Origin of the sequence: Marisediminitalea lipolytica, from assembly GCF_001758465.1 — a bacterium.
Taxonomy (GTDB): Bacteria; Pseudomonadota; Gammaproteobacteria; order Enterobacterales; family Alteromonadaceae; genus Alteromonas; species Alteromonas lipolytica.
In genome coordinates this window covers 230,687-288,357 of sequence record NZ_MJIC01000009.1, presented here as the reverse complement: position 1 = coordinate 288,357, position 57,671 = coordinate 230,687, and the positions used below count along the sequence as shown (strand labels likewise).

Here is a 57,671-nt window from a genome sequence, read left to right as displayed (position 1 = left end):
TTGCCGACCTCAGAGTCATCGACAATTTCGCGGACGTTTTTAGCGCCCCATTCTGGCGAGTAGGTATAGTAAGGGTGACCATCGGCAATTAGTAAATTGCATCCCTGGGCAACACATTGTTTTAGCACTGCCATGGAGGGTTGGGCACAGCACGCAATGCCGGTTATTTCTGCGCGGGTATCACCACATATAAGGCCTTCGTAGGTGTATTGCCCGGGCTCACCGAGGGCATGTTCCAGAGCCGCAATTGCCTGCGATGCTAACATTGCAAGATCACTCCTTATCAGGCGCTCCGGTTAGTAAGCTGCTCAGCTCCGTTTACTGCGAAAAATTTGGCTGACAATATCCTTGCTATCAAGGTAAACCGAAGCGGGTAGGGTTAAATAAAAAAGAGTGTTGCCCCTAAAGACAACACTCTTTATTGCTACAGACAGCGCTTAGAAGCTACCACGTACACCGAAGGTGAACATGGTGCCAATTACGTCAAACGTTTGTTTGTCGGTAGCAACTGTCAGGTTTGGCGCTAACGCAGGCGTTACCGGCGGCTCAACATCAGTCAGGTTTTGCACGTTAACAAAAGCACTGTACTGTTTGTCATCGCCGAAGGCATACGCCACGTTCAGATCAACATACACTTCGTTATCGATTTCACCGCCAGGGATGTTTGGATCATTTGAATCCCATACATCACCAGGCAGACCCAGTTTATAAGAGCCGGTGAAGCGCTCTGACAACGTTGCTGAGATAGTACCGTTGCTGTAAGACTGAGTTAACAGGCCTTTCCACTCTGGCAGACCAGGGGTAGCAGCTGTACCAGGCAGGGTATAACCCTGACGCTCGATTGGTGCATCATCAACAGTTTGCTGAGTTTTGTACTCGATAACGTGACTTAAGAAACCACGTAAATCAATTTTACCGCCCAGCGCTTCAAAGTTATAACCCACTTCAATATCAACACCTGATGTTTCAAGTAACGCCAGGTTGAACGGATTCAAACGAATCTCAGTGGCAGCGTTAGCCAGTGAGCGGTCGCTGAATGGCAGCGGACGAATAATGTAGCTACAAACTGAAGCTGTACCATTGCTGGCCTCACACTCGTCATTCATTGATACCGCATCAAGGTTACCGAAAGCACCAGAGATATCGATGCTGTACCAGTCAACAGACATAGTCAGACCTGGTACCGCTTCTGGCTGTAACACGATGCCTATAGACAAGGTATCAGCTTCTTCCGGGTCTAACTGTTGGTTACCACTACGTACATACAATGGCGTGATGTTCTGCTCATCTGGTGTACCGTCAAGGTGAGTATCGATGAACTGACCAAAGAACGGATCCGGGCTGGCGAACAGCTGCGTTAGCGTTGGAGCTGCAATGTCACGAGACGCAGTAGCTCTTACACGTACGCTGTCAGTTGGATGCCAGCTGGTACCTACTTTCCAGGTGGTTACCCGGCCACTGGTTTTGTAATCGGTGCTACGAGCAGCCAGATTTACCGTGAAATCTTCAGTCAGTGGCGCATTCGCCTCAACGAAGAACTCGGTTACGTCTTGTTTACCAACCGCGCCACCTGGGTTAACCGAGCTGTAACGCAGTGCCTGGAAGCCTGGTACGGTACCAGTGTTTAATGCCGCGCGTAATTCACCTTCGGTGATCGCGCCATTTTCGTAATCACTTACTGCTTGTAAGCTGCTGTCATCAATACCACGAATACCAATGTGATCCTCGACAAACGCACGGTAGTCATTTGAACCGTCAGCGTTTACGTAATACGTTGGATCCGCGTTAGAGTAAACATCCAGCTCTTGTTTTCTGAACTCACCACCCAGTGCCACTGTTAATGCACCACCCGGCAGGTCCATTACGTCACCGATAAAGGCAAAGTTAAGGTACTGCATGGTGTTTTTGGTAGTTTTAATAGAGTCAGCACGGACAAAGTCACGAGCTTCCTGACTGAAGTTACCATAGCCGATGGCGTTAAGAGGACTACAGTCGTCCATGGCCCCTGGGTTTCTTAATGTGATACCACACACTACTTCACCAGTTGATGGATCGACAACAGCATCCATCGCCGCCCAGACTTCACGCATTTTGAACTCGTTAAAGGCGATTTCCTGTTTCGCTTCACCCCAGTTATAGGTGACTTCCCAGGTCCAGTCGTAACCGATTTCGCCCTCAAAGCCAATCTGGAAGCTGTTGTATTCGTTGGTGGTTTCGTTAGTTACAACGCCAATGTCGTTAAATAAACCAGCCAGCGCGATATGGTCGTTATCACCCAGTCCCAGCTGTGTGCGGGTAGCCGGATTAAGATAAGGGTTATCGCCAAACACACGCATCGCACGGTTGTAGTTATCGCGGGTGGTGTTGTTAGGCACTGAGTTGAATGACGTATCTGAGTTTGAGTTAATGGCAGTTACATGACCGCGAAGGGTGTCGCTTAAATCAAACGAAACCTTACCAAAGAAACGTGCGGTTTCCAGCGTACCAGCAATCGAAGTACCACCATCTTCCGGGAAGCCAAAAGACGACAGGTCAGACTGCGGAATAGGGAAAGCTAATAAACCATCCTGAGTAAAACCAGGACCAAACGGGCCAAGGCTGCGGTTACGGCTCAGGCCGATAAAGCCAGAGGTGAACTCTTCTGTGCGATAAGGATCGGCAGCATTACCGGATCCCGCTCTGACCACCTGACGACCCGGGCCGTAAGCAAAATCACGGTCGAATAAACTTGGAACACCCTGGTTATCAAACAATTCGGCCGACAAAATAACGTTGGTTTTATCGTTGATAGCAAAACCACCCGCAATGGCGGCTTTATAGGTTTCGTTATCACCTTCGGCAGAGATACCGCCGCTGACGTCAAACTTGATACCTTCAAAGTTATCGTCGGTAATAAAGTTAACTACACCTGATACCGCATCAGAACCATATACAGCAGATGCACCACCGGTAACAACTTCAACACGTTTGATCAGAAGCTGTGGAATAATGTTGGCATCAACCGCATTTGACTGTGAGGTTGGCGAAATACGCTGGCCATTCAACATGGTCAGAACACGTTCGGCACCTAAACCACGCAGGTTAAAATAGTTGCCCAGAGGAGGAGAATCGGCGTTAAAAGTACCACCGAATGCCTGGTTAGTTGAAGCGGTAAACTGAGGCAGTTTGTTCAATGCATCCGGAATGTTGCTGGGCGCTAAATTGGCCAGGTCTTCCTGAGAAATAGCCGTTACCGGCGTTGGAGCCGCTGCGCCGTTAGTAGCAATACGAGAACCAGTTACGTTAATTAACTCAACTTCTGATTCAGCGGTTGCCTGATCAGCAGCCGAATCTGCTTCCTGAGCGAAAGCAGTGGTAGCCTGAGCAATGGCAAAAGCAAGCGCGCTGTATTTATATATTTTTTTCATCAGTCCCTCCTCGGGTAAATCTTAAGAGCCTTGAGTGTGCATGTTGGCTCCATGTAGAAAGTCGGAGGGTCTGTTGCAATAGGTAAGCCAATTCAATAAAAATAAACCAAAAGATTAACAATTTTTAAACATTGAGGCATTTATTGGATAAGCAGAACTTGCCAGATACTCTTACCCGGGAAGGCGTTTTTCGGTTCATTATCACGATAAAAAGAACAGCAATATAAAAACAAACCATTGATATATAAATATTTAAACTAAAACTCATTATTAAGACGTGCATTAGAGACAGGTTGTTTTTTGCCAACCAGGAATCACCAAACACTTGTTTTTTAGGCAGGTAAGATAAAATCAGTTCGGTGGGAATTTAACCTGGCATTAGCACCAAATGTTAATAAAATGTGTTTCCCGATAATACAGCGTTGTTTTTTGCAAAGTCATAATCGTGCTCAAAGCCCCTGTGAATCAACGTTTCAGCCAGTTTACCCACAAAGGCTTGTTATCCTGTTCACGACGCAGACAAATCGAAAATCCGGCGTAACAACAACCATTTCTCATTTGATCCGGCAAGAAAGCCTCATGACAATGCGTTTAAAAAATACACCAATGTGCTCAAAAAGGTCATCATTTGAGATTTTTATAAACCGCTATTCAGTTCAGTGTTGTTGCAGGTGTTGTTAACAACTACGCCATCAGGCGGCGACAGCTCGCTTGATCCTGATGCCTTTGTTAATCATTAAATAATTTCCCGTCAGGATTAGCAGTAAACCGGCCGAACTGGCACTGGTCCACTGATAGCCTTCGAAAAACGCCGACAGACTCAGTGCCACTACCGGAAACAGCACAGTTGTATATGCAGCAGTACCAGGCCCTACCCTTATTACCAGTGACAGGTAGGCAGTAAAGCCAATTACCGAACCAAATAACGCCAGATAAAACAGGCTCCACAAATACTCGGCATTAGTTGCCAGGCGGAAGGTAGCACCACTGATGACACAAATCGCCAGCAGAATAAGTGTGCCGTAAAGCATAGCCCACATGTTGCTTTGCAATGGCTTAATACCCACTTTGCCATGGCGTACTGAGATCATATTGCCAAACGAGAAGAACAAAGTACCCAGCGCAGCGATTCCAACGCCGGTAAGCGTATTGATCCAACTATCATCGAGGTGTATTTGCGGGCTCATTAGCAACGCCAGCCCGCTAATACCAAACAATGATGCCAGCCAAACGTAACGCTCTACCCGGGTTCCAAAAAACAGTCTGCTGTTAACGGCGTTATAGAGAGTGGCAAGACAAAAGATCACCGACACCAGTCCGGAAGGAATAAATTGCGTGGCATAGTAAAAGCAGATGAAGTTAAGGGAAAACAGGCATCCCCCCTGCGCCACAAAATAAAACTGATCCTGGCGGCTCCCCAACCGGGCCTTTCCTATGATAACGACCAGCGGAATAAGAATAAGCGTTGCCAGTGCAAAACGATAAAAAATAGAGACCACAATATCCACATCGCCCAGCTGAAAATAAATAGCCAGCCAGGTTGTGCCCCAAATGGCAACGGTAAGGATGTACAAAAAAAGTGTCATAGCGGATAACTCACAGGGATAATAATAAGCATCAAGAATAGTGGCTTTGCCCCATCAAAGCTGGGACATTCCTGCTATTTTGGGATAATCCTGCGGTTATTTTTAACGATACGCCCTGGCGGTTCAAAATCCGCTTTGCCAGCAGATATCTCTGGTTAATAATAGCGCAATGAACAAGCAAGCCATCTACGATACGCTCTCTCAATCCAACGCCTCACTGCGAGGGGAATTGCGCTTGCCTTCAGATATTCGCCTGGCGGCCTGGCAAAACGAGTTGGACCGCGTGAGTTATCACACCGATGAGGTTCATACGCTTTCTATTTATACCCATGGTGGCGATCAGACTTTTCGGCTTGATGGCCGCCAGCATCAGCGCCATGGCTTTAAAGATGCCATTTGCATTATTCCGCAACAACAGGAGTCGGTGTGGGAGATAAAGGGGCGCTTTGAGTTTACCCATGTGTATTTTACCGATACGCATCTTCGTGAATTTATCGCCCGCGAGCTCGACTTAGAACCACTGTTGTTCTCGCTACCGGATCTGGCGTTTTTGCAACACCACCGCTTAGCCGCAACCATGCAAAAACTGGGAACGCCCGGTGACTGGCAGGACGACATTCAGCGCCTGCATATTCAACAGGTGATTGTTGAGATATTTGCCGAACTCTGCAGCATGCAAACTCACCAGGCCGCGCAGCGGATTAATGTTTCCGGCGGTTTGAGCTCGCGCAGCAAAAAAGTAGTAAAGGATTATATTAACGCCCATTTATTCCGCCCACTGACCATTGCCGAAATAGCGGCGACAGTGTCGCTGAGCGAGTTTCATTTTGCCCGGGCTTTCAGACAAACCTTTTACACTTCAGTCCATCGCTATATCGAATACTGCCGGGTGCAGCACGTCATGATGTTAATGAGCCAGGGCCTCAAACTGGTGGATATTGCCGACACAGCAGGGTTTAGCGACCAGAGCCACCTCTCCCGTGTAGTTAAACGCCAGACAGGCGTAACGCCCAAATACCTCATGCGCTATCTGGCTGAACGCCCTGCCTAAACCCTTCTTTAGCTCAGTTTACCGGCTCCCCCCTTTGCGTAAACTCAGGGTTTTACGCGGAGCTTGCCCATGTTTAACCAAACGCTGCTTTTACTTCTTATCCTGATGCTGGGCAATGTTGCTTGCGCGCAGTCTCCCGCCCTGCAACTGGCTACCTCTTATCAGGGCAACATTAATGTTGCTGATTATCTGGTAAGCGAAAAGCTCGACGGTATTCGTGCGCGCTGGACGGGCAGTGAGCTGATTACCCGCAACGGCCACCCCATTGTGGCTCCCCAGTGGTTTACTAATGGCTGGCCCGAGGTCGCGTTAGATGGCGAACTGTGGATAGCCAGGGGCAAATTTGCCGAAACCGCCTCAGTAGTGTTGCGCAGTGAGCCGGACGACCGTTGGCAAGAGGTAAAAATGATGTTGTTTGATTTACCTGACCCACAGCTTACCTTTGCTCAACGCCTAATCACCATGCAAACACTGGTAGCCCAAACCAACAGCCCAACCCTGAGACTGATTGAACAGTTTACGGTGAGCACCCAACAAGAGTTAGAAAATTTGCTGGATACGCTTTCTCTGGCAGGAGCAGAGGGACTAATGCTGCATTATAAGCACGCGCTTTATCAACCAGGCCGTCAATCCGGCTTATTAAAAGCCAAGCGTTATCAGGACGATGAAGCCAAGGTCATTGCTCACCTGCCTGGCAAAGGCAAATTTAGCGAGGTAATGGGCGCAATACTGGTAGAATCGCGCATGGGTAAGCGCTTTAAAATTGGCAGCGGCTTTACCCTTAAGCAACGCCAGTCGCCCCCACCGGTAGGAAGCTGGGTACCGTTTAAATACTATGGGCTAACCCAAAACGGCATTCCCCGCTTTGCCAGCTTTTTACACAGCCGGCCGCCGCAAGACAGGCCAGACTAAGTCATGACCAACGCCTGATTAATTCTATGCGGTGCGTTGCACTTTACATTTACCACCGACCACAACCTGAGCATTAAAATTCCTCAGACTAGGCAAACATCGTTTTTTTAATTATGCTCAGAAAAATTGCTTCAGCTAAAAAGGAGGACAAGCAAAGCGTAAATTAATGTTGAGGTACAGCGATGTCAGAGTCTGTAACATTTTCTTATGATTTTATTGCCAGTGATACTATCGCCTTAGCGAAAGCCAAAGGCACCATGCAACCCGCTGATATAAAGCGATTTTACTTAGGGCTGGTAGCCTTTAGTTGCACCAAATCCACGTTTTTACTGCTTGCTGATTTTCGTGAAAGCAGCATGAATTTCGATGCACCAACACTGTTAAAATTGGTGGAAGAAGTTGGCGTGATTACCAGCGGTTACAAAATTGCCCGGATTTATCCCACCACGGATTTTCGCCAGTATATTATCGAAGAATATGCGGTCAGGCTGGATGTACCTATTCGTAATTTTGCTAACGAAGCCGATGCTATTGAATGGTTACTCGACGAAAGTGAGAATCACCTGTTTTTCGATACCGAATAGCCACTTTATTGCGCGATTAACAGGTAAACATAAGTGCTGGCAGGCATTCTTCACAACAAAATTACAACGCGCCGATAATTCTTTATACTGGCCATCAATTTGATTTTGCTGATGGACTGACTGTGTTTACTGCCAACCTTGCTATGGAGAAAGCCTACCGGTTTTCGCGCTTTGATGTGAAAAATCCGCTTGCTCCATGCTCCGAACATCCCATTTTACTGGATAACGAAAACTGGCTGACCTGCGAGCACTACGTGCACGCAAAAACGCTGCGCAATGCACAGCAAGCAACAAAGGTGGCGACACTTCCCACCGGCGAAAAAGCCTGTGTTTATGCAAAGGCATGGTATCGCCCAAAGATTACTGATTACAAAACCACTGCACCGATAATGATGAAACGTGCCTTGTACACCAAAGTACAAATGTACGACGAAGTTCGTCAGGCCCTGCTGGCCACGGAAGACAAATTAATTGTTGAGACCTCACAGTATGACTACTTTTGGGGTATTGGCCGGGATCAGCGCGGGTTAAACCATATTGGTAAAGCCTGGATGGATATCCGCGACAAACTGCGCTCTGTGTAGCTCCCGAGTAACAGCTGTCACAACTCAATCCGTTAATATTTATTATGTTTTTCAGTGATTTGATGATAGCTTGGGGGGTAGATTGTGCCCTCCATTCTACTGTGCTCGTTTAAGAATATTTGAGCGCCCCCGATTTTCAGGAATAGCAATTTAATAACTGTAAGGATACTAATGAAAATATTAAAACCCCTGGCTTGTTTGCTTTTGCCGCTGTCTGTTTCAACCACGTCGTTAGCCAATGAGTTTTCATTTGGCGTTGGCATCGGAAGTCTTTACAGTGGGCTGGGTGTCAATGTAGCTAGCCGCTCTGCAACCGATCTTAAGTATGTATCTGCAGGGTGTATGAGTTATTCAAGTTATGGTGGCGCAACCTGTGGCGCTGGTGCTGGTTGGATACAGGCTGATTTACTCGGTTTCGACAACACCAATCATGGCATCGGTGTGTACATCGGCATAGTGGGTGACGAGCGCGAAAGTTATAACGATACCAAAGCGGTTTATGGCGCGGGACTCAGCTACCACTACTTTGCCAAAGGCATTGAGCAACCCGGCGCTCACCTTGGTATCTCGTTAGTAGCTGGTGACACAAACTCAGGGCTCGACACCAAACTATTGCTTGAATTTGGGTATCAGTTTTAATTTATAGATAAGGGCGACATGCAAGTCCTTATTGGGAATTGAAGATAGCTTTATAAGCCAGGATGTTGAGGGCTTCTTGTCAACACCTCTGGCTTCTTAGCAAGAAGTACAGGCCCTTAATTATTCCACAGTAACGGATTAATTTTGTATGTAATAGTTTTTACCGTTTCTTTAATCCTCATCGGTTAAGAAACCACCAATACATGAACATCATAAAAATAATTATAATCCACAACATAAAATTATTATTTTTAGTTTTTTTCTTTTCTTTACTCATGGATTTATTAAGCATGATTTACTTTAGCAGATGAATTTTAGATTGTAATTTTTATGGTTATTACTATTCCTTAAGAAAGATACACATCAATGACTTCTTCAAGAACTCTAATATCATTTATTCGTTCATGCCTTTTCAGAACTTTTTGCATCACTCCAAACACACGTTTGGGGTTAAACTCTAAACCAGTACTGGTAAGGATGTTATTTGCTCTTAGAAAGATGCTCATATCGTACCAAGACATTCCTTCATGATACATTGAATAACGTTGTTCTTCACCTTTTGTAAGGTCGATGAGAGAAAGTGCAGTAGTTCTATACACTCGGTAAATATCTACCGAGTGTATTACTTGAACATCACTCCACGGTAACTGACTTAGCCAGGTTTCTAGGCTGATCCACATCTGTGCCCTTAATCAAAGCAACATAGTATGAAAGCAATTGTAACGGGATGGTATAGATAATTGGCGCGATTGGGCCATCGCAGTGCGGTACGTTGATTACACGCATAGTTTCGTCGCTGGCGAAGGCTGCATCTTTATCGGCAAACACATACATGATGCCGCCACGGGCGCGCACTTCTTCCACGTTTGATTTAAGCTTTTCGAGCAGTTCATTGTTTGGTGCCACCACGATAACCGGCATCTCTTCGTCGATCAGCGCCAGTGGGCCATGCTTAAGCTCGCCAGAGGCATAGGCTTCGGCGTGAATATAGGAAATCTCTTTAAGCTTTAACGCGCCTTCCATTGCAATCGGATATTGATCACCACGGCCTAAGAATAAGGAATGGTTTTTGTCGGCAAACTCTTCGGCCAGGTCTTCGATTCCCTGCGTGATAGCCAGGGTTTCTTCAAGCTTGGCTGGCAGGCTGTGTAAGCCTTGAATAATCGCCTTTTGATCGACCTCAGACATGCCGTTATGTTTGCCTAATGCCACGGTCAACACTAAAAAGGCGGTAAGCTGTGTGGTAAACGCTTTAGTGGAGGCCACGCCGATTTCGGCGCCGGCACGGGTCATATAAGCCATGTCAGATTCACGCACCAGCGATGAACCCGGTACGTTACAAATGGTCAGGCTGGCCATGTAGCCCAGCTCTTTAGCCAGGCGTAATGCAGCCAGCGTGTCAGCGGTTTCGCCTGATTGTGAAATAGTTACCAGCAGGCTGTTTTCGTGCACCACGGATTTGCGGTAACGAAACTCTGAGGCAATCTCTACATTACAGGAAACATTAGCAAACTGTTCTAACCAGTAGCGAGCGGTCATCCCGGCGTGATAGCTGGTGCCACAAGCCACAATCTGCACGTGTTTTACTTTGGCCAGTAACTCGTCTGCGCCTTTACCAAAGATATCCGACAACAGGCCTTCATCACCCACGCGCTCTTTTAATGCATTACGCACTACCGTTGGCTGTTCGTGAATTTCCTTAAGCATGTAATGACGGTATCCGCCTTTGTCACCAGCATCGTGCTCAATATTAGACTCGATGATTTCACGCTTAACCGGCTTACCGTCCTGGTCATAAATCGACACAGTGCGACGGGTAATTTCGGCTACATCACCTTCTTCTAAGAAAATAAAGCGACGGGTAACAGGCAGCAGCGCCATCTGGTCTGAGGCAATAAAGTTTTCACCTAAACCAAGACCAATAACCAGCGGGCTACCGGAACGGGCAACTACCACTTTCGAAGGATCGTTACGATCCATGATGACCGTGCCATAAGCACCGTGAAACTGTTTAACCGAAGCCTGCACTGCTGCTAATAAAGAATCCGTATTCTTTAACTCCTCGTGCACTGTGTGGGCAATGGTTTCGGTATCGGTATCGCTGGTAAAGGTGTAGCCTTTGCTGGTGAGATCGGCGCGCAGAGACTGATAATTCTCGATAATGCCATTGTGCACAACGGCAATGCGATCGGAAGAAAAATGCGGGTGAGCATTGGCTTCGGTAACGCCGCCATGGGTTGCCCAACGGGTATGGGCAATACCGGTAGAGCCTAATGCTTCCTGATCGCTCAGCGCATCAACCAACTCCTGTACCTTACCGGTGCGGCGTACGCGATTGAGGATACCGTTAGGCTGTAACAGTGCGACACCGGCAGAATCATAACCCCGGTATTCCAGACGTTTAAGCCCTTCCAGCAAGATTTCTACTACATTACGCTCAGCAACTGCGCCAACGATCCCACACATAGCTATTCTCCATTGAGTGCGGCTTTCATCACCGTCACACCTTGTTGATTTAATTGTTGTTCCGCTTCTTCCGGTAAACCGTCGTCGGTCACCAGTACCGCTACCTGTTGCCAGGCTAATTCAATATTGGGCATTTTATGCCTGAGTTTAGATGATTCTGCCAGTACCACCACCTTACCCGCCACGCGCGCCATTTCCTGGCTGAGCTGGGTTAATTCGTTATAGGTGGTCGTGCCGCGCTCAATATCCAGTCCGGCAGCGCCAACAAAGGCCATATCGAAACTGTAAGACTGCAGCATCTTACCGGCCATACTGCCCTGAAACGACTGTGATTGTTTATCCCAGGTGCCGCCGGTCATCAGTACCGTTGGTTCATTATTAAAAGCCACCAGCTGATTAGCGACGTTCAGTGAATTAGTCATCACCACCAGTTGGCTGGGCTGAGTAAGATGCTCAACCATGGTGGCGGTAGTACTGCCACTGTCGATTACAATTTTCTGGCTGTCTTTCACCAGGGTCGCGGCCAGCTTGCCAATAGCCTGTTTTAACGATGCCTTGGCGGTACTCTCTTTTTGCCTGCGAGTTACCGGAGCCGCGCCACCATGCTGGCGAATTAAGCGGCCTTGTTCGGCAAGCTGGGTCAGATCTTTACGAATGGTCACTTCAGAGGTAGAGAACGCCCGCGCAAGATCTTCCACCGGGGTCTGTCCGTGCTGAACAACCCAGTCAACTATACGTTCGTGACGCTCCTGAGGGTTTCTTTTTTGTTTCATTCGAAAGTTACAAGTTTCATTTAAAACTAAATATAGCATTAAACTTTCAAATGTTACGCATTAATTTTTATACATAGGTAAATGTAGCTGGTTAAGCAATTCGATTAGAAAGAGAATTTTGCTGTTAGAAAGCTGGCGGTAATCAAAGTAGGGGCATACAACTAAGTTTCGTTTCAGGTCCAAAGCAAACTCGGGAGTTTCCCAATGAAAGGATGAAGCGAAAGTTAGCGAGTTTGCGTAAGTTTTGCCGGTGACAATATGTAGCACGTCAGGCGTGAACTCCCCAGGCACACCAAACCATAGCGCAGTGCCGGAGCCCGCCTGCAATAGGCGGTTATCACGAAATGCCTGCCAACTGGTGTTGTCACCACGCAAGCCCAGCGATTCAGGAAGCGCAAAAACGAGTTTAGCGTAAACATTAAACACCTTACGCCAGCCATTACCGCAAGCCTGCCCGATTCGATAAATATCCTGCGGCAGTAACGGCGAAACGCCGGGCCGGACGTGCTCAATAACAGTATCCGGGCGATTGCCGATGTATACCCGAATACGAGCCTGTTCATCACCAAGGGCGATGATATCCGGGTCAGTTAAGGGCAGCATTAACGGTCAGGGTTTGTTGTTGTTCACTGGCTAATCTGGCGATTTCGATTAAACGAATGACATCTGTCACACTGCTGGCATCAGCCGGCAATGCCGCTTTGCTACCGGGCTTAAGGGCGTCGGCCAGTTGCTGATAAAATACCGTGTAGCCGCCGGCTAGCGTCTGCACAGTTTGTTGCCCTTCATCGCCGTATAAAACGCCGTGTTGTGCTGTGGGTGTTTGCGCCCAAACAGTATCAGCAAAGTCGACTCCTGCTTTGAGCTGGTCTTCCTGTGGGTCCAGATGATATTTTCGATAACTTCCGTTGGTTCCCTGCAAAGCAAAACGTAAGGTGGGGCCTGCTTCAAAAGGTGAGCTGCCGGTCAGCACAGTAAATCCCGGATAATGCAGGGTTACTTCAAAAGCATCGTCTGCTTCGCCGCCATCCCTCAGAATACCAATAGTGGCAGAGACTTTGTCCGGCATACCAAATAGTTGTAACGCCTGATCAAGCAAATGCGGGCCTAAATCCCAAAAAATGCCACTGCCTGGCCCGGCGTTTTCCCGCCAACGCTTGCGTGGCACAGGCCGAAACCTGTCAAACCGGCTTTCCAGGCGCTTAACCTGCCCAACGGCCTGTTCAGATAATAGTTGCCTGAGAGTGAGAAAATCACCGTCGAACCGACGGTTGTGAAACACACATAGCTTTTTGCCCAGCGTTGCGGCCAGCTCAACCAATTCAAGGGCGCTATCGCTACTCAGGGTAAATGGTTTCTCGACTAAAACGTGACAACCCGCACGCAATGATAATTCGGCCTGTTGGGCATGCAGATGATTAGGCGTGGTAATCACAACTAAATCAAATTCACCACTTGCCAAAGCTTCATCAAGCGCACTAAATACCCTGGCCTGGGGCAATACAGACTGCACTTTAGCCGGATCCGAGGACACCACGCCAGCAATGCTAAATTCATCCATCGCCTGTAAAAATGGCACATGAAAGGTTTTGGCTGCGTAGCCAAAACCCACTATCAGTGTTGTTATTACCATTATTTTTTCTTCGGGCGCTGCCAACCCGCAATATTACGCTGTTTGGCGCGCGCCACCGCCAGCGAGTCTTCCGGCACTTTAGAGGTAATAATCGAGCCTGCCGCCACCGTAGCACCGGCGCCTATTTCCACAGGAGCGACCAGCGCAGAATTGGAGCCAATAAACGCGTTTTCTCCAATTAGGGTCTTAGACTTATTAACACCATCGTAGTTACAGGTAATGGTGCCTGCACCAATATTGCTGCCCGCGCCAATCTCGGCATCGCCAAGATAGGTAAGGTGGTTTGCCTTAGCGCCTGCGCCCAGCCGGGCCTTTTTCATCTCGACAAAGTTACCCACTTTGGCTGCTTTTTCCATTACCGCACCGGGGCGTAAACGGGCGTATGGTCCAACCGTGCAGTCTTCGCCAACACTCGCCTGCTCAATAATACTGTTGGCTTCTATTACCGCATTATCTGCCACGTCGCAGTCAATCAATACACAGTTAGGGCCTATCACTACGTTATTACCCAGTGTGACCTTACCTTTAAATACGGTGTTGATATCGATATATACATCCTGCCCTGTGGTTAACTCACCACGAACATCAATGCGCAGAGGATCAGCCAGAGTTGCGCCATTAGTCATCAGGGTTTCCGCCTGCCATTGCTGTAAAGTACGCTCCAGCCGGGCCAGTTGCACCCGGTTATTGACGCCTTCCACTTCCAGCGGCGAATCCGGCTGAGCAGCCTTAATCACCTTGCCTTCGCCCGCCGCCATGGCAATAACGTCGGTAAGATAATATTCGCCCTGGGCGTTTTCGTTGGTCAGGTTAGTTAGCCAGCGCTTAAGATCCTTACCCGGCATCATCATCATGCCGGTATTAATTTCGGTAATAGCGCGCTGTTCGTCTGTGGCGTCCTTGTGTTCAACAATGGCAACAATGTTGTCATCTTTGCGAATAATACGGCCCATGCCGGTTGGGTCTTCCAGATCCACGGTCAGCAGCGCCAAATCGCAGTTGGCTTTCACATCGATAAGGCGCTGAAGTGTTTCGGCCCTGATTAATGGGGCATCGCCTACCAGAATCATCACGTCTTCGTCGTCACTGATGTGCTCAACGGTTTGCATTACTGCGTGGCCGGTGCCCAATTGTTCAGCTTGCAGGCACCAGTTAATCTGCTGACCACTGACCGCGGCCTGCAATTGCTCTGCGCCATGGCCATACACCAGGTGCACCGCAGTCGCCGTTAAGGATTCTGCGGTATTGATAATGCGTTGTACCATGGCCACGCCACCAACCGGGTGCAGCACTTTGGGTAACGCAGACTTCATTCTGGTTCCTTTACCCGCTGCCAGAACCACTACAGAAAACGCCATAACTTATCCTTATCTATTATTGATGGGCAATAGTGTAACCAAGCCTCTGCAACAAGTCAGCGCTGTTTTAACTTCAACTTGTATTTAAGGTGTGTCAGTTTATACGTCAGTCTTTGGCGACAGTGGCACTTAAGCCATTCAGCCTGTATTATGACCAGCGTTAATTTATCGTCTTAATTATGGAGCTCCGATAAGCAAGTGAATGCATTCAGGACATTACATCGAAGTATACTGCTGTTATTTGCAGTAGTAGTGATAGCAATTGTCACCTTAGTACACTTCAGTATTTCAAAAATCGTCGCCGAGCAAAGCCGCGCTCAACAACAGTCGTTGTCACCCGCGGTATCACTCATTGTGTCGCAAATTCTAAAACCATTACATGTCTCTGAAGCGCTGGGTAAATCCCGCGAACTGGTGCAGCTAATGGAACATCAGGATATTAACGAAACTGAAGTTTTTGCTGCGCTGGAGCGTTTGGAGCAGGAATTCGGTCTGACCTTTTTTATTGCCAGTGACCAGGCCCGCATGCAGTACAACTCTGACGGCACCAAACTGGCACTGGTTGAAGGTGAAGTATCCTGGTATTTCAAATACCGTGACCGCGAGGCTGATGCCGTGGCGGATATCGGTAAGTGGGAAAACCCCCACTTTTACATCGATAACAAAATCTATGATGACGCCGGTAAGTTTTTAGGCTTCTTTGGCGTAGGCAAAAGCTTAAAAAGCTTTGTCTCGGTTTTTGATACCTACAAACGCCAGTACGGCTACGACTTTTTGTTTGTTGATGGTAATGGCGATGTCATGCTGTCTTCCGACGCCACGTTAAATGCCAGACAATCTGATTTTACTAATTTGTCTGAACTGGCCTGGTATGCCAGTCTGCCTGATCCGGTAAAGGCGCAAAACGATCTGAATAACCGCCTTATCACCATCGACGGCGAAGATTATCTGATTGCCGAAGTCGGCTTGCCACAGTTTGGCTGGACCGTGTATCTACTGAGCCCGCTGGATGACAGACAGGCCGAAATTTCCCAGGGCTTTATTTTCAGCGTGGTAACCATGCTGGTGGTTATTTTTGCGCTGTTCCTGCTGATTTATAACCTGCTGTACTATTTCCGCCGGGATATGCAGCCAGAACTGATTATCCGTAATACCCACCGGTTGCCCGACCGCAATCAACTGGAACAGACCTATCAGGATATCGTGGCCGAAAATACCACACTGAGTGTTATTCTGGTGGATATTGATAACTTTATTCAGATTAACGATCAGTTTGGCCGCAACGCGGGCGACGATGTGCTGGATAAAGTGTCGGGATTTATCTCCAGTCATTTGCGTGAAAACGATGTGCTGGGGCGCTGGAGCAGTGAAGAGTTTATTATTCTGCTACCCGAAATGGGCCCTCGAGAAGCCCAGGAACTGGCACAAACCCTGCGCCACGGTATCGCCATTTTACCGCCGCCCAGCGACTATCCTGAAATGCACCTGACTGCTAGTTTTGGCGTGTCATTTAGTGCTTCTAAGCGCAATCTGAATGAGCTCACCGCCCATGCCGAAGATGCGCTTTATCAGGCTCGCCGCGACGGCCGTAACCTGGTGAGGGTGCAGTTAATCGACGACTAACCGCCTTTTTGCCCAGTGTGTAATGCGCTGGGCAACGCCGGTGGTAAAACTGATCCCCAGTAAAATTAAAATAGCGCCGCTAAAATCCCACACACTCAGCATTTCACCCAAAAACACCACGCCCCAGGCAATACCAAAAAGTGGTACCAGATAACCGACCATCACGGCTTTGGCCGGGCCGGCCGAAGCAATCAGGTAAAAATACAGCAGATAAGCCAGTCCGGTACACACCACGGCCAGCGCCAGGGCATTCATCCAGGCAATTGTCGACGGCCACTGTCCGGGCATTTGGCTGAGTGCGAAAGGGGCAAACAGTACAGATGCCCAAAACTGACTGCCAGCTGCCACGGCAACCGGTTTTACTCCGGCGAGCGACTTTTTCATCATGCAGGCTCCCCAGCCATAGCAGCAGGCTGCGCCAACAACGGCAAGCACGGGTATCAAACTGAGGTCACTGCCCAGTGTTTTATCGAGACTGATTACCACCACACCTACAAAGCCGCATAACAGGCCTAAGCCGGCCAGCTTACTGAGCTTCTCACGCAGCCAGAGATAGGCAAACATGGCCGCAAACATGGGAGCCGTAGCATTGAGTATGGCCAGCACACCACTTTGCAATTGCAGACTGGCAAAATTGAACAATGCAAAGGGAATTGCAGTATTGATTCCGCCCAGCAAACACAGTGGCCACCACAGACGAACCATTTGTCTGCCGCCACCGGTAAAATATAAAAAAGGCAGCAACACCAGGGTTGCCAGTGCGGTGCGCATTACCACCAGCGGAACAATGCCAAACTCCGGCGCGGCTACGCGCATAAACAAAAATGATGCGCCCCAGATAGCGCCCAGTAACACTAATGCACTAAGCTCCTTTATACTCACTGAATTGCTCCCTCCAATTGCAATAAAAACTGTTTGCGCGGCAAGCCACCGGCATAGCCCGTAAGGGTGCCATTCTGGCCAATCACTCTGTGGCAAGGTACTACAATGGTCAGCGGATTCTTACCGTTAGCCATGCCCACTGCACGGGCGGCTGTCGGTTTACCAATGGCATTGGCAATGGCGGCGTAACTTACCGTCTGACCGTAAGGGATTTCACGCAAGGCGTTCCATACCCGGTGCTGAAAAGCGGTACCAGCAGGATTAAGCGGCATAGTGAAAGCCGTTAGTTCCCCCGCAAAATAGGCAGCCAGCTGCTCACAACACTGAGTGGTGATCGCCGAAGGCTTTTCGGCTTGCCCGGCAGCGGTGACAAAGCTAATTGAATTAACACCTTGTTCATCGGCGGTCACCGCCATCAGGCCGCAGGGACTTTGCCAGTAACTTAATGCCATCAGGCTTCTCCGTTGGGTTTATTGGCCAATTGCCATAGCTGCATAGTCAGGTAGCTGCGCCAGGGAGCGGCCTGCTCTACATTAATTCCAAAACGCCCGGCTTCCCGAGCCACTATCAGATCCCTGGCCAGATATACATCAGGCTCACTTTGTCCTCGCATTCTCAGATATTGCAACGTCCATGGCCCAATCCCTTTGATCGCCAGAATGTCGCTATCGGAAAGCGCCTTGCCGTTAGCCTGTATAACCAGCGTGGCAAAGTCCCGCAATGCCTGTTTTCTGGTCGCTGGCATTTTAAGCATATCCAGCGTTGAGCCGGCCACCGCCTGCGGTGTCGGAAAGGTCTGGCCATGAGGATGCGCAGCACCAAGCTCACAGCTTAATCGCTGCAATTGTGTAATAGCGGCCTTTATACTGATTTGCTGCCCCACAATAGCACGGCAACCAGCTTCAAATACACTCCACACGCCAGGCAAGCGCAAGCCCGGTGTAAGGTGTTCCGTTGCCAGACCCGCTTTTAACAAGGCCTGCTCTATAGTTTCTGCTGCGGTATCCGTATCCAGTACCCGGCGTAAAGTGACTAACAGCGGTGGTAACTGTTGTGGCTGAGAAAGCTCAATTGCCACGTCAAAACCACCCTTAGCCGGTTGATAGCGAGCACTAACAAACCCTGTATAATCATTAATTACAAAGGCTCTGCTGTAACAGTCAGTAGTGAGTGTTTCGGTTGAGGGCACGGCACGCAGTGCCAGAAAATCCCGCACCTGAGGCCAGTTGTAGGGTTGCCGTACCGGTAAAAACAGGGTTATCAGCGCGGCCGAATCCTGCTTGCATTCCTGCCGGCGAAGATCACCCGGGGTTAAACCAAAATCCTTTTTAAAGTGGCTGTGTAAACTACGGGCAGACTGAAATCCTGCGGCCAGTGCAACATCGGTCACCGGCATTACCGTTTGCTGCAGTAGCCTTTTGGCCAGCAATAAACGGCTGTGTAACTGAAATCGCTTGGGCGAAAGGCCGACTTCTTCATTAACCAGCTGGCCAAGATAGCGCTCGCTGATCCCTAAACGCTGAGCAATATCGCTTATAGAACTACCCAGTTCCTCGCTAAGCAAACGAAGCGCCCGCTGCGAAGTAGTCTGCACACCGCGCCATGCAAAAGACCCTGGCGCACTATCCGGCCGACAGCGCAGGCAGGGACGAAAGCCCTGCTCGATAGCCTGTTGGGCATACAGATAGTAGCTAACGTTTTGCTCATCCGGCAGTCTGGCCGGGCAGATTGGCCGACAAAAGATCCCGGTGGTTTTAACTGCCACAAAAAAACGGCCATCAAACCTCGGATCCCGCGATTGCCGGGCTATAGCAAATTGCTGTTGTTGCGCTGTATCGGGCATGATGACTGACTCCGCGTAAGATATCTGGTCATTCTAGCCCGGATTGTTAACCCGCATAGGAAGAAATCGGAACTGACGAATAAATTAACGCTAAAACAGCCAAAGCTTTCAATAAGTTGATCACCGTGCTCCTGCACAGCATAATAACGGCGATTAATTGTATATCCCGTTCAGAAGTTGTCACCCGGAGTGTTGTTTGTATTATTTGGAGCCCGTGCATCGGTACCGTTGGAGCATATTATGTGTAATGTGTTTGCTGCTGTCAGCCGTTTTTAGCACCCCTGCGCTGGCCGCCGATCCGTGGTTTGACAGTTACGCAGCCGAAGTAAAAAAGGAAGCCCAGAAGTACAATATACCGGGCTATGCCATGGTGTTTTATCAGCAGGGTAAATCACCGCAAATCAAGGTTTTCGGTAAAACCCACAATGGCGGCGAGGCAGTCACCGCCGACACTGTGTTTCGCCTGGCTTCAGTATCGAAGACGTTCACCGCTGTACTGATGGCTAAACTCGTCCGTCAGCATCAACTGGACTGGAATACACCGGTGACTGAAATGAGCCCGACGCTGGGCGAGTCCGGCACACTTAATCCGGGTATGACTCTGGGTCATATTGTCGGCCAGTCCAGCGGTTTTATGCCCAATGCCTACGATAACCTGATTGAAGCCAATTACCCGTTAAAACGGGTGCTTAATCAACTGGCCGGGCTTGAGCCTTTGTGTAAGCCTGGCGAATGTTACACCTATCAAAATGCTTTATTTGGGGTAATTCAGGAGTACTTTGTCAGCCGTAACACTTCATATCAGCGTCAGTTACAGGAACAGCTTTTAACGCCGCTGGGCATGGCTACTGCCAGTGCTGGCAAAGGCGGATTACTGGCATCCGGGCACTGGGCCAGACCGCACATTGCCATTGCCCGTAACCGCTGGAAAGAAGGCCAGGTTGAAAGCAACTACTACCGCTTTACGCCCGCCGCTGGCGTTAATGCCAGTATTAATGACATGACCCGCTGGCTGCAGGCCATGCTGCTGGAGTTTCCTACCGTGGTGCCGGAGGATGTGGTTAAGGCCGTTACCACGCCACGGGTACGCACTTCCCGGGAAGTTTATCGCCGCGGCTGGCGCGAAGACTTAAACAACGCCCATTATGGCCTGGGCTGGCGAATTTATGACTATGCCGGCGAAGTACTTAACTACCATGGCGGCTGGGTAAAAGGCTACCGTGCTGACGTGTCGTTTTCGCCCAAACATAAAGCAGGCTATGTGATGCTGATGAACGCCGAATCGAACCTGATTAACACCACTACGGCGGATTTTTGGGATCTGTATTTTGAGCAGGCCAAACGCCAGCCTGCGCCACAAAAAACTCAACCGCGGTAAGGCGGTTGAGTAGCAGGATTATTTAGACGTTTTCAGGTAGGTATAACCACTCAGACAGGCTTCGTAGAAGTCTGTCCAGCGTACACCTTCACGTGGCTTGATATTTCCCGCTGCCACCTGCTTGTCGATTAAACGTTTCACATCGTAAGCCATGGCTTTAGGGTTGTACTGCATAATGCTGAGTACGTCTTCTACCGACGAGCCATTAACCACTTCTTCAATGTAAAAGTCTTCCGGATCATCATCGTAACTAAAGATATGCACTTCGTTTAACCGACCAAACAAATTGTGCATGTCGCCCATTACGTCCTGATAAGCACCGGTCAGGAACAGCCCGATATAATAAGGCTCGTTTGGCTTAAGCTTATGCATTGGCAGTACGTCGGTGATTTCACGACCAACGGTAAACTGATCAATTTTGCCATCGCTGTCACAGGTAATATCCACCAGCGAGCAGTTCACATCCGGACGTTCGTTCATACGGGTAATAGGTACTACCGGCAGAAGCTGGTCAATAGCCCAGGTATCCGCTGCCGACTGGAACACAGAGAAGTTACACAGATACTGTGATGACAGGCTGTAGTTCAGCTCTTGAAGTTCTTCCGGTACGTATTCAGCATGAGCGTAGTATTGCTGTAAACGCACCATGATTTCCCAGTACAGGGTTTCAATTTTGGCCAGTTCTTCTAAGGACAATACGCGCAGCTTAAACGCATCCAACGCTTGCTCTTTATATTGAGACGCGTCGTTGTACAGCTCCTGCATATTGGTTTGCTGATCAAAGGTGCTGGCCATTTCGCGCATGTTCTTCACGAAATAATGTTCGCCCTCGACTGCGCTGGTGTCTACCGAGGCACTGTTAGAGCGAATTTCGCCCATAATCTGGGTGATAACGCAGCTGTGATGTGCGGTAATGGCGCGACCACTTTCACTAACCAGATTTGGATGCGGAACGCCTTCGAGGTCACACACTTCTTTCATGCCGTAAACAACGTCTGCCACGTACTCCTGCATGGTGTAGTTACGCGATGACTCGCTGGTTGACGCCGTACCGTCGTAATCGATACCCAAACCGCCACCGACATCAACGTAATCCAGCGGGAAGCCCATTTTATGCATTTCTGCATAAATGCGACCGCCTTCAGAGATAGCTTCTTTTACTGAGCGAATGTCGGTTAGCTGGCTGCCAATATGGAAGTGTAATAACTTCAGGCAATGGGCCATGCCTTGTTCTTTAAGGTAGCGTGCGGTATTGATAATCTCGGCAAAACTCAGGCCGAATTTAGCCCGTTCGCCACCGGAGCTTTCCCACTTACCGCGGCCTTTCACGGTCATTTTAGCGCGCACGCCAATAAGCGGTTCGATGCCAAGCTCTTTGGAAATTTTTACCAGCAGTAACAACTCTGAATATTTTTCGACAACCACGACCATACGACGACCCAGTTTGCGCCCCAGCAGTGCCAGTCGCATAAACTCTTCATCTTTGTAGCCGTTTAACACCGTTAGGGAGTCTTCGTTAGTGTTAAGCGCCAGTACGGTAATCAGTTCGGCCTTAGAGCCGGCTTCCAGGCCGTAGTTGAAGTGTTCGCCCACGTCGACGATTTCTTCAACAACTTCGCGCATCTGATTTACTTTTACCGGATACACACCGTGGTATTCCCCGGTGTACTCTGCTTCGGCAATCGTATTGCGAAAGATGGTGTTGAGGTTAGCCACCTGTGAACGCAGAATATCATGGAAGCGCACTACCACTGGCAGTTGCACGCCTTCCTGATGAATCTCTTCGATCACGGCCTTGAAGTCGATTTGAATTGATGGATCTGACGGGTTGGGCGTTACCTTGATATTGCCATTTTCACCAATATGAAAATAGCCGCCGCCCCAGCGGGAAACGCCATAGACACGTTCCGCCTCTTCAACAGACCACTCCGGAGAAGTTCCATCCATCGTAAAACACCTTTCTTTATTGCGCGCTGGTAAATTAATTTTCAGCCGACGTTCACATGGCGCGTATTATAACGGTCTTTATTGTCAGCGCTATGACAAATTACGCATGTCAGGCAAAGCCGGATTACTGGATTTTTGCTATTAACTCAGCATGATAGAAAACAGTTGACTAATTTTTACCCATCACCGTACCATAAAGTAGTACAAATTCATGACGTTAAGACATCATCAGGCTCACTACAATCAGTCCGGATATGTCCTCGCAAAGGAGTATGAGGTAATGCAGCGTGTATTAGGAGAGTTTGCCGTTGAGCTGTCCCCACAGCAGGACGAGCTGGATATGGGAAGAATGTTACTCCGGAAAACCTTTAGCGGTGAACTGGCCGGCACATCCGAGGGACAAATGCTCAGCAAGCGTTCGCTGGTTCAGGGCTCCGCAGGGTATGTGGCTATCGAGACGTTTACCGGCGAACTGGTCGCTAAAAAAGGCAGCTTCTCTTTGCAACATCTCGGCATTATGAGCCGGGGCGAGCAAAAGCTGACAATTATCGTGGTACCGGATTCTGCCACCGATGAGCTCACCGGTTTGTATGGCAACATGCAAATCCAGATCGTCGAAGGTAAACACTACTACGATTTTGAGTTTGCCTTTGCCTGACAGTCAGCCACCAACTTGTGGTCATTAAGGGTTGGCTGACTAACACACCAGATTTTGGAATGCATCCTGCAATATTCAGTGCTGCGGTCCTTGGTTAGGTATTTTTTATGAAAATACTGCACAACCTTTGGACCAGTAATGAATATTTTACAATGCAGGAGCAACCTATGAGCAAATCAGCCACGTTATACCGAATGGTAACCCCAGATCATATTTGTCCCTTTGGCCTGCGTTCCGTAGACCTGCTTAAACGACAAGGCTACAAGGTAGACGATCGTCTTCTATCGACGCGTGAAGAAACCGACGCTTTTAAACAAAAGCATGGAGTAAAAACCACACCGCAAACCTTTATCGACGGTCAGCGAATTGGCGGCTACGACGATTTGCGTAAGTATTTTGGCAAGTCACCAGCCGGTCAGCAAGGCACTACCTATACGCCAGTAATAGCGATTTTTTCTGTTGCTGCGCTAATGACCCTGGCCTGGCAGTTCGCTGCTGGTAATATGCTGTTGAATCTGACCACCCTGTTACTGTTTATCGCTATTAGCATGAGCTTTCTGGCTGTACAAAAATTGCAGGATTTGTATAGCTTTACCCAATCATTTATCACCTATGACTTACTGGCAATGCGCTGGCTCAGATATGGCTATCTGTACCCGTTCCTCGAGGCTTATGCGGGTATCGGAATGATTGCCAAACTGCCAGTCTGGTGGGTTGCGCCGGTATCGGTGTTTATCGGTACCGTTGGTGCCGTGTCCGTCATTAAGGCCGTGTACATTGACAAGCGAGAATTAAAGTGTGCCTGTGTTGGCGGCGACAGTAATGTTCCACTGGGCTTTGTGTCGTTATCAGAAAACCTGTTTATGGTAGCCGGTGGGTTGTTGATGCTGTTGGGCTAACGCCAACATAATCAGACAGGCCTCTGGGAATAACGGCCTGCCTGGTTTTTATAAACTATTGCTCGACCGCGACACTTTGTTTTTTAAAGCGGTAGGCTTCAGCAAACCGGGTTAACCAGCGTTTAAAACGAACTCGCCCCACGCTTTCCTCGTAAAACGGGCTAGAACCTGGTTCGGCAAAGATATCAGTCAGCACCGTATGTACCGAACCAGCTCCAATAAAATACTGGTAGTTAGGTAGCGTTTCATCCAGTGCCTCGTGTGAGCCTCGCATGCGTGCTGACCACTCGCCAAACAGCATGTAATCGGCAGGGCTTAACGCCCAATCTCCAGGATTAAGGTTACCGTCATCAATCATGGAGGATATTTTTAAAAACAAAACCTGCACTGCGTCATATTCAGTAGAATACTGGGCAAACCGGGACTCAGGGTACGCTGACGCTAGCAAGGTCATCATATTCTGGTTAAGTGTAATGGCATCGTAACTTCCGAGGTACTGCGCAAACAAAGTTGGCAAAGTACTTTCCACTCCCCAGGAATGATTATTAGTAAATGCCGTGCTGACGAATCCAGACGACAATACGCCGGCAGCCGCATCACTGAATAACGATACCTTGCTGTGCGGGAAGGCATTTTTCACATAAGGGAAGTTAAGAGTTGCACCATAACCCCCGGCGCTTGAACCGGTAACTAGCACTTTTCGAGGCGGATGACTGCTGTTTGCATAGTAAGTTTTTAACCACTCCCGCACCGCCAGGAAATTATCAAACCCCCTGTGCTTAACCATAACCGGTTGACCAGGGCTGGTCAGCACACCCGACGCATCCTGATAAATCGCATCATTGGAGCCCACATGAATATCCCCGGTACAGTACGGAATAAAGACCTGTGTCCAGTTTGAAAAACTATTGTGCCGACGGTGTTGATTAAAAATGCCTCCCGTTACCTGGGGGGAGTTTTCGTTGTGGATTGTGGGGTTATAAGTGGGTCGGTTGTTAGGATCTGCTGCCAGAGCGAGAGAGGATATGCAGGTAGCGTCGTTCCAGCAGGCACCACCACCGTTAAAGAAAATCATCAGTTTTCGCGGGTTACCGGGCTTAAAGTAAAAGTGGAAATCATTGGGCACCAACTCGCCACTGGCCGGATCGGTAACAGCATCAAAAGCACAGGAAGGATTGATAATCTGGGATTCCCCGGCATCGTTTGTGATTTCCATTGAAGAATCAACGGCGATTTGTTGCCAGGACGACTGATGGGCTAATGCCTGCCCTCCCAGGCAATACAGAAATGCGCCAATAGCGCACAGACGGAATAGTTTCATATGTTCTTCCCTGATTGGTAAATGAATTAAGAGGTATTCGGCAGCGAACCGAATCTGGTTATATTTCACACAATATAAAAGTAGTGCACAATCCTGAATCGCGATACTTGCTTATCGCTAAATATACTCTTTTACACCGTTTTTGAACGGGCGTATTCTCCCCGCTCCAGCAGTCGCTTTATCCTAATAATTAACCGCAGGTGACTGGATATATTGTGCTGAGCTTATAAACTATATGGAGATTCAATTGCTTAACGATAATTTGTATGATGCCTGGTCACCCAAAATCCTCTCATGCCTACCTGGCAATTGATCAAGGGACTACCTCCTCCCGCGCTATCCTGTTTAATCAGCATTTTGAAATTTTGTTTACCGCACAACAGGAATTTCCGCAATATTACCCGGATAATGGCTGGGTAGAGCAAGACCCCGAGGAATTATGGCAGTCAGTGCTCAACGTAACGACTCAGGCGCTACAGGCGGCAAAAGAACAACAACTGGAAGTCAAACACCTTGGTATTACCAACCAGCGTGAGACCATCCTGGTATGGCACAGACAAACAGGTAAGCCGGTCTATAACGCCATCGTCTGGCAGGACCGCCGCACCAGTGCCTATTGCCGGGCATTATCCAAACACGAAGCCAGCGTACAGCAAAAAACAGGGCTAAAGCTCGACCCGTATTTTTCGGCCAGTAAAGTTCGCTGGATTCTGGACAATGTGGAAGGTGCGGCTGAGCAAGCCGCTAACAATCAGCTTCTTTTTGGCACCGTAGATACTTTTCTGATTTGGAAACTAACCCAGGGGCTGGTTCACGCTACCGATGTTACCAATGCCAGTCGCACCAGCCTGTTTAACATTAAAACCCTGGAGTGGGATGAGGCATTACTGGCGCTGTTTGATATTCCCCGCACCATGTTGCCCGAGGTAAAAGACTGTGCCGCCGACTTTGGTAAAACTGCCGCCGGTCTGCTCCCCCTTGAGTTAAGCATCTCTGGTGTAGCCGGCGATCAACAGGCAGCCATGATTGGACAAGGCTGCGTAACGCCCGGCAGTGTTAAAGCTACCTACGGCACAGGCTGCTTTGCGTTGGTGAATACCGGAACCAACAGCGACATTAATCATACCGGTTTGCTAACAACCATTGCCTACACCCTTAACGGCGTTACCCACTATGCCGTGGAAGGCTCAATTTTTGTGGCGGGTGCAGCAGTACAATGGCTGAGGGATGGCCTGGGTCTTATCGAAAAGGCGGCAGACTCCGAAGCCATTGCCAGTCAGGTTAGTGATAATCATGGTTTAGTGGTTGTCCCTGCATTTACCGGTTTGGGGGCTCCGCACTGGGCGCCCGATGCAAGGGGAGCCATCTTTGGCATTACCCGTGCTACCACAGCAAACGACATAGTCCGGGCTACGCTCGAGTCGATTTGTTTTCAGACCCACGATTTACTTAGTGCCATGAGCAGCGGCGGCATTTCGCCTACGGTGTTGAAAGTGGATGGCGGTATGGTGGCAAATGAGTGGTTTTGCCAGTATCTCGCCGACACGCTGGATGCGCCTGTAGTGCGCCCACAGATCATGGAAACCACCGCATTGGGAGCGGCGTTACTAGCGGCTTTTCAGGCCGGGGATATTACAGGATTAACCGCACTTGCAACTGCGAACCCTTGCCAGCGTGAGTTTGCTGCAGATACGCCTGACAGCCTGCGGGAAAAACATTTAGCAAAATGGCAAAAAGCAGTAAAAGCCACCTTACTCATGGCTGAGTAAAGTGGCCTTATTCCGATATTATTGCGGCACTACACAAGTATAGCTTTGCAGTGAGTCTTTATCACCGCCGGTGTATTTAGCATAGTTTGGATACGCACAAAGCGGCATCTGGCGCACGGGCTTCGGGGTGCTGCTAACTGTCATGGCTTCAGGCGCGTTGCCGGAGGCTTTCCAGTTTTCCAGCACGGTTAGCGGATCGAAATCCTCCAAACCATTACCACCGCCACAGTGGGTCATACCAGGTACCATAAACAGTCTGGCGACGTCAGTACCGGTATCCTGCTGAGTTTGCTCGTACCAGTTAGCAATATCGGTCGCCGAGAAGATAGGATCCGCCAGCCCCTGGAAGATCACCATTTTGCCGCCACGGGCCGCAAATGTGGTCATATAGGTATCATTGGCATCAAAATAGCCGCCAACTTCCGCCACATTTTCTGTGAGCTCAACAAAATTAGGCTCGTCAGGCATTTTTCGTGTCGGTGTGGTGAACACTGCGCCCGTGGAGGGGACACTTAGCCTCTCATGCAGACCTGGTCGATTTTCAGAACCAATCTTCCACGCGCGCCATCCCGGCGTATTGATAGCCGGATCCCATGGCCAGCCAGTGTAAATGGGATTACCATTTTCATCAGTTGCGCCATTCATCACCGCAATCAGGGTATCTAACTTGGCATCATCCAATTTACCTCGCAGGGTCTCTGGGTCGAAATCACAACTAGCGTAGGCCGTAACGAGACCGTCCTTCAACCCATCCTGTGCATCACATTTATCCAGAATAGCGGTCGAAACTTTATCTAAGTCAGACTGACTCAATGCTTGATAAAGTTTTCCTTTTGGCGAAATTTTTTCGAACTGTTCAACGTCCCATACCGCGCCAAGGGCTGCTCGACTCAAGTGAAAGCCAGGGTTACCAGCCACAACGCCATCAAATTCCAGCGGATACCGTTGCGCTGCCATCATAGCTTCCCGGCCACCATTAGAGCAGCCCATAAAAAAGGATTCTGCCGGTGCTTTATTATAAAAAGTACGCACCAGTGTTTTGGCAGTAGCAGTAACCTTACCGATTGCCGCGTAAGCGAGGTCCAGGCGAGCTTGCTGATCGTCGCCAAAAGCCAGTCCACGGCCGTCATGACCACCATCCATACTTACCACGGCATAACCGCGCTTAATTGCGGGCGTGGCAGTACTGCCGGTACTGGGTACCGTACCAATCGCCGGAGCAATAAAGCCGTCGGTGCCACCACCGCCCTGGAATAAGAAGCGACCATTCCAGTCTTCCGGCATCCGCAGTTGAAAACGAATGCCGTAACGACCATTAACCCCTTCCCGATCTTCAATTTTTCCCTCGACCAGACAGTGAGCACCGATTTCTACTGCCTGAGGTGAACTACCGGTCATGCCGCTCATCGGATCTGGCGGTAAGGTTTGAGCTGGCTGCAATGAAGCTGTGTTTATAGCAACATTATGCAGAGACAAACTCACCAGATCTTCACAGCCTGAGGCCATGGCTGGCGCTGATAACGCACTTGCTACAGCAATAGCGGTATACAACCAGGGCTTTTTCATACAAATACTCATAGTGATGAATTAAATTAGATAAATAAGAACGGAAAGCAAAAAACCCGCCAGCTCTTAACTGACGGGTTCACAAATGACTTATTTAAGATTGTCGGCAAAGAAGGAATCAATGCGGTCGAAGGGGATTTTGTCCAGCTGGTCGTAAAGGTCTACGTGTACCAGTCCTTCCAGAATTAATTTCTCTTTCGGCTCTGCTGCGGCTTTAAAGGCATCTTCAGTAAAATACAGGGAGTGCGCTTTGTCACCGGCAATCAGCAGGATTGGGCGAGGAGCAATCTCATCAATATAGGTGAGTAAAGGCATGTTCATAAATGACATTGCGGTAGTGGCTGTCCACTGACCATTAGAGTTAATGGAACGTGGGTGGAAGCCGCGCGGTGTTTTGTAAAAGTCGAAGTAATTTGCCACAAAGTCTGACTCTTCACCGGTCAGCTCACTTGGCAAGCCCTGTGGTGCCAGAGTCGGCTCGCCATTAACGGCGTCTTCCCAGCGCTGTTCGCTCATTTGCGTCAGGGCAGCGGTGCGCTCTTCACTGGTCATGGAATCAAAGTAACCTTTGGCCATTACCCGTGACATATCGTACATACTGGCCGTTACAACCGCTTTGATACGCTTGTCAGCAGCGGCAGCGTTAAGCACCATTCCGCCAAATCCACAGATGCCTAAAGCACCAATTTTTTCGCGATCGATATTGTCTTGCAGACCTAAAAAGTCGACAGCAGCACTAAAGTCTTCGGTATTGATTTCCGGCGATGACAGGTTGCGAGGCTCACCGCCACTTTCGCCAGTATAAGAAGGGTCAAAAGCAACGGTAGCATAACCGCGCTCAGCCAGTGTTTGCGCATAAAGGCCAGAAGCCTGCTCTTTAACCGCACCATAAGGACCGCTGATTGCAATAGCAGCCAGTTTCTTACCGTCTGAATTTTTAGGCAAGTAATAGTCCGCCGCCAGCGTAATACCGTAGCGGTTTTTGAATGTGACTTTCTGGTGGGTTACCTTGTCACTTTGCGGGAAAATTTTATCCCATTCCTGGGTTAACTGCATAATTGCCTCCTCGGCATTTTTAACTTTAAACATCGAAATAAAACAATTTAACTGTTTGTATTTCTTAACAACCACTTACTCCACAGCCAGATTTTCCGACTGCTTCACCAACTTGTTCCGTCTCGGCTGGTAAGGGCTTTCTGGTATGGTCAAAGTATTTCATAAGTGTAGTAAGTTGCGGTAGAAAGAAACTGCCACTTTATTGCCTAAAAATCCGGACAAGCACTCAGCAATAGACAGTTAAAAGCCCTCCCTGTGGCCTTTATGATCCAGAACAAACAATGCTTTAATTTAACCGCTTGTCTGTTGCACCGCCTCCGACGCTCCCTTAAAGTAATACAAATACCGCATGGCTTGTTCTGCCGTCTTTAGCTATTCCAATCAGCCATGTCATAACAAAGTAAGACTCTACCTTTACATTCACATTACTCAGGCCAACTGTTCCTGCTTGCAGGAAACCCGACTTTCAGGGAGAAAGTGCTGTGTTTTTTAAAAATTCTTTGGGCAGCCCGCGCGGGCCCGCTCTGATGGATATGCTGCAAAGCATCAGCGGTTTAATTTTAGCGCTGTTTATGTGGGCTCATATGTTTATGGTGTCGAGTATTCTGCTCGGTAACGACGCCATGTACTGGGTTACCAAGATGTTTGAGGGAAAGCCGATTTTTGGCAAAGGCTATCCTATTCTGGTAAGCCTGTTTGCGATGTTTATTCTGTCGCTTATTGTGTTACATGCCTTTTTAGCCATGCGGAAATTTCCGGCAACCCACCGTCAGTACCGCACTTTACATAAGCACCTTGGCGGCATTCGTCATACCGACAGCTATCTGTGGTATGTTCAGGTAATTACCGGGTTCGCTTTATTCTTCCTCGCTTCGGTACATTTATATCAGCTGATCATGCACCCTGCTGACATTGGTCCCTTTGCGTCTTCAGACCGGGTGTGGACCGGCCGCATGTGGCCACTCTATCTGGTGTTGTTATTTGTGGTGGAACTGCATGGTGGTATTGGTTTGTATCGTGTGCTGGTGAAATGGGGCTGGTTTATGGGTAAAGATCCCAAAGTGGGCCGCAAACGCCTGACCATCGCCAAATGGTTACTGACCGTATTCTTTTTAGTCCTTGGTCTTATGACCCTCGCAGCCTACATGAAGGTGGGTTATGAGCATCAGGATAAAGCCGGAGAACGCTACGAGCCGGCGCAATATTCCCAGTTACACAGTGCGTCGCAAGGAGGAAGTCACTAATGCAAACAATTGTAACCGATGCACTCATTATTGGCGGCGGCCTGGCTGGTCTGCGCGCCGCTATTGGCGTGAAGCGCCGTGGTTTTACGCCGCTGATTTTAAGCCTGGTCCCGCCCAAGCGTTCACACAGTGCCGCCGCTCAGGGCGGCATGCAGGCCAGTCTGGGTAACAGCGCCAAGGGCTGGGGCGATAACGAAGATATTCACTTTGCTGACACCATCAGAGGCAGCGACTGGGGTGCAGACCAGAGAGTGGCGCGCATGTTTGTTCACACTGCGCCAAAGGCAGTTCGGGAATTAGCCGCCTGGGGTGTACCGTGGAACCGTGTACAAAAAGGCGATCACAGCAGCGTTATTAACGGCGAAACGGTGACCATAACCGAGCGTGAAGAAGCCCACGGCATGATCACAGCCCGCAACTTTGGTGGCACGGCAAAATGGCGAACCAATTACGTTGCCGACGGCACCGGCCATTCTATGCTTTACACCATGAGCAATCAGGCTATTGCCGAAGGCATAGAAGTGCATGAGCGAATGGAAGCCATCGCTCTGCTGCACGAAGACGGCCGCAGCCAGGGCGCAATTGTGCGCAACCTGATCACCGGCGAGCTGATTGTTTATCTGGCCAAAGTCACCTGCATTGCGACCGGCGGTTTTGGTCGTATCTACCGGGTATCCACCAATGCGGTTATCAACCAGGGAATCGGCACAGCCATTGCGCTGGAAACCGGCGTAGCCAAACTGGGCAACATGGAAGCAGTACAGTTTCACCCAACCGGGATTTTCCCGGCAGGCATACTGGTGACCGAAGGTTGCCGGGGTGATGGTGGCTTACTGCTGGATGCCAAAGAACACCGCTTTATGCCGGATTATGAACCGGAAAAACGCGAACTAGCCTCCCGCGATGTGGTATCGCGCTGGATGGAAACCCATATTCGCCAGGGTCATGGTGTTAAATCCCGCTTTGGCGAACACTTGTGGCTGGATATCCGCTTACTGGGTAAAGCGCACATAAATAGCAAGCTGCGTGAGGTGAAAGAAATTTGCCAGTACTTCCTGGGCATCGACCCTACCGAGTCACTTATCCCGGTGCGTCCGGCTCAGCATTATTCCATGGGCGGTATCCGAACTGATTACCGTGGTGAGTCGCCCACGCTCAAAGGCTTGTTCGCCGCTGGTGAAGCCGCGTGCTGGGATATGCACGGCTTTAACCGCTTAGGTGGTAATTCCGTGGCCGAAACCGTGGTAGCGGGCATGATTGTTGGCGAGTTTATGGCCGACAGCTTAACCAGCGATGCCACGCTAAACATTAGCTCTGCAGCCATAGACAGCCAGGTTAAAACCGTTGTGAAAGAACTGGCCAGCTATACCAACAGTAATAATACAGAAAACGCCTGGCAGATTATCGAAGCCATGCAATCGGTAATGACCGAGAAAGTGGGTATCTTTCGCCATGGCGATCAACTCGCTGAAGCCGTAACAGAATTACAGTCACTGTCGGCGCGCGCCGAAAACATCAAGGTCAGCGATAACAGTCGCGGGGTTAACCCGGAACTGTGCGCCGCGTACCGCGCCAAAAAGATGCTTAAACTAAGTTTGTGTGTAGCCAGTGGAGCGCTGGCCCGGGAAGAGAGCCGCGGCGCGCATTCTCGTGAAGACTTTCCGCTGCGCAACGATAGGGACTGGCTGAAACGCACACTCACCAGTTGGACTCACGATAATCCGGTGCCGGTTATTGACTATGAGCCGCTGGATGTCATGCAGATGGAACTACCGCCAGGCTGGCGCGGTTACGGTGGTAAAGATCGGATTGATCACCCGGATACTGCTGCCCGTCAGGCCGAGGTCGATAGCGTACAAGGCGGCGCTGACGACCGCTTTGCCAAACAACAAACTTTAATGCCGTTTACCGATTGTTTGCCAGCACCATTCAGAGGCCGCAATGCCCGTTTATCAGAGGAGTCAGATGCATGAATGCCGCCACCGACAACACTATACCGGTAAAGGTAAGCACCGCCAGAACCATCGAATTTTCGATATTCCGGCACAATCCTTACGATGACACCAGCGAGCCTCACTTTGAGACCTATAAACTCGAAGAAGCCGACAGCATGACGTTGTTTATCGCGCTTAACGAAATTCGCGCGCAACAAGCCCCTTCCCTGCAATTTGATTTTGTCTGCCGGGCCGGTATTTGCGGCAGCTGTGCAATGTTAATTAATGGTCGCCCGGGGTTAGCCTGCCGAACGCTGGTCAGTCAGTTACCCGATAAAGTTACGCTGATGCCATTACCAGGATTTGAACTCATCGGCGATTTATCCGTTAACACCGGCAAATGGATGCGCGGCATGAGTGAACACTTGCAAACCTGGATCCATTCCAATAAAAAGGTGGATATCAATGCCCTGGAAGAAAAAATGGAGCCTGAAAAGGCCGAGCAAATTTACGAGCTTGAACGTTGTATAGAATGTGGTTGCTGTATTGCGGGTTGCGGTACAGCACAAATGCGCTCTGAATTTGTCGGTGCGGTTGGCTTAAACCAGCTGGCCCGGTTTAAAATCGATCCCCGCGATGATCGCACGGATGCCGACTATTATGCCGTGGTAGGTGATGAAAATGGTGTGTTTGGCTGCATGACCATGCTGGGCTGTGAGGACTTTTGTCCTAAAGAACTGCCATTGGCGCAGCAGATTGCTTACATGCGCCGGGCCATGGCGATAGCCGGGATTGATTAACCGAGCGGCAGCATCAGTCGGCTGAGCTAGTACAACTTAGTTGGTAGCCGACTGATATTTTACGCTGAAGTCAGAACTTAATCGTCGTCACTCTCGCTGTCGTCTTCTTCAATCTCTGCTTCCGTGGCCACCAGTACGCCCTCAGCGTCGAGCACGCCTTCTACCTCAACCACAGTGCCATCGCTAATGGCCGCCATAAATTCAATCACACTGACTTTAAGGTCATTTAGCTCAAGTTTGCTGGCGGTATTTACATCCACATCATAGCCATTCAAAGTAAAACGCCCATCTCCGGTAACGGCTGTCACGCGGCCTTCAATTTCAAGGTAAACCCCGTTTTTACTCTGACCGTCAGAGTCATCATCATCGCTTCGATCGTCATCGTTGTCGCCATCATCGTCAGAATCGTCTTCCAGTTCCAGCTCAAACCTATTGGCAATGAAAACTCCGTTCTGGTCGTAGTTCCCGCGTAATTCAACCTTAGCCGGAATACTCAGCTGAGCAACAAATATATCCAGGGTCACCCGTCGCTCATCCAGTAAATACAGCGCCTCTGCGGCTAAATCGATAGTCAGGCCCAGCAGTGTAATACTGTTGCCAGTAACCGCTGTAACATAACCTTCCAGCTCAGACTCTGCGAAATACTCCTCGTCATTTTCGCGCTCCAGTCGTAATACAATATTGGTTTCATCAACCGTCTGATAAACCAACTCTACCTTGTCGTTAACCTGTAAAAATGACAAAGCCACATATTGATCGTCATCGTCTTCATACCGAGTCTGATTATTAACAACATACACAGAATTGTTGACCGTTATACTCCCGGCTTCCGTGTCAATGGCGGTGATCACGCCCTTAACTTTCCCATCTGCAAGGTTTTGCTTTTTAAACTCAACTTTAGTGACCGTTTGTTCGCCATTCGCGTACGCCACTTCTATTTCAACTATCGCACCCGCTAACAGATCGTCCACTGTACCATCTTCAAATGCGGTACTGCTGGTGTAAGTGTAAGTTTGCCCATAGAGCTCCAGAGTGTTACTGGCTGGATCCACTGCCGTGAGAACGCCTTCTATTTCCGCCTCAGCCACATCATCGTTATCCTCGTAACTCACCACGCGCACTTTTAGTTCTGCTGCGGTCAGCACCCCATCGCTGAATAGCCCTTCAACCTTAACCTGTAACCCGTTTGCCAGCGCGCCTTCGGCGCTGGCCTGACTGTAATCGACCAACGTAGAACCAATGTAAAATTGCTGTGCAGTAGTATCCAGTTCACTTACCACGCCCGAAACGGTTTGCGATTGCGATGGCTGAAGTTCGTTTTCTATTTCGATGTATGTGGCATAAAAGGTGCCATCTGCCAGCGCATAACCACTCACCTCAATCCGGTCACCTACGCTAAGCGTATTCTCGGAAGTAGCAATAAAGTGAGTGAGGTCATCGTAGCTTATGGTAACGCCGGCAATCTGAATCCGTCCTGATAATCGATCGATAGTCTGAATAACGCCTTCTACATCTGACTCGTAAGTGATGGTAGCTGCGCCAGGAGTTGATCCTGAATCACTGCTGGTCAGCGCTATCCGCATACCTACTTTCAGCGATTCGATAGACGCACCGGCCTCGCCATTGATAGTGATGGATGTTTCGTCGGTGGTGTACCTTTCACCGTCTACATAGACACTGCCAAATCCGGTAATAACGCCGCTTTTTACTGTGGTTGTTGCGCTCGCGGGCGGTTCCTGAGCAACCGGTTCAGAGATCGGCGCACTCGCATCAGATGAGCCACCACCACAACCAGACAACAAGCCGGCAATTACAGATAAATTTATCAGTGAACGTTGCATCTCTACTCCTCAGTACTTGCAATTACTAAGGTTATAGTTGCTAACTGCTCATTTTGCCGTAAGACATATCATATAGGACGTTAGGGCATATGGCCTATAAGCCATACAAGACTTTGATATAATTACACTCTTTTGAGCATTACTTAACCAAGTTCTTCAAAGAAAAAAGCTGCCAGTTCATGACGACCGGTACATTCCGATTTCTTGTACACCGCGGAGGCCTGGTGCCGGATGGTTTTTTCTGAGGTTTGTCGCATCTCAGCGATTTCATTCAGGCTAAGTCCTTTTAACAGGAATAAACCGACTTCTTTTTCACTGGGAGTGAGTTGCCAGCGTTCAAACTGATCTTGTACGGCGGCAAAGAAATCACGTTTTGAGCGTTTCAGTTCTTCGCTCATTTGACTCACTTTGCTGTTTGAAAGCTCCAGGTCAACTTTTAAAGCTTTAAGCGCATTTGAACGCTGTCGGATATCAATAATAAGAAATACAAACAACGCAGACGAAATCAGAATAAGAACCGATTCCTGAATAATATGCAGCGGTTCAAGATCCTCATGGAAATCGATATACAGATCCATGCATTTGAGAATCACGATACAAATCAGCGCAAGGGAAAATATTTTATCTTTCACAAAACTCTCCGGAAACATCCGTTTCGGATGTGATGGAGATAGTAACAAGACCAAAAGAAAATGGCCTGTACAAATTATCTGTACAGGCCAGTTTTTCGTTAAGTAGATAACCAGGAACGATTAGTCGTCGCCAAACTCGCGGATAATGCTGTTAATGGTATCTTTAGCATCGCCCAATACCATGCGGGTATTGTCTTTAAAGAACAGTGGATTGTCGACGCCAGCAAAACCTGCATTAGCAGAACGCTTAAGTACAAACACGGTTTTAGCGCGGTACACTTCGATAACCGGCATACCATAAATCGGGCTGCCTTTCATCTCTTTGGCCGCAGGGTTTACCACGTCGTTAGCACCGATAACGATAACCACATCGTAGTTTTCCATACGTGGGTTAACATCATCCATTTCACACAGCAGGTCATAAGGTACGTCAGCTTCAGCCAGCAGTACGTTCATGTGACCAGGCATACGACCGGCAACCGGGTGAATAGCGTATTCCACCGTACAGTTGTTTTCTTCCAGCAGCGACTGCATTTCACGCACAGCATGCTGAGCCTGAGCTACCGCCATACCGTAACCTGGAACCACCAGCACTGACTGAGCGGCTTCCAGTACATAGAAGGCATCCTGCGCAGACATGATTTTAACTTCGCCTTCGATGGCTTCACCCATCTCTACCGGCTTGGCAAAACCAGACAACAGTACGTTCATTAGTGAGCGGTTCATGGCTTTACACATGATGTTGGTCAGGATAAGACCTGATGCGCCCACCAGCAGACCAGTAACAATAAGAATGGTATTTTCAACTGCCAGACCCGCCGCACACGCTGCCACACCAGAGTAAGAGTTAAGCAGAGCGATAACCACCGGCATATCCGCACCACCAATAGAGATAGTTGCCCAGATACCAAAGCTTAATGCCAGCGCGATAGACACATATAACCACACTGGATTAGAGGGGTCGGTTGCAAATAAATATCCCACCACGAAAAACGCGATAAGGTGCAAAATGCTAAGTTCGCGCAGACCGGTGAAGATAAACGCTTTGGACGACATTTTGCCAGACAGTTTACCCCAGGCGATAACAGAGCCCGAGAAAGTAATACCACCAATCAGGATGGTCAGGAACACGGTAACAAAAATTAGCGTATCGGTGGTTGCCATAGTAATGGTGTTCATACCGGAAATGGTTGCCCAGCCCAGTAATAAAGAAGCTGCACCACCGTAACCGTTAAACAGCGAAACCATTTCTGGCATTTGCGTCATTTCAACGGTTTTGGCTTTCCAGGCACCATAAGCGCCACCAATTACAAAGCCTACCAGAATCCAGTGGTAACTGATGATCTGGTGGTCGATAAGGGTAACAACAACCGCAATAAACATACCTATTGCAGAAACCAGGTTACCTTTTTTGGCTGAAGACGGGTGACTCAGCAGTTTTAAACCAACAATAAACAGCGTGGTTGCCAATACGTAGGCAAGATTAATGATCAATGCACTATCACTCACAGCATAATCCCCTTACTTGCCTTGCTTTTTCTTGAACATACCGAGCATGCGATCGGTAACCATATAACCACCCACTACGTTGATACTGGCCAGCGCTACCGCGGCAGTACCTAAAATAGTGGTCAGGGTATTGTTATCAGAACCCGACGCGACCAGGGCACCCACTAAGGTGATCCCGGAAATCGCATTAGAGCCCGACATTAATGGCGTATGCAGTGTTGCAGGCACTTTACGAATGAGTTCGAAACCCAAAAAGGCGGCCAGCAGAACGATAAAGATCAGGTAAATAGTTTCCATGGATTAGCCCCCTTTGTATGCGTTTTTAAGCATGTCATTGGTGATCTCACCAGCGTGAGTGATCACGCTCTGAGCCAGAATTTCGTCTTCAAGGTCCAGCGTGAATTGCTTGGACTCTTTATCGCAAAACTCATCAATGAGGTTTAGCAGGTTATTGGCATACATATCGGTAGCGTCACGGGCTACGCGCTGACTCCAGTTACCATCACCAATAACGGTAACACATTCAACGGTAGCTGTTTTGCCTGGTACAGAGCCTTCGACGTTACCGCCAGACTGGGCGGCCATATCAACTACTACGCTGCCAGGTTTCATTAGCGCGAGGGTGTCTTTGGAGATCAGCACCGGCGGTTTGCGACCGAACAGCTGTGCAGTGGTAATGACGATGTCAGAATCGGCAATCGCATCACGCTGAGCTTCCTGCTGCTTGGCTTTTTGCTCGTCGGTAAGTTCCTTGGCATAACCGTCTTTGGTCTGACCGGTCTCACCGATGTCGATTTTAAGGAATTTACCGCCTAAGGATTCTACCTGCTCTGCAACCACAGGGCGGGTATCATAAGCTAACACGTTAGCGCCCAGGCGTTTTGCGGTAGCAATGGCCTGCAAGCCAGCAACACCGGCACCAATGATAAATACTTTGGCCGGTTTAATGGTACCGGATGGCGTCATCATCATGGGCAGAATGCTTGGCAACGCATTAGCGGCCTGCATCATCATGACATAACCAGCAAGACTCGCCTGTGAACTCAACGCATCCATTTTTTGGGCGCGCGAAGAACGTGGGATCATTTCTACCGATAATGTGGATAAACCTTTACCGGCCATGGTTTCAACCAGTTCTTGCTGGAAGAACGGATCGATATGGCCAATCACCAGCGCGTTGGCTTTAAACTGTTCCAGATGGCTGGGCAGCGGACGGTTTACATAGAAAACGATATCGGCATCGCCAAGTACCTCGGCGGTTGCCTCAACAATCGTTGCACCTTGTTCGGTGTAAGTGGCATCGGGATAGCCTGATAACGCACCAGCGTCTTTCTCTATCATCACGGTAAAGCCCATTCGGGAAAACCGCATAACAGTAGCAGGCGTTACTGCACAACGCTGTTCGACAAAACTGTCATCAATCGCGTGCCTTGCTTCGTTTAGAACTAAGAGTTTCAAGAGTATCCTCCTTTCCTCCGGGCAAAATTAACCTAACCACCAAATTTCTCCGGCGATTAAGCGGTATCTGTTTGTTGCCACAAGGTGCTTTTGATCCATTTACTACAAAATTGTATAGCTTTTTGTGTATAAAAATTACTTATATATACAATTTTGTAATCTTCCGTTTTTATTGGAGTTTTAGGAAAGGATTACAGCGAGGGGCCAATAATGCATAATTAAATTCTAAATTGAAAGAAAAAATTTAGCTTTAATCACTTAAATGCGGCTTATGAAACGATTAAGACTTATAACTCTTACTTATAATACAATTCAAAGAAGTAGGTAATTAGTGCCGCCGGGGAATTGAGAATTTCAGGAAGATGTGCAAAGCGCAGCGAGAACACTGCGCTTTGAAATAACCACATTTGGCTTAGATACTGGCCACTACTGCATTGTAGTAAATCTCTGGTGAAGTCTCTGCATTGGCCGCAACCGCTTTAGCCATATCAGCACGTACCGCTGCAATAACCTGACTACGTTGAGCTTGTTCAACTTGCAGAATATCCATCATCGCAACCAGGTGCTCGCCTTCACCCTGACTGGTTTCTTCCATGACTTTTTTAAAGTTGTCCTGGATGAATACCGCAGCGGTAACCAGTTTGCCAGAGCAAGAGTCCGCAGAAGATACTTTAGACGATACAGCTGTGGTACCTAAGTCCCAGATAATGTTAGAGATTGCCGCCGCAGTACCATTGTCATCAAAGATAATTGCGCCAATACCACAGTGTTTCCATGGGTTAATGTTTTCCTGCGCCATGGTTTGACCAGAAAGAGTAGCCGTCATTAGCGCAGCAGCCATAGTTAGTTTTTTGAACATTAGATTTCCTTTTTTTAATAATAATATGAAATATGCACCCCTGTTTCTGCCTGCTCAAGATAACTAAAGCTTGCTCTGACATCCCACTGTTGACTGATCAACCAGCGCGACTCCACCTCCACATACTGGCGGTGTGCTGACAAGTTATTTAAATACCACTGATGCCCCGCAGAAAAGGACATTGCTAAAGTTGGTGTAATGGTGATTACACCTCCCACTTCGCCACCGGACGCTACATTGCCTCCCAAGCGATTGGAACTGGTAGCGAGGCCAGAGGCCGCGCCGTAAATTACAAACTGAGAACCAGGCGACCATGCCTTGCCAATAAAGCCTTCAACAAATCCGCTGCCACAATGCTGGCAATTATTCGCTTGCTGGCGATAACCAGCAGCCAGTCTCCAGGCCAGCGCGTCATCACCAGGCAGCCCCGTTTGTGAGGCATTTAAGTTGATTAATTTGAGCAGATTGAAATTTTTAACCGCAATCTTCTGATTATCCTTGTAGGCCAGCGTGAGATCGAAAGTTGTCAGTTCAGAAAACGGTAATCTGCCCGGATTGTATGTCAGCAAGTCGTAGTAACTGGCGCGAAAGCGAAACGTTGCCGCTGACCCCTCCGGATAATCAAGATAACCGGCTTGCAATAAACTGGTTAATTGCGCGTTGTGCGGTGCAACAGGCTGATAAGCCTGCCAGTCAACCTGACCGGGAGGCAATTCGAAACGTCTTACCATGGCCAGGCGTTTTTTTTCTTTTAATGACTCCGGCAATTCATCAAGACGGACATCCTGCAACGCTACATAATCGTAAAGCGTGTCGATAACGGGTTTTGCATCCCCCTCGCGAAGCTGCGCTAATAACGCAGTGGTTTGTTCAGCAGGCTGTTGAATAATGTCTTTAAGCACAGCTTGCTGCTTAGCCGAGAGCTGTTGGTAATGATCATAAAGCGACTGCTGCCTTGAGCCATGGAAAATAACACTGGTATACAGTGGCTTCCCAGACTTAGTGCTATTAAGCCTCATAATAAGATCCACTGGCATCACCCACAGCTTGGCCGCATCGATTAACGGCTCATCTATCACCAGCGCCAGTAACTGCGCCAGTTGGTACGCGCAATTTTGCTTAAAGAAATAATACGTCATGGTGCTGTTTTCCAGCTCCCACAAATGAGCCAGCAAAAACATCACCTCAGTGCGGGTCAGATTTAAGCGGTATTCCCACAAATTGCGCAGTTCAGACTCGTTGTAAGTCAGGTCGTGGTGGTGGTACTTCTGGTTGGTAAAATGCCCTGCATAGCCACCGCTGATACCTTTTACAATATAGGCTAACTTGTTATCGCTATCGGGTACCTGCGCCCCGTAAGAAAAGGTGTTGTCCAGTAAATCGTGCTGCTGGTTACCGTTAAATTTTAAAAACACATGACCAAACATTGAAGCGGGATTACCCAGAAAACCAGACGCATAGATAAGGCTAACGCTGTCGGTCATGAACGCCTCAAGATACTGCTGATACTCAGCGCACTCAACACGGGTAAAGGTCAGGTTGGGGGCATGTTGCTGTAAAAACATCCGCCGCGCGGGATAACGGCACTGCAAATCAGGCTGACGCTTAAACGCACTGATGGTTGCTTCGAGTTCGTTTTGCGGGTGTTTATACCCATCGGCAGCCAGATAGAAAGGACTGTTTTCGGCAGTAACTGGTGTTTGTCCTGCGTGCAATAGCTGGAGCCACACAGGGTGCGATGCCAGCTCACTGACAGCAGCTTGCACAGCGCCATTAACGGCAACAAGGCAAACCAGCAACATTCGCAACATACTACAGCGAAACATCCAAATTCCATTTCCCAGGACAACGTAAGCAAGCCGGCTTTTTAAGCCGTTTACCGCACCACAAACGAGCCACGATACAACACTAAAGCGGGTTTAATCAAGCAAGTCCCAGTTTGCCGGCATTTGCCCTATTTGCTGCTGTTGTAAAGAGGTCACGTGACGTACAAAGGAAGCGGGTAGATCCTTCACTTCAGGTATTTTGAGCAATTCAGGTGCATAAGCCCGGTAGTAGGCAGGAATATCCTGACGGATTTGTGCATTAAACGCTTCTGCATCAAAATCGCCGATGCCGAGTCGTTGCTGCAAATATTGCTTTAAGGCGTTGCCATGCAACACGGAAAGCGCGCTACCATGGGCGGCGCTCTTTTGCTGCTTATTGACAAATAAAGAAGGTAATTCGGTTAATTCACCAAAAAAATCAACATCATTACAGCGAGCACTTAGCAAAGGCCTGAAGATTTGATCGGTATTCTGCCTGCGTTGCAGCACGGTAATTCGTGCATCGGTGTGGCCAAGCAGTTCCATTACGTGCAGCGCAGCACCTTCTGCAAGTACGATTTCGCTGGCGCTTTTATAATGGCGTAACTGTTCGGTTATCGGATAGTTTTCTGGTCGGAAGACCGCAAAACCCTGTTGCTCAAGGTATTGCTCGATAACCGTTTCACCGGCAAAACCGCCACGTAATAAATAAGGTGTGCGGCTGATATAAAGCTTTTGCGGTAACTGCGCCGAAACATCGATTCCAGCTCGCGCCTCACACTGTTGTAAAAAGGTTTTATAGTGGGCAGAAACCGGCCCGCGGTCGCGAAAATAGCTTTGTTGCGGAGCTACCCAAAGCGATTCGAACCCTTCGACACGTTCACTAATGTGCAACTGCGAACGCGCAACGCCGAAGTATTGCAGAATCTCATAAAAATGTGGGGGTAACGCTGGCTTGGTCACTTTACCCAGCTTGCGATAATGCTGGGGTAAAAATATCACCTTCTTTATGCCCACTCGTTGCTGAACGGCGGGTAAAGCGCTTAACCGGTGCACCGATTCCGCTATAAAGTGGCCGAAATTACTGAATATGGGGCCGCCGTAAAAATACTCGCCCTTCTGGTAACGCTTCACCGCTGGCTGGCTCGCCAGCAGCGCCACATTAGTTGCACACTCAGCGGGTTTACTGCCATAAATTACCGCGGCAAAACGATAATGATGGGCAAAATCAGGCAGAGATTCTGCGCGTAGCCCGCCTTTAACGTTAGCCGGACCCGATCCAGGCAACTGCGGGATTACGGTAACCTGTTTAACTTGCTGTGCTGTGTCGAGAGCGTCTGGCGGACATTCTGTGATAGCTGGCGTAGTCTGATTAATCAGGTTTTTACCCCGACTGAGCAGGTACTTGTAAGCGCCGGCCAGTTTTGCGCGCCATTGCTCAATGCTGGATATTGTAAAATGTTCACATAAAGAGTGATTACTTACTGATGCTGAAGCTTCTTCAACCACTAAGCTGAGAGCGCGGTACAAGGCCGGTTTTTCACTCCGCATTTTAGTTATCAGAGCGCGGCTTTCTGCACTGGATTGCTCTTGCTTTAGTAAAGGTAACGCTGCCATTTTTTCTGTAGCGGTACCGATTAACTGCCAGTCTTCGGCCGAAAGCAAGCCGGTAAATTTACCCGCCAGGCTTTGTAACTGACTGGCATAGGTCGCTAACGTCGCATCGTCGAGCAAGCGGTATCTGGGAGTATCTTTACTGCATAACTGAAGATAAGCATCGAGCTCGGCTTGCACCGCATCCAGATTAAACTGATTTAACCAGCGCTTTAACTCCAGCGCGGCAAAACTGTAAGACACATTAACGACCCTGGACTCTGCACTGAACACAGTGGATAAACCCAGCACGCTGATAACGTCGTCGATAATATTGCCGTGGTCTTCGTAACTCTTATAGGCAAAACAGTGGATATTTTGCGGTGCCACACGATTTGAGGCCTTAAGAATATTCTCCCACTGCCCCATGTTAAGCGTTTTGCCCGGCACGAATGGCTTACTGTTAGCGTGTCGTTTTACCGACTGGTTATAAATAGACAGCTGAAATTCGATAGGATTGCGCAAGAAACAAATAAATTCGGCTGCAGGAACAGCATCAATAAGGTCGTGAATAATGCGAAAAAACGACTCCGAACTCAACAGCAACACTGAGACAGTAGGATCAGCGTTAAAGGCATTAATGACGCTGGTTAGCTTGCTGCGATCCAGGGCCAGTCGCCCCTGGCTGTCAGGTGAGCAAATTTCTCTGGCGTTGCCCGAGCTAATGCCGTTTTTATCGATAGAATGCGCAGGGTATAGCACTGAGTGAGCCCGCAATTGCTGGCGGTGCTGATGCAAAAAATGCTGGATGGCCGAACTGCCGGTTTTGGGTGGGCCCACATGGAAAATAATGCGCTTATTCAATATTACTGCTCTGTCCCTGTCATTACCGCGGTATGGTATCACACAACTTTCTCGCGCCACACAGCATACCCATGGCCAATGCTAATTTTATCGCTGTTGCACAACTGGCCCTTATCGATATGCACAAAATTTATCCTGCTTGTTAACATCATTCTGAAAAAACGAATATGAACTGGATTTTAATCTGATGGTAGTTCGTTTATCCCTCCTTTATCATTAGCTTAGTAATCAATTTAGTAAGGGGCAAAATTATGAAAATCGTAGCTTACGGAGCAAGTAACAGCTCAACTTCCATCAATAAAAAACTGGCAACCTACACTGCAAACCTGGTTGAAGGTGCAGAAGTCACAGTTTTAGACATTAATGACTATGATGTACCTATGTTTAGCGAAGACTTGGAAAAAGAAATTGGCCAGGCTGAAGGTGCACAGCAATTTTTAGACGATCTGGCGAAGGCCGACGCGTTTGTGATTTCTTACGCTGAACATAATGGTCATTATCCGGCGGCGTATAAAAACCTGTTTGACTGGGCTACCCGTATCGATCGTGAATTATTTAAAAACAAGCCTGCGGTTTATCTGGCGACTTCGCCTGGTCCAAGTGGCGCCAAATCGGTTTTATCAGCAGCAGTTACCTCTGCACCGTTCTATGCCGGTAACGTTAAAGCGACTGTTTCTGTTCCTGGTTTCTACGATAAATTTGATGTAGAAACGGGCAAAGTGACTGACGAAGCGTTAATTGCAGAATTAACTGCGGCGGTAGCAAAGCTGGCCGAGTAATCGCCAGTCTTCTATAGCTGTTAAAGTAAGGGCGCTCCGTGGAGCGCCCTTTTGTTTCTTCTGGTGTTTATTCTGCGTTTACTCAGCGATTGTTTGGGCTGGATTGAGCAGAACAGGTTGACCAAAGCCAAGTTGTTGGAGGCGTGACAACTGAGATTCTGCATCTCCTACCACCAGCCAGATCATAGCGTTAGGATTGGCGTATTGTTTAGCCAGTTTTTGAACGTCATCCACCGTAATATTTTGCACCAGTTCCTGACGCTGTTTTACGTAATCTGCACCCCAGCCATACAGGCTGATATTTTCCAGCATCGAAATTTTAGCCTCAGCGGTTTCAAACTGGCGGGCTGCGCTCTTGATAAAATAACTTTTGGTGTTAGTTAAATCATCGTCGCTAAAAGTTGCCGGATACTCCGCCATAATTTCTTTAACCAGCGCAGCTGATTCGAAAGTCACGTTGGTACGTACTCCGCTTTCAATTAAAAATGGCCCGGGAATATCCGTGCCGTTAAAGCGAGAATAAATACCATAAGTGTATCCCTTGCCCTCACGCAGCGACTGCATCAGCCGCGACGCGAAGCCACCACCACCGAGTTTGTAGTTCATGATGGTTGCCGGGTAAAAGTCGGCATCCGTTTCGGCCATCGCTAAATAACCAAATCGCAGTACTGACTGTTTGGCTCCCGGCACGTCATAAAAATACACCGTGGATTGTTCTGGTCTGGCTGGCAGTGAAAGCGCTGGCAGTGTAACCGCCCTGGCCGGCCAGTCGTTATTTAAAGAGGCTAACGAGGCTTTGACTGTATTGGTATCAACCGCGCCCACAACCAGAAAATCGGCCACCGAGGGCGTAATGTACTGAGAGTAATACTGCTTTAAATCAGCCAGCGTGATGGCCTCTACCGATGCTGCTGTGCCCAGCGGATTGTGGGCTAAAATGTGGTCTTTGCCATACAGTAAAGTAAATATCTGATTATCGGCAATGCTGTTGGGGTTAGCGCTTTGCTCTGCTATTACGCTTAACGTGCTTTGCTTGGCCAGAGCAAACTCTCTCTCATCCCAGCGCGGCGTCAGCAACATCTCTTTTACCAGCGCCATGGTGGCAGCGTAGTTTCTGGCCAGCATGGTACCGCTAATGGTTAACGACTGGCGACCACTGTAAACGCCAATTTGTGTGCCCAGTAAGTCGAGGGCATTTTCCAGCTCTTCCGCGGTTTTAGTCGCAGTGCCTTTTTCCAGCATGGTAGCCAGCAAACTGGCAACGCCTACTTTTGCCGGATCTTCCAGCATCAGGCCACCCTGGAAGGTCAGTTCAAATTGAACCAGCGGCAGCTCATTGTTTTCAATACCGTAAAGGTCCAAGCCGTTGTCCAGTTTATCCTGCCATACGTTGGGCACTGCCGGCTGCGGCAGTTCACCATAAGGCGGCTCTGCACTGCGATCAAATTTACTGACTGTTCGCTCGTAACCACTGTCTTCAGGAATGGTAAAGGCTTCCCCTTCTCCTGCTGTAACAATTTTTTCTTCTACCACCTGGGCAGGGGTAGAGCCCGACAAGGCTAGTTCTGCTTGCCCTTTAGGCACAAAACTTGTGGCAATAAACGCCTGGCCTTTAATGTACTGATTATACACCCGCATAATATCGTCTTTGGTTACCGCTAATGACTTATCAAGCTCCTCATTGATATAGCCAGGATCACCGGCAAAAATGTTGTATTGGGCCAATTCGAAAGCTTTACCCAGAACACTCGACAAACCGTTATAAAAGCGGGTTTCAATGCCAGCTTTGACCCGGGTCAGGTCTTCATCGCTGATACCATTTTGCTCAAAACGGCTAAAGGCTTGCTGAATCGCGGCATTAACCTCGTCCAGGCTAGTGCCCGGATAGGCGCGGGTAATAAGGTAAAGTTCACCGGCAATCTCCGAGTTGCGGTTAAACATATTAACCCCGGCCGCCAGCTCTTTTTCTTCAACCACAACCTTGGTTAAGGGCGCGGTTTTTCCGTCGGCCAGTAACCGGGTCAGAATATCCAGCGCATAGGCATCTTTATGATACAAATCGACGCCGGGCCAGACCAGGCGTAGCTCCGGCAGCTGAGCAAAATTGTCTTCGTAGTAACGTTTAACCGTAGCCGTCAGCTTAGCCGGGCGATCGGTTAATGGCGCTATCTCTTCGCCACGAGGGATTTCGTCGAAATATTTGTGCACCCAGGCCTTAGCCTGCGCAAAATCAAAGTCACCGGCAATCACCAGCGTAGCATTATTGGGCACATACCATTTGTTATAGAAGTCTTTAACATCCTGCAGGGTCGCATTTTGCAGATCTTCCAGCGAACCGATTACCTGCCAGTTATAAGGATGGTCAGCCGGGTACATATTTTTATCCACCACATAATTGGCATGACCGTAAGGACGGTTATCCACACTCTGGCGCTTTTCGTTTTTAACTACCTGCTTTTCTTTGGCCAGCACCGCATCGGTGACAGTATTAATAAAAAAGCCCATTTTGTCGGCTTCGGCCCAAATCATCTTTTCCAACGCGTCGTTGGGGACGGTCTGAAAGTAGTTGGTGCGGTCGCGACTGGTAGAGCCGTTAGCCCCTGAGCCACCAATCCGTGAACTCATTTTATCCAGACCGCCTTTACCCAGATTCTCAGACTCTAAAAAGAGCAAGTGTTCAAACAGGTGGGCAAAACCCGTGCGATTTTCGATTTCCCGGGCAGACCCTACATGAAAGGTTAAGGCTACGGCAGTTACCGGATCCGAAGTATCCTTGTGGAAAACCACTTCCAAACCGTTATCCAACTCAAATTTTTCGTAGTTAACTGCAAAGGAGGGCTGCTTTTCGACTGTGGATGTTTCACTCTGGCTAACAGGAGGGTTTTCTGAACAAGCCGCTAATGCCAAAGCACTGAGCATAAAAGTGGTAAATTTAAAGAAGCGAAGCGCTGTCATTGTCGTTATTAGTATCCGTTATAATTTGTTGTCAATATAGCAACAGATATACCGTAAACCTAGCGGTTACCGACCAGTGGAAAGAATAGCGCGGTCGACACGGCATAAAATAATGCCGGCGCGAATAGCCGGCACTGTTTTGATTGGGTTAAATTTGACGACGAAACCCCGTCAGAGTTTGAACTTGGCCACATGCTGTTGCAGTTGCTCGGCCATCTCCAGCAATTGCTGGCTATTGTGCATGGCCCGGTCAGCAACTTCTTCAGACTGGTGGGCGATATCACGGATTTTAATGGTGTTGTGTTGGATCTCAGACGCTGTCTCGCTTTGCTGATCGGCAGCCATGGCGATTTGCGTGTTAAGTTCGGCAATTTCCCCCACATGTTCTGCAATACGTTGCAGGGTTTGAGTCACCGTTTTAACGCTATCGGCCCGTTGTGCGGCCTCTTCGGTGGAGCGGTTCATTGAGTCTACCGCCCGTACTGCCTCTGCTTGCAATGCCGTTATGGTAGTCTTAATTTCGTCGGTAGAATCATGGGTGCGTTTAGCCAGCGAGCGAACTTCGTCGGCAACCACCGCAAAGCCACGCCCCTGCTCACCCGCACGAGCCGCTTCGATAGCCGCATTCAGCGCCAGCAAATTGGTTTGCTCAGCAATTCCGCCTATTACATCCAGCACCAGAGTGACCGACTGAATACGCGCGTCGAGCTGATCGATAACCGCGGCTGCTTCGCTAATATGCTGACTCAACACAAAAATGGAATTTTGCGCCTGTTCGGCAACGTGAATGCCATCTTCGGATAGCTTGTCGGTGGAAGCCGATTTTTCCTGCGCTTCAACGGTACGTTGTTTTACATCTACTGAGGTCGCTTCCATTTCGGTAAGCGCACTGGCCACTGAATCTGTCTGCAATTTCTGCTCACTTACCGCGTCGTCGGTTTGTTTAGCGACCCGTTTTAAATCCTGCGCAACGCCCAGTAATTCAGCGGCAGACTGATTCACCTCGACCAAATGTTCTCTGAAGCTGTGTAAGGTGGTATCCACCGCATTGGAAAGGTCACCGACTTCGTCGCTGGATTCTGAGCGGAAGGAACTGGTTAAATCCATGTCCCGGGCAACCTTGGTAAGGCTGTTTCTTAACCCTTTGAGGCGGCTTATCACCAGGGTATGAATAAACCAAAGCAAAACTGCAAAGGCAACAGTGAGCACCAATAACTGAATAAGCACACTTTGCGTAACACTTTTATCGATGCGTTTATCGATGCTTTTGAGTGACGCTGTGAGTCGCAGGGCCCCAAGTACATCGCCATCCTGCGCCATGTGACAGCCCAGACAGTTAGTCCCCTTGTAGTCGGTTCTGGCAATAAGCGGTTCTATCACGGTAAAGGTGCGACCATCAGCCGTATCGGTGAAAAATGACTGGCGCTTGCCGGTTAACGCTGTGCGGTCAAATTCGTCCACAGCGGCCTGATCCGTATGACCTGCGCCATAAAGAGACTTGGTTTTGTCACTACGAATAACCCGCGCTTCAACGATATCTTCCCGTTTGAGCATTTTGTCCTGCAGAATTTGCCGTTTATCCATCATGCCGGTGAGCATAAAAGAATTGATAGAATCGAAGTAGTTATCTGCGGTATGCCATAAATTGGTTTCCACCAATTCCTCTGCCAATGCGCGTTCTTCCACGGCCGTGTTCCAGTAGCTCAGAGAAATGGTAAGTATCGCTATGGCCACCAATCCCAGCGTTAACTTTGCCTGTATACTTTTAACTGACATGTTTTTTCCATAAAAAGGCCGAAGTCTCTGCATCGGCTAGTGTTCTGCCCTAATGGCTTAAGTTTAATTCATCGGCAGAAACCCACCATTCTAAATAGCAGGAGTTTGTTTTAAATCAGTTAAATTCGGATTTTACTTATGATGACCGCTGCTGTGCGGCAGGTATCGACGCCTTAAGCTAGTTTCCAGCAGCAGACGCCGCCGGAATCGATATCTTACTAAATACCGGTTGATAGCCGGCCTCATTGGAAATCAGCTGCCAGCCTGCAACATAGAAATTCCCCTGATCATCCTTGGTATTGGTGCCCCAGTAGTCGGCCCGTTTAACTGCCGGACCAGATAGCGGTAACGTGATAGCGGATTTCAGGCCGGTGTGATAAATCACCCACTCCATTCCCGCTTTGCTGCCCTGGGTCGCTCCAAGCAAATATTCCTGCCCCTCAAAGGAAAACAGCGAAGCAATATAGGTGTTTTTCTGCGGGTGCATACTGCCATAAGCCACCAGCTTTTGTGGGCCGTTTTCTCTGGTGCTTAGTTGATACAGATTACCGTCGCTGGTGGTAAAGAAGATATCGCCATTACGCATAGCGGTATATCCCACAATGCCATGGTGATATTTAATATGGTTGGGATGGTTGTAGTCTGCCAGTGGATATGTTGCCAGTAACTGAAGCTGTTCATTGTAGTGATTAAGTACAACACTGATATCGCCCGTTGCGGACTCGGTTAATGCAGGCACATAAGCATGCCCTTGACTGTCGACCAGAAAATTCCGTGACACATGGTTTTTTACCGAGCCAACTACCGTCCGTTTTACTGCTGCGTTACTGATATCATACTGATACAGCACGTGATCCCAGTACCCCAACATATACACATAACGACCGTTAGTATTTAAGGCTACCAGCGCTTCTTCGGCAGACAGCAGATGCTCCCAATGAATGTCATCCGGCTTTTTACGCCACAGATGCCCGCCCCACGTGGGATTAGTGACATCATCTTCGCCTTCTTCGTCAAAGCTTGTGAAATACAAATAACCGTCATCGGCCTGGTAGAATTTGCTGTGTAGTTTATTCTGCCCCATTCCCGGCCGATACAAGCCGCTTCGTTTTAATTCGCTCAGTACATCACTTTGCGCCGTAGTGATATCAAGAACAGGATTGTATTGGAAAAGATACGCGGTACGGCTGTCGTTACCTACACTTTCGGCCACGCCGGCTGTAGAAACACCGTAATAAATATTGCCCGCATCATCCCTGCCGGTTGCGCCCCAAATAGCGCTGACGTTAGTGGCGTAAGCCGGTAACGGCACAGGTAAAATTTTAATTTCGGGAGTGGTAACAATTTTTGCGGGTAGCGGAGTAAATTTCGTTCCGGCAGTCAGGTCAGCAGGACGATAAGCTGGCTGGTAAACGGCTTGCTGCGGAGCCTCTTGTTTTTCACAACCACTCACCAGCAGTAATAAAACTATCGCGGTAACACCCAAAGCCAACTTCATTGTTCTTTCCCTGTCGGTACGAAAATACGTAATGAAAAAGCCTACTGATATAAGCACAAATAAACAGTAGTTCGCGTTTACTTTTCCCTAGCTGAGTCAAATAAATTATTGCCATTTATCATCTGAAAATGCCAGTTTTTCTTTCTTTTAGCCGGTTGCAGATCATTCTTTAAAGTCTGCAATTGCCAAGATTAAACCTAATAAGAAACGCTCGCCAATAGGTTTTTGCGCGTTTACTTTTTGCCTTTCGTTGTTTTGCTACATCACTCTCAGGGCTGGTTTTACTCTAATGTTGACAACCCATTGATTGCGTAGTTTAAGGCTCCAAAGAAAGAAGGAAAGACACCCTCTAAAATATTGAAAAATATAAGATAAATAAGTAATCTTTCGGCGCTTTTAATATATAAGAAAGGAGTATTTTCTTGCAGTTTTATTCAAAGTTTAAAGCGACCGCACTAGCTTGTTCAGCCATTTGTATAACAGCGTGCAGCACCACACCAAACACAAGCGTGACTAATCCAGCCAACAATATCTTTTATCAAATGGATGATGCACAAATAGCCGAAAAGGCTAAAACTATCGCATCATACAATTTAAAAGATCCTGGTTCTGCGCAGTTTAGAAATATAAAGGTTTCTCGCGTCACGGAAGAACGCCATCAGGCACAACCGACGACAATTGTGGGACTGATTGAATTTGTGTGTTTAGAAGTTAATGCAAAAAATAGCTACGGTGGCTACACGGGCTTCAAGGGTAACGTAGTCCATAGTGACGGTAGAGTTGAAACCGATAGCTTCTACTCCATTTGGTGCCAAAGCAGCCACAAAAGCTATCAAAGTATTCCGGCACAATAATCACAAACGGTTTTTGGGAATAAGCGAAACTGAAAACCGGATAATAACTTCTAAACAAAAAAGGCACTCCGAAGAGTGCCTTTCTTTAAAGCGTTAGCTTAGTGGGTGGCTTACATCATGCCGCCCATTCCGCCCATGCCGCCCATGCCGCCCATATCAGGCATTGCAGGTGCGTCTTCTTTAGGCAGTTCAGCAACCATTGCTTCTGTGGTGATCATCAGTGAAGCAATTGAAGATGCGAATTGCAGTGCAGAACGAGTCACTTTAGTTGGGTCAAGGATACCCATTTCCAGCATGTCGCCGTAAGTGTCGTTACCCGCGTTGTAACCGTAGTTACCTTCGCCGTTCTTCACTTCGTTAACCACTACTGATGCTTCAGCACCTGAGTTGATAGAGATTTGACGCAGAGGAGCTTCCATCGCACGCAGTGCCAGCTTGATACCGTGAGTCTGGTCTTCGTTGTCACCAGTCAGGTCAACCAGTTTAGCGGCCGCACGAACCAGAGCAACACCACCACCAGGTACTACGCCTTCTTCAACCGCAGCGCGAGTTGCATGCAGAGCATCTTCTACGCGGTCTTTCTTCTCTTTCATTTCTACTTCAGTAGCTGCACCAACTTTGATTACTGCTACACCGCCAGACAGTTTAGCCAGACGCTCTTGCAGTTTTTCTTTGTCGTAGTCAGAAGTAGAGTCAGCGATTTGTGCGCGGATCTGCTCACAACGTGCCTGAATCGCCGCTTCTTCACCAGCACCGTCAACCACAGTTGTGTTGTCTTTGCTGATAACGATACGCTTAGCAGTACCTAAGTCTTCCAGCTGTACTTTTTCCAGCTCCAGACCAATCTCTTCAGAGATTACTGTGCCGCCAGTCAGGATAGCGATGTCCTGTAACATTGCTTTACGACGGTCACCAAAACCTGGTGCTTTAACCGCTGCAACTTTAACGATACCGCGCATGTTGTTAACGACCAGAGTTGCCAGCGCTTCGCCTTCTACGTCTTCAGCGATTATAAGCAGAGGCTTACCGCCTTTTGCTACCGCTTCCAGCGTAGGCAGTAATTCACGGATGTTAGAGATTTTCTTGTCAACTAACAGGATGTAAGGGCTGTCCAGCTCTACTGCGCCGCTTTCCTGGTTGTTGATGAAGTAAGGCGACAGGTAACCACGGTCAAACTGCATACCTTCAACCACGTCCAGCTCGTTTTGCAGAGCCTGACCTTCTTCAACGGTGATAACACCTTCTTTACCAACTTTTTCCATTGCTTCAGCAATGATGTCACCCACTTCTGAGTCAGAGTTAGCAGAGATAGTACCTACCTGAGCAATAGACTTGCTGTCGGCACAATCAGTAGACAGTGCTTTCAATTCTTCAACTGCTGCCAGTACCGCTTTATCGATACCACGCTTCAGATCCATTGGGTTCATACCCGCAGCAACAGACTTCAGACCTTCGGTTACGATAGCTTGTGCTAATACGGTTGCAGTAGTAGTACCGTCACCCGCTTCGTCGTTCGCTTTAGACGCTACTTCTTTAACCATCTGCGCGCCCATGTTCTCGAACTTGTCGTCCAGCTCGATTTCTTTGGCTACAGATACACCATCTTTAGTGATGGTTGGTGCGCCGAATGCTTTGTCTAAAACAACGTTACGGCCTTTAGGACCTAAGGTAACTTTTACTGCGTTGGCCAGGATGTTTACGCCTTTCAGCATCTTCGTGCGGGCGTCATCACCAAAACGTACTTCTTTAGCTGCCATGATAAATTCCTCTTAATTCGGTTAAAACGGTTCTTATTCTACGATTGCCAGAATGTCGCTTTCGCTCATGATCAGTACTTCCTGATCGTCCAGCTTCTCGGTTTTTACGCCGTAACCGTCGTTGAAAATAACGGTGTCACCGACTTTTACGTCTAATGCTTTCACTTCGCCATTCTCCAGAATGCGACCGTTGCCCACAGCGATAACTTCACCGCGAGTCGATTTTTCTGCCGCAGAACCGGTCAATACGATACCGCCAGCAGATTTGCTTTCTTGCTCTGCGCGCTTGACGATAACGCGATCGTGTAAAGGACGAATTGCCATTTTCAAATCTCCTGAATAAATCAACTATTCAATTTAAGTGTTGTTTTGGCTGCATAAGTTGTCATGCAACCTTTACCTAGTTGGCCCCGAAAGGCCGTAAAATCTTGTCTGCGTGGATAAATGGGGGAGTAGCCGGACAAACTCAAGGGCTTTTACAAAAAAAAAGTGAAATTTTTTTAAGCACTTTGAAATTTACCGGCAGAAGACGCGCTGACAGCCTGCATCAGCGCTATTTGATAAGAGCGTTTGCGCCCGCCTTACTTAATAAAGGAGGGTTCCAACCGTCCAGTATTTTATGTTTTGCATAATCAGCAAGTGCGGTTTCTTTTTCCTGTGGTCGCTTGGCGTTCAACACTGCACCAGGGCCATAACTGCCCCATTCGCTAAAGCGCGCATCCTCAAGAGGATCAAACTGCTTTCGACTACCATCTTTTGCAGTGCCCCCCATGGTGCTCCAGCCAACAGTGGCGATATGCGCATCCATAAAGGTGTTTATAAAGGTTGATTTACCTACCGCATTAGGGTCTGCATAACGGCCATCCGTAAAGGTTTTGGTCGGATGCCAGGGTCTGCCAAGGGGCACAGAATTATCCGGCACATCTAACTCACGTAATAACCGGCAGTTAATAAAGGTAAGGCCGTAAAAACTATCGAGCAGTGTACTGGGCGCGGTGATATAGCCGGTGAAGGTCATTGGGTGTGCCCGGGGGCGGGAAATTACGTCGGTATTTTCAAACAACGCATTGCCATCACCAAAGATAAAATCTACGTGACCACGAATCTCGCTATCGGTTACAAAAGTGCGCCCTTCCTGCACAAACAACGTATCCTGATACCCCAGTAACTCAACTCGCTGTAAGAGTGTGCGGTCAGCCTGTTCGCCTGTTTTAAGTGCTACTGCCTGAGTACCACGAATTTTATCAGGGTGACCTTTAGGTAAGCGGTCATCAGCCGGATAATCATAGCCATTTTCGATAGTCAGGTCGTACAGGCCCACATCTTCGGCCAGCACTTCCACCACCGCAGTACGAAACGTCCCCCAGGTCTCGCTGCTGCCAGGTTCCACCGGCTGCCCGGCATAGCGATCAAAAGTGATGCGGGTTTTGCCTTTGCCACTGCCAATTAAGCGCAATCCTGCGCGACGGATCACCACGCGCTCATTATAGTTACCCGGGGCGATCACTATGGTCCATGGCTCGTCAGCAAGCGGCGCTGCATCTACAGCAGCCTGAATAGTAGAATAAGTAACCAGATTATCGCCATGACTATTCATACTGCCCGGATTGGTGTTACTTACCCGTGCATTCACCACAAAGTCAGCAGGCTTGTTAGTACTTACACACCCGCATAGCACCATGAAAAAAAGGAATAAACAGCTCTTTTTGATTAGCTCAAATCTCATACGGCAGCCCGTTTACCCTGATGTTTTGCTGCGTGACTTCAGCCACGTTTTCCACCACAGAGGGGGCTTCCACGCTTTCAAAAGTGATGTTTTTAAGCGTTACTCCGGTGATGGGTGTGTGTGGATAACCACGCATCATAAATGCCCGCTTTGCTTCGACTACGTGCAGGTGATCAATGGTAATAGCCTCCAGCTTGGGCTGAAACTGCCCCACATCGCCTTCTTCATAATAAAAGTTGATAACGATTGCATCCTTTACTTTGCCGATGCGAAAGTAACGGTAGTTAAGGTTTTTAAGATGCCCGCCGCGGATGGAATTGGTTTTAATACGAATGCCGCGATCCAGGTCAGGACTGCTCATTTCACAGTGTTGGGCATACAGATTAGCAACGCCGCCGGAAATTTCACTGCCGATCACTACTCCGCCATGACCCGCTTCCATTTTGCAGTCGTTGATCAGGATATTTTCACATGGCGTAGCAACACGGCGGCCATCGCCATTACGGCCCGATTTAATTGCAATACAGTCGTCGCCGGTGTTAAACACACAGTCTTCAATCAGCACATCCTTGCAGCTTTCCGGATCGCAACCGTCTGAGTTAGGGCCATGGCTGTCGCAGTGCACATCGCGCACGGTAACGTTTTCACACAGTACCGGATTAACCAGCCAGAACGGTGAGTTTTTAATGGTTACCCCTTCCACCAGCACATTGGTGCATCGGTATGGCTGGATAAATGGCGGGCGCAGGTAATTCTCATCAAACACACGCTCACTCACCGGCACGTTATCCTCGCCCATCTGACGCAGAATATCGCGGGTGAATTTTTGGTTTTCAACCGGATGGTCGCCCCAGTCAGCCTCTTTCCATTTGCCTTTCCACGGCCACCAGTGAGTGGGGCTGCCACCGCCCTCTAACGTGCCTTTACCGGTTACTGCCACATTGGTTTGCTCAAAGGCATAAATAAGAGGCGAATAGCCCATCAGTTCAGTGCCTTCCCAGCGCGTAAACACATAAGGTTTATAGAGTTCCGGCTCGGGGATAAAGTGCAGTACTGCGCCTTCTTCGATATGCAGATTAATGTTAGAAAGCAGGTGTACCGGGCCGGTGTAAAACTCACCTGCTGGTACAATCACCTTACCGCCGCCTTGTTCCGCAAGCTGCTCAATTGCCTGCTTTATTTGTGCGGCAACATTGTGGCCTTTTCCGGGTTTAGCCCCTAAGTCTGTAATCGTTACAGAGCGGTCAGGAAAAACAGGCGGTGTAATGCGATTACGAATAGCCTGCGCTTCTTCATTCCAGGCAAAATCATTAACGGGCGTCATTGCTGTTGAACAACCGCCAGCACTTATTACGCCAGCGGCAGCTGAGCTTTGTGCCATTAATTTTAATAGGTTTCTGCGGGTTAGAGACAATGTCACTGCTGTTCTCCTTGCTTTTGAACGCGCTGTAAAAAGGTATCAATCCACTGAGCAGTCTGGCTTAAATAGGGCTCAAACAACCAAAAGGTATGAATGGTGTTATCCAGCTCAATGTATTGATTAATAATGTGGTGTTGTGTCAGATAGGCCTGCATTTCAGTACTGCCAGCAGTAAAACGCAGTTGCCCGCTGCTGATAATCAGCGTTGGCGGTGAGGCTTTATGCAAATAGTGCGTGGCCGATGCCTGTTGCCATACCTGTGGAATCTGCTCATAGGTCCCCCCCAGCCACAGCGCCGCGGCGGATTTTTCCTGCTTTTTATTCTCAAACTTCAATGCCAGTGGGGTGGTAAAATCCAGCACGCCGTCCAGCGAAATCACCGCGTTCACCCGGTTATCCTGCGTCGGCTCAGAATAAAAATGTTTACTGCTG

At 48.7% G+C, this 57,671-nt stretch carries 47 protein-coding genes (2 of these 47 running past the window's edge); 15 read left to right on the top strand and 32 right to left on the bottom strand.

Annotated features, from left to right (window positions below; translation table 11 throughout):
- The 3 genes from BFC17_RS05000 to BFC17_RS04990 form a co-directional block, all read right to left on the bottom strand.
- Window positions 1-266, bottom strand: partial view of a Nif3-like dinuclear metal center hexameric protein gene (locus tag BFC17_RS05000; RefSeq protein WP_070175353.1) — the 5' portion only. It extends 541 nt beyond the left edge of the window; 266 of the gene's 807 nt are visible here — the first part of the coding sequence; it begins with the start codon at window positions 264-266; its stop codon lies off the left edge, out of view.
- 171 nt (window positions 267-437) lie between these two features.
- Window positions 438-3,407 carry a TonB-dependent receptor domain-containing protein gene (locus BFC17_RS04995; protein WP_070175352.1) on the bottom strand — a complete coding sequence of 990 codons (2,970 nt, stop codon included), beginning with the start codon at window positions 3,405-3,407 and terminating at the stop codon, window positions 438-440.
- Between the two features lie 692 nt (window positions 3,408-4,099).
- Window positions 4,100-4,993 carry a DMT family transporter gene (locus BFC17_RS04990; RefSeq protein WP_070175351.1) on the bottom strand — a complete coding sequence of 298 codons (894 nt, stop codon included), beginning with the start codon at window positions 4,991-4,993 and terminating at the stop codon, window positions 4,100-4,102.
- 169 nt (window positions 4,994-5,162) lie between these two features.
- On the opposite strand from BFC17_RS04990, the gene BFC17_RS04985 reads away from it, so the two are divergent.
- From BFC17_RS04985 to BFC17_RS04965, 5 genes are all read left to right on the top strand, one after another.
- Window positions 5,163-6,044, top strand: a complete 882-nt coding sequence (locus tag BFC17_RS04985; RefSeq protein WP_070175350.1) for a helix-turn-helix transcriptional regulator — start codon at window positions 5,163-5,165, stop codon at window positions 6,042-6,044.
- A gap of 69 nt (window positions 6,045-6,113) precedes the next feature.
- Window positions 6,114-6,956, top strand: a complete 843-nt coding sequence (locus BFC17_RS04980) for a DNA ligase (RefSeq protein WP_083271589.1) — start codon at window positions 6,114-6,116, stop codon at window positions 6,954-6,956.
- 182 nt (window positions 6,957-7,138) lie between these two features.
- Window positions 7,139-7,540 carry a hypothetical protein gene (locus tag BFC17_RS04975; RefSeq protein WP_070175348.1) on the top strand — a complete coding sequence of 134 codons (402 nt, stop codon included), beginning with the start codon at window positions 7,139-7,141 and terminating at the stop codon, window positions 7,538-7,540.
- A gap of 122 nt (window positions 7,541-7,662) precedes the next feature.
- Window positions 7,663-8,124, top strand: coding sequence for an NADAR family protein (locus BFC17_RS04970; RefSeq protein WP_070175347.1), 462 nt, complete (start codon window positions 7,663-7,665; stop codon window positions 8,122-8,124).
- 171 nt (window positions 8,125-8,295) lie between these two features.
- Entirely contained in the window at window positions 8,296-8,763 is a 468-nt protein-coding gene (locus tag BFC17_RS04965) for a hypothetical protein (protein WP_070175346.1), read from the top strand.
- A 347-nt stretch (window positions 8,764-9,110) separates the two neighbouring features.
- On the opposite strand, the gene BFC17_RS04960 is transcribed toward BFC17_RS04965, so the two are convergent.
- From BFC17_RS04960 to glmU, 6 genes are read right to left on the bottom strand one after another with little or no spacing between them, the layout of a single operon-like run.
- A complete protein-coding gene (locus BFC17_RS04960; RefSeq protein ID WP_139142000.1) occupies window positions 9,111-9,362 on the bottom strand; it encodes a hypothetical protein in 252 nt (83 codons plus the stop codon).
- 34 nt (window positions 9,363-9,396) lie between these two features.
- Window positions 9,397-11,229: a glutamine--fructose-6-phosphate transaminase (isomerizing) gene (glmS, locus tag BFC17_RS04955; protein ID WP_070175344.1), complete on the bottom strand. Its 1,833-nt coding sequence runs from the start codon at window positions 11,227-11,229 to the stop codon at window positions 9,397-9,399.
- Window positions 11,230-11,231: 2 nt separating this feature from the next.
- Window positions 11,232-12,002 carry a DeoR/GlpR family DNA-binding transcription regulator gene (locus tag BFC17_RS04950; protein ID WP_070175343.1) on the bottom strand — a complete coding sequence of 257 codons (771 nt, stop codon included), beginning with the start codon at window positions 12,000-12,002 and terminating at the stop codon, window positions 11,232-11,234.
- Between the two features lie 60 nt (window positions 12,003-12,062).
- A complete protein-coding gene (locus BFC17_RS04945; protein ID WP_070175342.1) occupies window positions 12,063-12,605 on the bottom strand; it encodes a DUF6942 family protein in 543 nt (180 codons plus the stop codon).
- Entirely contained in the window at window positions 12,589-13,635 is a 1,047-nt protein-coding gene (locus BFC17_RS04940) for a Gfo/Idh/MocA family oxidoreductase (protein WP_083271588.1), read from the bottom strand. Before BFC17_RS04940 ends, BFC17_RS04945 begins: the two co-directional genes overlap by 17 nt.
- On the bottom strand, window positions 13,635-14,993 hold the full coding sequence (glmU, locus tag BFC17_RS04935; RefSeq protein WP_070175341.1) for a bifunctional UDP-N-acetylglucosamine diphosphorylase/glucosamine-1-phosphate N-acetyltransferase GlmU: 1,359 nt from the start codon (window positions 14,991-14,993) through the stop codon (window positions 13,635-13,637). Before glmU ends, BFC17_RS04940 begins: the two co-directional genes overlap by 1 nt.
- Before the next feature lie 198 nt (window positions 14,994-15,191).
- On the opposite strand from glmU, the gene BFC17_RS04930 reads away from it, so the two are divergent.
- Window positions 15,192-16,616 carry a sensor domain-containing diguanylate cyclase gene (locus BFC17_RS04930; protein WP_070175340.1) on the top strand — a complete coding sequence of 475 codons (1,425 nt, stop codon included), beginning with the start codon at window positions 15,192-15,194 and terminating at the stop codon, window positions 16,614-16,616.
- Here BFC17_RS04930 and BFC17_RS04925 read toward each other — a convergent pair.
- The 3 genes from BFC17_RS04925 to BFC17_RS04915 are packed head-to-tail and all read right to left on the bottom strand — an operon-like array spanning window position 16,602 to window position 19,341.
- Complete coding sequence (locus BFC17_RS04925; RefSeq protein ID WP_070175339.1) at window positions 16,602-17,498, bottom strand: DMT family transporter; 897 nt, start codon at window positions 17,496-17,498, stop codon at window positions 16,602-16,604. The genes BFC17_RS04930 and BFC17_RS04925 overlap by 15 nt on opposite strands.
- Window positions 17,495-17,950, bottom strand: coding sequence for a methylated-DNA--[protein]-cysteine S-methyltransferase (locus BFC17_RS04920; RefSeq protein ID WP_070175338.1), 456 nt, complete (start codon window positions 17,948-17,950; stop codon window positions 17,495-17,497). Before BFC17_RS04920 ends, BFC17_RS04925 begins: the two co-directional genes overlap by 4 nt.
- Window positions 17,950-19,341 (bottom strand): Ada metal-binding domain-containing protein, encoded by a 1,392-nt coding sequence (locus tag BFC17_RS04915; RefSeq protein WP_070175337.1) that lies wholly within the window; start codon window positions 19,339-19,341, stop codon window positions 17,950-17,952. Before BFC17_RS04915 ends, BFC17_RS04920 begins: the two co-directional genes overlap by 1 nt.
- Before the next feature lie 247 nt (window positions 19,342-19,588).
- On the opposite strand from BFC17_RS04915, the gene BFC17_RS04910 reads away from it, so the two are divergent.
- Window positions 19,589-20,719, top strand: coding sequence for a serine hydrolase domain-containing protein (locus BFC17_RS04910; protein ID WP_070175336.1), 1,131 nt, complete (start codon window positions 19,589-19,591; stop codon window positions 20,717-20,719).
- Window positions 20,720-20,737: 18 nt separating this feature from the next.
- Here the strand turns inward: BFC17_RS04910 and speA are convergent, their stop codons facing one another.
- Entirely contained in the window at window positions 20,738-22,666 is a 1,929-nt protein-coding gene (speA, locus tag BFC17_RS04905; RefSeq protein WP_070175335.1) for a biosynthetic arginine decarboxylase, read from the bottom strand.
- Window positions 22,667-22,946: 280 nt separating this feature from the next.
- On the opposite strand from speA, the gene BFC17_RS04900 reads away from it, so the two are divergent.
- Together BFC17_RS04900 and BFC17_RS04895 are read left to right on the top strand one after the other, a co-directional pair.
- Window positions 22,947-23,324 (top strand): DUF3224 domain-containing protein, encoded by a 378-nt coding sequence (locus BFC17_RS04900; protein ID WP_070175334.1) that lies wholly within the window; start codon window positions 22,947-22,949, stop codon window positions 23,322-23,324.
- A 167-nt stretch (window positions 23,325-23,491) separates the two neighbouring features.
- Window positions 23,492-24,223, top strand: a complete 732-nt coding sequence (locus BFC17_RS04895) for a MauE/DoxX family redox-associated membrane protein (protein WP_070175333.1) — start codon at window positions 23,492-23,494, stop codon at window positions 24,221-24,223.
- Window positions 24,224-24,278: 55 nt separating this feature from the next.
- On the opposite strand, the gene BFC17_RS04890 is transcribed toward BFC17_RS04895, so the two are convergent.
- Entirely contained in the window at window positions 24,279-25,544 is a 1,266-nt protein-coding gene (locus BFC17_RS04890) for a pectin acetylesterase-family hydrolase (RefSeq protein ID WP_070175332.1), read from the bottom strand.
- A gap of 266 nt (window positions 25,545-25,810) precedes the next feature.
- On the opposite strand from BFC17_RS04890, the gene glpK reads away from it, so the two are divergent.
- A complete protein-coding gene (glpK, locus tag BFC17_RS04885; RefSeq protein ID WP_229681036.1) occupies window positions 25,811-27,313 on the top strand; it encodes a glycerol kinase GlpK in 1,503 nt (500 codons plus the stop codon).
- A gap of 18 nt (window positions 27,314-27,331) precedes the next feature.
- Here glpK and BFC17_RS04880 read toward each other — a convergent pair whose 3' ends face one another.
- Both BFC17_RS04880 and BFC17_RS04875 read right to left on the bottom strand, forming a co-directional pair.
- Window positions 27,332-28,879 carry a tannase/feruloyl esterase family alpha/beta hydrolase gene (locus tag BFC17_RS04880; protein WP_070175331.1) on the bottom strand — a complete coding sequence of 516 codons (1,548 nt, stop codon included), beginning with the start codon at window positions 28,877-28,879 and terminating at the stop codon, window positions 27,332-27,334.
- A 90-nt stretch (window positions 28,880-28,969) separates the two neighbouring features.
- Complete coding sequence (locus BFC17_RS04875; RefSeq protein WP_070175448.1) at window positions 28,970-29,935, bottom strand: alpha/beta hydrolase; 966 nt, start codon at window positions 29,933-29,935, stop codon at window positions 28,970-28,972.
- A gap of 482 nt (window positions 29,936-30,417) precedes the next feature.
- On the opposite strand from BFC17_RS04875, the gene BFC17_RS04870 reads away from it, so the two are divergent.
- Genes BFC17_RS04870 through BFC17_RS04860 form a run of 3 tightly spaced genes read left to right on the top strand, consistent with a single transcriptional unit; the run spans window position 30,418 to window position 33,913 of the window.
- A complete protein-coding gene (locus BFC17_RS04870; RefSeq protein WP_217494014.1) occupies window positions 30,418-31,179 on the top strand; it encodes a fumarate reductase cytochrome b subunit in 762 nt (253 codons plus the stop codon).
- Entirely contained in the window at window positions 31,179-33,152 is a 1,974-nt protein-coding gene (locus BFC17_RS04865) for a fumarate reductase flavoprotein subunit (RefSeq protein WP_070175330.1), read from the top strand. Before BFC17_RS04870 ends, BFC17_RS04865 begins: the two co-directional genes overlap by 1 nt.
- Window positions 33,149-33,913, top strand: a complete 765-nt coding sequence (locus BFC17_RS04860; RefSeq protein ID WP_070175329.1) for a fumarate reductase iron-sulfur subunit — start codon at window positions 33,149-33,151, stop codon at window positions 33,911-33,913. Before BFC17_RS04865 ends, BFC17_RS04860 begins: the two co-directional genes overlap by 4 nt.
- A 77-nt stretch (window positions 33,914-33,990) precedes the next feature.
- Here BFC17_RS04860 and BFC17_RS04855 read toward each other — a convergent pair whose 3' ends face one another.
- The 8 genes from BFC17_RS04855 to BFC17_RS04820 form a co-directional block, all read right to left on the bottom strand.
- Window positions 33,991-35,754, bottom strand: coding sequence for a DUF5666 domain-containing protein (locus tag BFC17_RS04855; RefSeq protein ID WP_070175328.1), 1,764 nt, complete (start codon window positions 35,752-35,754; stop codon window positions 33,991-33,993).
- A gap of 143 nt (window positions 35,755-35,897) precedes the next feature.
- On the bottom strand, window positions 35,898-36,386 hold the full coding sequence (locus BFC17_RS04850; RefSeq protein WP_070175327.1) for a helix-turn-helix transcriptional regulator: 489 nt from the start codon (window positions 36,384-36,386) through the stop codon (window positions 35,898-35,900).
- 120 nt (window positions 36,387-36,506) lie between these two features.
- A complete protein-coding gene (locus BFC17_RS04845; protein ID WP_070175326.1) occupies window positions 36,507-37,895 on the bottom strand; it encodes an NAD(P)(+) transhydrogenase (Re/Si-specific) subunit beta in 1,389 nt (462 codons plus the stop codon).
- Between the two features lie 12 nt (window positions 37,896-37,907).
- A complete protein-coding gene (locus tag BFC17_RS04840) occupies window positions 37,908-38,192 on the bottom strand; it encodes an NAD(P) transhydrogenase subunit alpha part 2 (RefSeq protein WP_070175325.1) in 285 nt (94 codons plus the stop codon).
- A 3-nt stretch (window positions 38,193-38,195) separates the two neighbouring features.
- A complete protein-coding gene (locus BFC17_RS04835; RefSeq protein WP_070175324.1) occupies window positions 38,196-39,353 on the bottom strand; it encodes an NAD(P) transhydrogenase subunit alpha in 1,158 nt (385 codons plus the stop codon).
- A gap of 412 nt (window positions 39,354-39,765) precedes the next feature.
- Entirely contained in the window at window positions 39,766-40,212 is a 447-nt protein-coding gene (locus BFC17_RS04830; RefSeq protein ID WP_070175323.1) for a DUF3015 family protein, read from the bottom strand.
- A 14-nt stretch (window positions 40,213-40,226) separates the two neighbouring features.
- Window positions 40,227-42,038, bottom strand: a complete 1,812-nt coding sequence (locus tag BFC17_RS04825; protein WP_083271585.1) for an Lnb N-terminal periplasmic domain-containing protein — start codon at window positions 42,036-42,038, stop codon at window positions 40,227-40,229.
- A gap of 93 nt (window positions 42,039-42,131) precedes the next feature.
- Window positions 42,132-44,474, bottom strand: coding sequence for a glycosyltransferase family 61 protein (locus BFC17_RS04820; protein ID WP_070175321.1), 2,343 nt, complete (start codon window positions 44,472-44,474; stop codon window positions 42,132-42,134).
- A gap of 251 nt (window positions 44,475-44,725) precedes the next feature.
- Here BFC17_RS04820 and BFC17_RS04815 point away from each other — a divergent pair, with 251 nt between their 5' ends.
- Window positions 44,726-45,253, top strand: coding sequence for an NADPH-dependent FMN reductase (locus BFC17_RS04815; protein WP_070175320.1), 528 nt, complete (start codon window positions 44,726-44,728; stop codon window positions 45,251-45,253).
- 78 nt (window positions 45,254-45,331) lie between these two features.
- On the opposite strand, the gene BFC17_RS04810 is transcribed toward BFC17_RS04815, so the two are convergent.
- From BFC17_RS04810 to BFC17_RS04800, 3 genes are all read right to left on the bottom strand, one after another.
- On the bottom strand, window positions 45,332-48,208 hold the full coding sequence (locus BFC17_RS04810) for a M16 family metallopeptidase (RefSeq protein WP_229681027.1): 2,877 nt from the start codon (window positions 48,206-48,208) through the stop codon (window positions 45,332-45,334).
- A gap of 171 nt (window positions 48,209-48,379) precedes the next feature.
- Complete coding sequence (locus tag BFC17_RS04805; RefSeq protein WP_070175319.1) at window positions 48,380-49,984, bottom strand: methyl-accepting chemotaxis protein; 1,605 nt, start codon at window positions 49,982-49,984, stop codon at window positions 48,380-48,382.
- 178 nt (window positions 49,985-50,162) lie between these two features.
- Complete coding sequence (locus tag BFC17_RS04800) at window positions 50,163-51,482, bottom strand: hypothetical protein (RefSeq protein WP_070175318.1); 1,320 nt, start codon at window positions 51,480-51,482, stop codon at window positions 50,163-50,165.
- A 422-nt stretch (window positions 51,483-51,904) separates the two neighbouring features.
- On the opposite strand from BFC17_RS04800, the gene BFC17_RS04795 reads away from it, so the two are divergent.
- Complete coding sequence (locus BFC17_RS04795) at window positions 51,905-52,336, top strand: hypothetical protein (protein WP_070175317.1); 432 nt, start codon at window positions 51,905-51,907, stop codon at window positions 52,334-52,336.
- Between the two features lie 110 nt (window positions 52,337-52,446).
- Here the strand turns inward: BFC17_RS04795 and groL are convergent, their stop codons facing one another.
- The 5 genes from groL to BFC17_RS04770 all read right to left on the bottom strand — a co-directional run.
- Complete coding sequence (groL, locus tag BFC17_RS04790; protein ID WP_070175316.1) at window positions 52,447-54,093, bottom strand: chaperonin GroEL; 1,647 nt, start codon at window positions 54,091-54,093, stop codon at window positions 52,447-52,449.
- A 33-nt stretch (window positions 54,094-54,126) separates the two neighbouring features.
- Window positions 54,127-54,417: a co-chaperone GroES gene (locus tag BFC17_RS04785; RefSeq protein WP_070175315.1), complete on the bottom strand. Its 291-nt coding sequence runs from the start codon at window positions 54,415-54,417 to the stop codon at window positions 54,127-54,129.
- 229 nt (window positions 54,418-54,646) lie between these two features.
- Window positions 54,647-55,819: a pectinesterase family protein gene (locus BFC17_RS04780; RefSeq protein ID WP_229681025.1), complete on the bottom strand. Its 1,173-nt coding sequence runs from the start codon at window positions 55,817-55,819 to the stop codon at window positions 54,647-54,649.
- The gene (locus BFC17_RS04775) at window positions 55,809-57,233 is read right to left on the bottom strand and encodes a glycoside hydrolase family 28 protein (protein WP_229681046.1); all 1,425 of its coding nucleotides are present in this window, start codon (window positions 57,231-57,233) and stop codon (window positions 55,809-55,811) included. Before BFC17_RS04775 ends, BFC17_RS04780 begins: the two co-directional genes overlap by 11 nt.
- Window positions 57,234-57,235: 2 nt before the next feature.
- On the bottom strand, window positions 57,236-57,671 hold the end of the coding sequence (locus tag BFC17_RS04770; protein ID WP_070175313.1) for an alpha/beta hydrolase. It continues 539 nt past the right edge of the window; only the last 436 of its 975 coding nucleotides appear in the window; the start codon falls outside the window, past its right edge; it ends in the stop codon at window positions 57,236-57,238.

Excerpts from the sequence above, each read along its gene's own strand:
- BFC17_RS04995 (WP_070175352.1), bottom strand. The coding sequence starts at position 3,407 with ATGAAAAAAATATATAAATACAGCGCGCTTGCTTTTGCCATTGCTCAG.
- BFC17_RS04990 (WP_070175351.1), bottom strand. The coding sequence starts at position 4,993 with ATGACACTTTTTTTGTACATCCTTACCGTTGCCATTTGGGGCACAACC.
- BFC17_RS04985 (WP_070175350.1), top strand. The coding sequence starts at position 5,163 with ATGAACAAGCAAGCCATCTACGATACGCTCTCTCAATCCAACGCCTCA.
- BFC17_RS04980 (WP_083271589.1), top strand. The coding sequence starts at position 6,114 with ATGTTTAACCAAACGCTGCTTTTACTTCTTATCCTGATGCTGGGCAAT.
- BFC17_RS04975 (WP_070175348.1), top strand. The coding sequence starts at position 7,139 with ATGTCAGAGTCTGTAACATTTTCTTATGATTTTATTGCCAGTGATACT.
- BFC17_RS04965 (WP_070175346.1), top strand. The coding sequence starts at position 8,296 with ATGAAAATATTAAAACCCCTGGCTTGTTTGCTTTTGCCGCTGTCTGTT.
- glmS (WP_070175344.1), bottom strand. The coding sequence starts at position 11,229 with ATGTGTGGGATCGTTGGCGCAGTTGCTGAGCGTAATGTAGTAGAAATC.
- BFC17_RS04950 (WP_070175343.1), bottom strand. The coding sequence starts at position 12,002 with ATGAAACAAAAAAGAAACCCTCAGGAGCGTCACGAACGTATAGTTGAC.
- BFC17_RS04945 (WP_070175342.1), bottom strand. The coding sequence starts at position 12,605 with ATGCTGCCCTTAACTGACCCGGATATCATCGCCCTTGGTGATGAACAG.
- BFC17_RS04940 (WP_083271588.1), bottom strand. The coding sequence starts at position 13,635 with ATGGTAATAACAACACTGATAGTGGGTTTTGGCTACGCAGCCAAAACC.
- glmU (WP_070175341.1), bottom strand. The coding sequence starts at position 14,993 with ATGGCGTTTTCTGTAGTGGTTCTGGCAGCGGGTAAAGGAACCAGAATG.
- BFC17_RS04920 (WP_070175338.1), bottom strand. The coding sequence starts at position 17,950 with ATGGCATTAAGTTACTGGCAAAGTCCCTGCGGCCTGATGGCGGTGACC.
- BFC17_RS04915 (WP_070175337.1), bottom strand. The coding sequence starts at position 19,341 with ATGCCCGATACAGCGCAACAACAGCAATTTGCTATAGCCCGGCAATCG.
- BFC17_RS04910 (WP_070175336.1), top strand. The coding sequence starts at position 19,589 with ATGTGTTTGCTGCTGTCAGCCGTTTTTAGCACCCCTGCGCTGGCCGCC.
- speA (WP_070175335.1), bottom strand. The coding sequence starts at position 22,666 with ATGGATGGAACTTCTCCGGAGTGGTCTGTTGAAGAGGCGGAACGTGTC.
- BFC17_RS04900 (WP_070175334.1), top strand. The coding sequence starts at position 22,947 with ATGCAGCGTGTATTAGGAGAGTTTGCCGTTGAGCTGTCCCCACAGCAG.
- BFC17_RS04895 (WP_070175333.1), top strand. The coding sequence starts at position 23,492 with ATGAGCAAATCAGCCACGTTATACCGAATGGTAACCCCAGATCATATT.
- BFC17_RS04890 (WP_070175332.1), bottom strand. The coding sequence starts at position 25,544 with ATGAAACTATTCCGTCTGTGCGCTATTGGCGCATTTCTGTATTGCCTG.
- glpK (WP_229681036.1), top strand. The coding sequence starts at position 25,811 with ATGATGCCTGGTCACCCAAAATCCTCTCATGCCTACCTGGCAATTGAT.
- BFC17_RS04880 (WP_070175331.1), bottom strand. The coding sequence starts at position 28,879 with ATGAAAAAGCCCTGGTTGTATACCGCTATTGCTGTAGCAAGTGCGTTA.
- BFC17_RS04875 (WP_070175448.1), bottom strand. The coding sequence starts at position 29,935 with ATGCAGTTAACCCAGGAATGGGATAAAATTTTCCCGCAAAGTGACAAG.
- BFC17_RS04865 (WP_070175330.1), top strand. The coding sequence starts at position 31,179 with ATGCAAACAATTGTAACCGATGCACTCATTATTGGCGGCGGCCTGGCT.
- BFC17_RS04860 (WP_070175329.1), top strand. The coding sequence starts at position 33,149 with ATGAATGCCGCCACCGACAACACTATACCGGTAAAGGTAAGCACCGCC.
- BFC17_RS04855 (WP_070175328.1), bottom strand. The coding sequence starts at position 35,754 with ATGCAACGTTCACTGATAAATTTATCTGTAATTGCCGGCTTGTTGTCT.
- BFC17_RS04840 (WP_070175325.1), bottom strand. The coding sequence starts at position 38,192 with ATGGAAACTATTTACCTGATCTTTATCGTTCTGCTGGCCGCCTTTTTG.
- BFC17_RS04830 (WP_070175323.1), bottom strand. The coding sequence starts at position 40,212 with ATGTTCAAAAAACTAACTATGGCTGCTGCGCTAATGACGGCTACTCTT.
- BFC17_RS04825 (WP_083271585.1), bottom strand. The coding sequence starts at position 42,038 with ATGTTTCGCTGTAGTATGTTGCGAATGTTGCTGGTTTGCCTTGTTGCC.
- BFC17_RS04815 (WP_070175320.1), top strand. The coding sequence starts at position 44,726 with ATGAAAATCGTAGCTTACGGAGCAAGTAACAGCTCAACTTCCATCAAT.
- BFC17_RS04810 (WP_229681027.1), bottom strand. The coding sequence starts at position 48,208 with ATGACAGCGCTTCGCTTCTTTAAATTTACCACTTTTATGCTCAGTGCT.
- BFC17_RS04805 (WP_070175319.1), bottom strand. The coding sequence starts at position 49,984 with ATGTCAGTTAAAAGTATACAGGCAAAGTTAACGCTGGGATTGGTGGCC.
- BFC17_RS04800 (WP_070175318.1), bottom strand. The coding sequence starts at position 51,482 with ATGAAGTTGGCTTTGGGTGTTACCGCGATAGTTTTATTACTGCTGGTG.
- groL (WP_070175316.1), bottom strand. The coding sequence starts at position 54,093 with ATGGCAGCTAAAGAAGTACGTTTTGGTGATGACGCCCGCACGAAGATG.
- BFC17_RS04785 (WP_070175315.1), bottom strand. The coding sequence starts at position 54,417 with ATGGCAATTCGTCCTTTACACGATCGCGTTATCGTCAAGCGCGCAGAG.
- BFC17_RS04780 (WP_229681025.1), bottom strand. The coding sequence starts at position 55,819 with ATGAGATTTGAGCTAATCAAAAAGAGCTGTTTATTCCTTTTTTTCATG.